Origin of the sequence: Pseudomonas sp. NY15356 (genome assembly GCF_048068175.1) — a bacterium.
Taxonomy (GTDB): Bacteria; Pseudomonadota; Gammaproteobacteria; order Pseudomonadales; family Pseudomonadaceae; genus Aquipseudomonas; species Aquipseudomonas putida_K.
In genome coordinates this window covers 1-54935 of record NZ_JBLUPW010000025.1, presented here as the reverse complement: position 1 = coordinate 54935, position 54935 = coordinate 1, and the positions used below count along the sequence as shown (strand labels likewise).

The 54935-nt window shown below is 64.9% G+C and carries 54 protein-coding genes and 1 pseudogene (1 of these 55 running past the window's edge); 26 read left to right on the top strand and 29 right to left on the bottom strand.

The genetic code is table 11. From position 1 onward, the window contains the following. Together ACNFCI_RS18595 and ACNFCI_RS18590 are read left to right on the top strand one after the other, a co-directional pair. Nucleotides 1-680: pseudogene (locus tag ACNFCI_RS18595) on the top strand (endonuclease/exonuclease/phosphatase family protein); its annotated part reaches 31 nt to the left of the window's first position; the annotation flags it as partial. Between the two features lie 116 nt (nucleotides 681-796). Next, a complete protein-coding gene (locus ACNFCI_RS18590) occupies nucleotides 797-1321 on the top strand; it encodes a hypothetical protein (RefSeq protein ID WP_102082027.1) in 525 nt (174 codons plus the stop codon). Nucleotides 1322-1380: 59 nt separating this feature from the next. On the opposite strand, the gene hrpB is transcribed toward ACNFCI_RS18590, so the two are convergent. Next, complete coding sequence (gene hrpB, locus ACNFCI_RS18585; protein WP_368830153.1) at nucleotides 1381-3909, bottom strand: ATP-dependent helicase HrpB; 2529 nt, start codon at nucleotides 3907-3909, stop codon at nucleotides 1381-1383. Between the two features lie 117 nt (nucleotides 3910-4026). On the opposite strand from hrpB, the gene ACNFCI_RS18580 reads away from it, so the two are divergent. Next, entirely contained in the window at nucleotides 4027-4446 is a 420-nt protein-coding gene (locus ACNFCI_RS18580) for a polyribonucleotide nucleotidyltransferase (RefSeq protein ID WP_084855524.1), read from the top strand. A gap of 22 nt (nucleotides 4447-4468) precedes the next feature. Next, nucleotides 4469-5338, top strand: coding sequence for a cation diffusion facilitator family transporter (locus ACNFCI_RS18575; RefSeq protein ID WP_084855525.1), 870 nt, complete (start codon nucleotides 4469-4471; stop codon nucleotides 5336-5338). Between the two features lie 8 nt (nucleotides 5339-5346). Here the strand turns inward: ACNFCI_RS18575 and ACNFCI_RS18570 are convergent, their stop codons facing one another. Continuing rightward, entirely contained in the window at nucleotides 5347-6150 is an 804-nt protein-coding gene (locus tag ACNFCI_RS18570; protein WP_084855526.1) for a DUF6515 family protein, read from the bottom strand. 387 nt (nucleotides 6151-6537) lie between these two features. Between ACNFCI_RS18570 and ACNFCI_RS18565 the strand changes: the two genes are divergently transcribed. Together ACNFCI_RS18565 and ACNFCI_RS18560 are read left to right on the top strand one after the other, a co-directional pair. Continuing rightward, complete coding sequence (locus ACNFCI_RS18565; RefSeq protein WP_011535815.1) at nucleotides 6538-7014, top strand: Lrp/AsnC family transcriptional regulator; 477 nt, start codon at nucleotides 6538-6540, stop codon at nucleotides 7012-7014. A gap of 45 nt (nucleotides 7015-7059) precedes the next feature. After that, nucleotides 7060-7263 carry a DUF2788 domain-containing protein gene (locus ACNFCI_RS18560; RefSeq protein WP_013974331.1) on the top strand — a complete coding sequence of 68 codons (204 nt, stop codon included), beginning with the start codon at nucleotides 7060-7062 and terminating at the stop codon, nucleotides 7261-7263. Nucleotides 7264-7371: 108 nt separating this feature from the next. On the opposite strand, the gene ACNFCI_RS18555 is transcribed toward ACNFCI_RS18560, so the two are convergent. From ACNFCI_RS18555 to ACNFCI_RS18540, 4 genes are all read right to left on the bottom strand, one after another. Next, the gene (locus tag ACNFCI_RS18555) at nucleotides 7372-8001 is read right to left on the bottom strand and encodes a pseudouridine synthase (RefSeq protein ID WP_084855527.1); all 630 of its coding nucleotides are present in this window, start codon (nucleotides 7999-8001) and stop codon (nucleotides 7372-7374) included. A gap of 6 nt (nucleotides 8002-8007) precedes the next feature. Next, nucleotides 8008-9495 (bottom strand): AMP nucleosidase, encoded by a 1488-nt coding sequence (amn, locus tag ACNFCI_RS18550; protein WP_172402964.1) that lies wholly within the window; start codon nucleotides 9493-9495, stop codon nucleotides 8008-8010. A gap of 70 nt (nucleotides 9496-9565) precedes the next feature. Then, nucleotides 9566-11218, bottom strand: coding sequence for an acyl-CoA dehydrogenase family protein (locus ACNFCI_RS18545; protein WP_324817527.1), 1653 nt, complete (start codon nucleotides 11216-11218; stop codon nucleotides 9566-9568). A gap of 104 nt (nucleotides 11219-11322) precedes the next feature. Beyond that, nucleotides 11323-13302 carry a 7TM diverse intracellular signaling domain-containing protein gene (locus tag ACNFCI_RS18540; RefSeq protein WP_324817530.1) on the bottom strand — a complete coding sequence of 660 codons (1980 nt, stop codon included), beginning with the start codon at nucleotides 13300-13302 and terminating at the stop codon, nucleotides 11323-11325. Between the two features lie 265 nt (nucleotides 13303-13567). Here ACNFCI_RS18540 and ACNFCI_RS18535 point away from each other — a divergent pair, with 265 nt between their 5' ends. The 4 genes from ACNFCI_RS18535 (at nucleotide 13568) to ACNFCI_RS18520 (ending at nucleotide 17109) form a co-directional block, all read left to right on the top strand. Further along, on the top strand, nucleotides 13568-14365 hold the full coding sequence (locus ACNFCI_RS18535; protein ID WP_084855531.1) for a hydroxymethylpyrimidine/phosphomethylpyrimidine kinase: 798 nt from the start codon (nucleotides 13568-13570) through the stop codon (nucleotides 14363-14365). 16 nt (nucleotides 14366-14381) lie between these two features. After that, nucleotides 14382-15005 carry a thiamine phosphate synthase gene (thiE, locus tag ACNFCI_RS18530; protein WP_324817534.1) on the top strand — a complete coding sequence of 208 codons (624 nt, stop codon included), beginning with the start codon at nucleotides 14382-14384 and terminating at the stop codon, nucleotides 15003-15005. Nucleotides 15006-15020: 15 nt separating this feature from the next. Next, a complete protein-coding gene (gene hemL / locus ACNFCI_RS18525) occupies nucleotides 15021-16304 on the top strand; it encodes a glutamate-1-semialdehyde 2,1-aminomutase (protein WP_368830152.1) in 1284 nt (427 codons plus the stop codon). Between the two features lie 253 nt (nucleotides 16305-16557). After that, nucleotides 16558-17109 carry a tetratricopeptide repeat protein gene (locus ACNFCI_RS18520; RefSeq protein ID WP_084855534.1) on the top strand — a complete coding sequence of 184 codons (552 nt, stop codon included), beginning with the start codon at nucleotides 16558-16560 and terminating at the stop codon, nucleotides 17107-17109. Between the two features lie 8 nt (nucleotides 17110-17117). Here the strand turns inward: ACNFCI_RS18520 and ACNFCI_RS18515 are convergent, their stop codons facing one another. Beyond that, entirely contained in the window at nucleotides 17118-17444 is a 327-nt protein-coding gene (locus tag ACNFCI_RS18515; RefSeq protein ID WP_084855572.1) for a DUF1820 family protein, read from the bottom strand. Between the two features lie 125 nt (nucleotides 17445-17569). Here ACNFCI_RS18515 and miaB point away from each other — a divergent pair, with 125 nt between their 5' ends. The 5 genes from miaB (at nucleotide 17570) to lnt (ending at nucleotide 22935) form a co-directional block, all read left to right on the top strand. After that, nucleotides 17570-18898: a tRNA (N6-isopentenyl adenosine(37)-C2)-methylthiotransferase MiaB gene (gene miaB / locus ACNFCI_RS18510; RefSeq protein WP_084855535.1), complete on the top strand. Its 1329-nt coding sequence runs from the start codon at nucleotides 17570-17572 to the stop codon at nucleotides 18896-18898. A 189-nt stretch (nucleotides 18899-19087) separates the two neighbouring features. Then, entirely contained in the window at nucleotides 19088-20086 is a 999-nt protein-coding gene (locus ACNFCI_RS18505) for a PhoH family protein (protein ID WP_084855536.1), read from the top strand. Continuing rightward, nucleotides 20079-20564, top strand: a complete 486-nt coding sequence (gene ybeY, locus ACNFCI_RS18500; RefSeq protein WP_084855537.1) for an rRNA maturation RNase YbeY — start codon at nucleotides 20079-20081, stop codon at nucleotides 20562-20564. The genes ACNFCI_RS18505 and ybeY overlap by 8 nt, the downstream gene beginning before the upstream one ends. A 5-nt stretch (nucleotides 20565-20569) precedes the next feature. Further along, on the top strand, nucleotides 20570-21409 hold the full coding sequence (locus tag ACNFCI_RS18495) for an HlyC/CorC family transporter (RefSeq protein ID WP_084855538.1): 840 nt from the start codon (nucleotides 20570-20572) through the stop codon (nucleotides 21407-21409). A gap of 8 nt (nucleotides 21410-21417) precedes the next feature. Then, entirely contained in the window at nucleotides 21418-22935 is a 1518-nt protein-coding gene (lnt, locus tag ACNFCI_RS18490; protein WP_084855539.1) for an apolipoprotein N-acyltransferase, read from the top strand. Between the two features lie 127 nt (nucleotides 22936-23062). On the opposite strand, the gene ACNFCI_RS18485 is transcribed toward lnt, so the two are convergent. Next, nucleotides 23063-23824, bottom strand: coding sequence for a YdcF family protein (locus tag ACNFCI_RS18485; protein ID WP_084855540.1), 762 nt, complete (start codon nucleotides 23822-23824; stop codon nucleotides 23063-23065). Nucleotides 23825-23956: 132 nt separating this feature from the next. Next, nucleotides 23957-24268 carry a hypothetical protein gene (locus ACNFCI_RS18480; protein WP_084855541.1) on the bottom strand — a complete coding sequence of 104 codons (312 nt, stop codon included), beginning with the start codon at nucleotides 24266-24268 and terminating at the stop codon, nucleotides 23957-23959. Between the two features lie 230 nt (nucleotides 24269-24498). On the opposite strand from ACNFCI_RS18480, the gene leuS reads away from it, so the two are divergent. The 5 genes from leuS (at nucleotide 24499) to ACNFCI_RS18455 (ending at nucleotide 30585) form a co-directional block, all read left to right on the top strand. Beyond that, nucleotides 24499-27105: a leucine--tRNA ligase gene (gene leuS / locus ACNFCI_RS18475; RefSeq protein ID WP_368830151.1), complete on the top strand. Its 2607-nt coding sequence runs from the start codon at nucleotides 24499-24501 to the stop codon at nucleotides 27103-27105. Nucleotides 27106-27166: 61 nt separating this feature from the next. Next, nucleotides 27167-27772, top strand: coding sequence for an LPS assembly lipoprotein LptE (gene lptE, locus ACNFCI_RS18470; RefSeq protein WP_084855543.1), 606 nt, complete (start codon nucleotides 27167-27169; stop codon nucleotides 27770-27772). A 39-nt stretch (nucleotides 27773-27811) separates the two neighbouring features. Next, on the top strand, nucleotides 27812-28849 hold the full coding sequence (holA, locus tag ACNFCI_RS18465) for a DNA polymerase III subunit delta (protein ID WP_084855544.1): 1038 nt from the start codon (nucleotides 27812-27814) through the stop codon (nucleotides 28847-28849). 194 nt (nucleotides 28850-29043) lie between these two features. Beyond that, a complete protein-coding gene (arfA, locus tag ACNFCI_RS18460; protein ID WP_084855545.1) occupies nucleotides 29044-29208 on the top strand; it encodes an alternative ribosome rescue factor ArfA in 165 nt (54 codons plus the stop codon). Between the two features lie 60 nt (nucleotides 29209-29268). Further along, on the top strand, nucleotides 29269-30585 hold the full coding sequence (locus tag ACNFCI_RS18455; RefSeq protein WP_084855546.1) for a lytic murein transglycosylase: 1317 nt from the start codon (nucleotides 29269-29271) through the stop codon (nucleotides 30583-30585). Between the two features lie 106 nt (nucleotides 30586-30691). Here ACNFCI_RS18455 and ACNFCI_RS18450 read toward each other — a convergent pair whose 3' ends face one another. The 13 genes from ACNFCI_RS18450 to ACNFCI_RS18390 form a co-directional block, all read right to left on the bottom strand. Further along, nucleotides 30692-31630: a S66 peptidase family protein gene (locus ACNFCI_RS18450; RefSeq protein ID WP_084855547.1), complete on the bottom strand. Its 939-nt coding sequence runs from the start codon at nucleotides 31628-31630 to the stop codon at nucleotides 30692-30694. 135 nt (nucleotides 31631-31765) lie between these two features. Next, nucleotides 31766-32773, bottom strand: coding sequence for a lipoyl synthase (lipA, locus tag ACNFCI_RS18445; RefSeq protein ID WP_368830281.1), 1008 nt, complete (start codon nucleotides 32771-32773; stop codon nucleotides 31766-31768). A gap of 2 nt (nucleotides 32774-32775) precedes the next feature. Then, nucleotides 32776-33423, bottom strand: a complete 648-nt coding sequence (gene lipB / locus ACNFCI_RS18440) for a lipoyl(octanoyl) transferase LipB (RefSeq protein WP_324817267.1) — start codon at nucleotides 33421-33423, stop codon at nucleotides 32776-32778. Continuing rightward, nucleotides 33423-33698, bottom strand: coding sequence for a DUF493 domain-containing protein (locus ACNFCI_RS18435; RefSeq protein ID WP_043211184.1), 276 nt, complete (start codon nucleotides 33696-33698; stop codon nucleotides 33423-33425). Before ACNFCI_RS18435 ends, lipB begins: the two co-directional genes overlap by 1 nt. A gap of 73 nt (nucleotides 33699-33771) precedes the next feature. Beyond that, nucleotides 33772-34932, bottom strand: coding sequence for a D-alanyl-D-alanine carboxypeptidase family protein (locus tag ACNFCI_RS18430; protein ID WP_084855550.1), 1161 nt, complete (start codon nucleotides 34930-34932; stop codon nucleotides 33772-33774). Between the two features lie 253 nt (nucleotides 34933-35185). Then, nucleotides 35186-36190, bottom strand: a complete 1005-nt coding sequence (locus ACNFCI_RS18425) for a septal ring lytic transglycosylase RlpA family protein (RefSeq protein ID WP_368830280.1) — start codon at nucleotides 36188-36190, stop codon at nucleotides 35186-35188. Beyond that, nucleotides 36190-37200 (bottom strand): lytic murein transglycosylase B, encoded by a 1011-nt coding sequence (mltB, locus tag ACNFCI_RS18420; RefSeq protein ID WP_084855573.1) that lies wholly within the window; start codon nucleotides 37198-37200, stop codon nucleotides 36190-36192. The genes ACNFCI_RS18425 and mltB overlap by 1 nt, the downstream gene beginning before the upstream one ends. 17 nt (nucleotides 37201-37217) lie before the next feature. Then, nucleotides 37218-38321 carry a rod shape-determining protein RodA gene (rodA, locus tag ACNFCI_RS18415; RefSeq protein WP_172402970.1) on the bottom strand — a complete coding sequence of 368 codons (1104 nt, stop codon included), beginning with the start codon at nucleotides 38319-38321 and terminating at the stop codon, nucleotides 37218-37220. Nucleotides 38322-38359: 38 nt separating this feature from the next. Beyond that, nucleotides 38360-40249: a penicillin-binding protein 2 gene (gene mrdA, locus ACNFCI_RS18410; protein WP_084855553.1), complete on the bottom strand. Its 1890-nt coding sequence runs from the start codon at nucleotides 40247-40249 to the stop codon at nucleotides 38360-38362. A 17-nt stretch (nucleotides 40250-40266) separates the two neighbouring features. Next, the gene (rlmH, locus tag ACNFCI_RS18405) at nucleotides 40267-40734 is read right to left on the bottom strand and encodes a 23S rRNA (pseudouridine(1915)-N(3))-methyltransferase RlmH (protein ID WP_084855554.1); all 468 of its coding nucleotides are present in this window, start codon (nucleotides 40732-40734) and stop codon (nucleotides 40267-40269) included. A gap of 9 nt (nucleotides 40735-40743) precedes the next feature. After that, on the bottom strand, nucleotides 40744-41163 hold the full coding sequence (gene rsfS / locus ACNFCI_RS18400) for a ribosome silencing factor (RefSeq protein WP_084855555.1): 420 nt from the start codon (nucleotides 41161-41163) through the stop codon (nucleotides 40744-40746). Between the two features lie 43 nt (nucleotides 41164-41206). Then, nucleotides 41207-41866: a nicotinate-nucleotide adenylyltransferase gene (gene nadD / locus ACNFCI_RS18395; RefSeq protein WP_084855556.1), complete on the bottom strand. Its 660-nt coding sequence runs from the start codon at nucleotides 41864-41866 to the stop codon at nucleotides 41207-41209. 1 nt (nucleotide 41867) lies between these two features. Continuing rightward, a complete protein-coding gene (locus tag ACNFCI_RS18390) occupies nucleotides 41868-43139 on the bottom strand; it encodes a glutamate-5-semialdehyde dehydrogenase (protein ID WP_368830279.1) in 1272 nt (423 codons plus the stop codon). Between the two features lie 219 nt (nucleotides 43140-43358). Between ACNFCI_RS18390 and ACNFCI_RS18385 the strand changes: the two genes are divergently transcribed. Together ACNFCI_RS18385 and ACNFCI_RS18380 are read left to right on the top strand one after the other, a co-directional pair. Beyond that, nucleotides 43359-44051 (top strand): DNA-3-methyladenine glycosylase, encoded by a 693-nt coding sequence (locus ACNFCI_RS18385; protein ID WP_368830278.1) that lies wholly within the window; start codon nucleotides 43359-43361, stop codon nucleotides 44049-44051. 3 nt (nucleotides 44052-44054) lie between these two features. Continuing rightward, nucleotides 44055-45371, top strand: coding sequence for a bifunctional DedA family/phosphatase PAP2 family protein (locus ACNFCI_RS18380; protein WP_368830277.1), 1317 nt, complete (start codon nucleotides 44055-44057; stop codon nucleotides 45369-45371). A 45-nt stretch (nucleotides 45372-45416) separates the two neighbouring features. Here ACNFCI_RS18380 and ACNFCI_RS18375 read toward each other — a convergent pair whose 3' ends face one another. Genes ACNFCI_RS18375 through ACNFCI_RS18365 form a run of 3 tightly spaced genes read right to left on the bottom strand, consistent with a single transcriptional unit; the run spans nucleotide 45417 to nucleotide 47092 of the window. Continuing rightward, nucleotides 45417-46007: an LON peptidase substrate-binding domain-containing protein gene (locus ACNFCI_RS18375; RefSeq protein ID WP_084855560.1), complete on the bottom strand. Its 591-nt coding sequence runs from the start codon at nucleotides 46005-46007 to the stop codon at nucleotides 45417-45419. Between the two features lie 9 nt (nucleotides 46008-46016). After that, nucleotides 46017-46733, bottom strand: a complete 717-nt coding sequence (locus tag ACNFCI_RS18370) for an LrgB family protein (protein WP_368830276.1) — start codon at nucleotides 46731-46733, stop codon at nucleotides 46017-46019. Next, the gene (locus tag ACNFCI_RS18365; protein WP_084855562.1) at nucleotides 46730-47092 is read right to left on the bottom strand and encodes a CidA/LrgA family protein; all 363 of its coding nucleotides are present in this window, start codon (nucleotides 47090-47092) and stop codon (nucleotides 46730-46732) included. Before ACNFCI_RS18365 ends, ACNFCI_RS18370 begins: the two co-directional genes overlap by 4 nt. A gap of 168 nt (nucleotides 47093-47260) precedes the next feature. Here ACNFCI_RS18365 and ACNFCI_RS18360 point away from each other — a divergent pair, with 168 nt between their 5' ends. The 3 genes from ACNFCI_RS18360 to ACNFCI_RS18350 all read left to right on the top strand — a co-directional run bounded on the left by ACNFCI_RS18360 (nucleotide 47261) and on the right by ACNFCI_RS18350 (nucleotide 50197). Continuing rightward, nucleotides 47261-47716: a MaoC family dehydratase gene (locus ACNFCI_RS18360; protein ID WP_084855563.1), complete on the top strand. Its 456-nt coding sequence runs from the start codon at nucleotides 47261-47263 to the stop codon at nucleotides 47714-47716. A gap of 76 nt (nucleotides 47717-47792) precedes the next feature. Continuing rightward, the gene (locus ACNFCI_RS18355) at nucleotides 47793-49526 is read left to right on the top strand and encodes a C13 family peptidase (protein ID WP_084855564.1); all 1734 of its coding nucleotides are present in this window, start codon (nucleotides 47793-47795) and stop codon (nucleotides 49524-49526) included. Nucleotides 49527-49552: 26 nt separating this feature from the next. Beyond that, nucleotides 49553-50197 (top strand): oxidoreductase, encoded by a 645-nt coding sequence (locus tag ACNFCI_RS18350; RefSeq protein WP_084855565.1) that lies wholly within the window; start codon nucleotides 49553-49555, stop codon nucleotides 50195-50197. Nucleotides 50198-50273: 76 nt separating this feature from the next. Here the strand turns inward: ACNFCI_RS18350 and ACNFCI_RS18345 are convergent, their stop codons facing one another. The 4 genes from ACNFCI_RS18345 to ACNFCI_RS18330 form a co-directional block, all read right to left on the bottom strand. Then, complete coding sequence (locus ACNFCI_RS18345; RefSeq protein ID WP_084855566.1) at nucleotides 50274-50561, bottom strand: YceK/YidQ family lipoprotein; 288 nt, start codon at nucleotides 50559-50561, stop codon at nucleotides 50274-50276. Next, nucleotides 50558-51187: a flavin prenyltransferase UbiX gene (gene ubiX / locus ACNFCI_RS18340; protein ID WP_084855567.1), complete on the bottom strand. Its 630-nt coding sequence runs from the start codon at nucleotides 51185-51187 to the stop codon at nucleotides 50558-50560. Before ubiX ends, ACNFCI_RS18345 begins: the two co-directional genes overlap by 4 nt. Further along, nucleotides 51184-52533 (bottom strand): UDP-N-acetylmuramate:L-alanyl-gamma-D-glutamyl-meso-diaminopimelate ligase, encoded by a 1350-nt coding sequence (gene mpl / locus ACNFCI_RS18335; RefSeq protein WP_084855568.1) that lies wholly within the window; start codon nucleotides 52531-52533, stop codon nucleotides 51184-51186. Before mpl ends, ubiX begins: the two co-directional genes overlap by 4 nt. Before the next feature lie 66 nt (nucleotides 52534-52599). Further along, nucleotides 52600-54564 carry a sigma-54-dependent Fis family transcriptional regulator gene (locus ACNFCI_RS18330; RefSeq protein ID WP_368830274.1) on the bottom strand — a complete coding sequence of 655 codons (1965 nt, stop codon included), beginning with the start codon at nucleotides 54562-54564 and terminating at the stop codon, nucleotides 52600-52602. Nucleotides 54565-54830: 266 nt separating this feature from the next. Between ACNFCI_RS18330 and ACNFCI_RS18325 the strand changes: the two genes are divergently transcribed. Next, the coding region (locus tag ACNFCI_RS18325; protein WP_416768096.1) for a hypothetical protein at nucleotides 54831-54935 on the top strand (105 nt) is incomplete at its 3' end.

Below are 54935 nucleotides of genomic sequence, written 5' to 3'. Positions count from 1 at the left end.
CCGACCTCTACCCCTGCACCGTCCAGACCTACGAGTGGAAAGCCGATTTCGTGCCTGACCGGCATATCTTCGGCAGTGTTGGCCGCACCCTGGCCACCCTCAGCCGCTACCCGATCGAAAAGGCCGAGCGCCTGCAGTTGCCCAACGCGGCGAGCAATGCCCTGACCCGCCTGCAACGCCCCCAGCCGGCACTGCTGGTCAGCTACCTGCCGCTGGCTGACGGGGGACGCCTGGCGGTGCTCAACACCCGGCTCTCGCCCTACCAGCCCGGCAGCGACTTGCAACGCCGACAGGTAGAGCATCTGGCCAAGGTGCTTGATCGCCTGGAAAGCCAAGGCACGCCCTGGCTGATCGGCGGCGACCTCAACCTACTGCCCCTGGGGCAGTACCGTCGCCTGCCGCCGGCACAGCGCGGCAACTACCCGGCCGACAGCGACCTGCACCTGTTGTGGGACAAGTACCCGATGATTCCCAGCAACGCCGAAGCCAGCGGTGCCGAGCGCGCCGCCTGGCTCACCCACTACCCCAACGACCCGGCAGTCAACGGTCCTGACCGCACCCTCGACTATGTACTTCACAGCCCTCGCCTTCAGCGCATCCAGGCCCAGGTACTGCGACAGGACACGCTGCAGATCTCAAACCATCTGCCGCTCATGGCCATCCTGAAAGTGCCTCATTGAGGCCGGGTGAGCGTGAAAGCACGGAAAGACCTCCTGCTTCGTCCCAGATCGACGCCTGGGTAGTGTTCTGTTCGTGGGCCACGAGCCCTTGATCAACAGAACCGCAGAGTATTTTCATGAGCAACGACTTCACTAACTGGATCGCAGCAGCTGGATCTTTCGACGCCCACATACATTGCTATGGGGTAACAAAATACTGGGACGGTCTTTCCAACGACTGGAAGGAGTTTCAGTTTTTTTGGGACGGGGCGCCTTCACTCCCACCCTCCCCTGTGCGACTGAGCAAAGGCCCCGACATCAATGAAGGCTGGCTCATTACCGGGGCGGGTGGAACAGCCACGACTTTCAACATTACATTCGACTCGCAAACGACTAATCGCCTGCATGTCCGCATAAAGGGCACTGGCGGCGACAGCAACAGGCAAGTCGAGATCAGCCGCAATGGTTATCTCGGGCTTTACCGGGGTGATTCGAACGTTGATGTGTTGAAACTCGAGCCGCTGGAATGGACTGAGAACACACTGACCTGCCGGATCCGGGATCACCTGGGGCACACCGTGAAAATCGCATACGAATGGCAGGTCTACCTGAACGTGCAAGCCGGGGAGGACGCAACATTCATCATCACCCGGCAACAATGACTGCCGGATGACTGCCCACCCGGCTCTATCGTGTCAACACGCAGCGCCTCTAGACCTCATCAGGTCCCTCTGGGCTTGGCCCTCGCCGTGGCTTCGGCGACGAGCGGGTCGTCGGGCCAATAATGCTTGGGATAGCGACCTTTGAGGTCCTTCTTCACCTCGGCATAGGTGGTACGCCAGAAGTTGGCCAAATCCTGGGTCACCTGGACCGGGCGGCGCGCCGGGGACAGCAGGTGCAGTTTGACCTGCTGACGGCCTTGGGCGATGCGCGGCGTATCGGCCAGGCCGAACAATTCCTGCAGGCGCACGGCCAGAATCGGCGGATTCTCGCTGTAGTCCAGGCGAATGCTCGAGCCGGATGGAACCGTCAGGTGCGCAGGAGCCAACTCCTCCAGGCGCTGGGGAAGCGGCCAAGGCAACAGGTTGCGCAGGATCGACGGCAGGTCCAGTTGGGCAAAGTGGCTGAGGCGAGACACCTTGCCCAAATACGGCTGCAGCCAGCTCTCCAGGCTGGCGAGCAGGGCCTCGTCGCTCAGATCGGGCCACTCGCTGTGGCCGTCCTTGTTCATGTCCAACTGACGCAACAGTGCTATTCGTGCCTGCCATTGACGCAGTTCGGGTGTCCAGCTCAGCAGGTTCAAGCCCTTGCGTCGCACCAGGCCCAGCAACGCCTTGGCACGGGCTTCGTCATTCAGCTCCGGCAAGGGTTCGCGGCTGAGCACCAGCTCGCCGACCTTGCGCTGGCGCTCGGCGCGCAGCACCTGCTCGCGTTCGTCCCAGTCCAGGATATCGAGTGTTTCCACCTGCTCGGCCAGCGCCCCCTCGAACAGGCTCGGATCGAACTCGGCGGCCAGGTAGATGCGCTCCTCGCGCTGCCCCTGACGGCTACCCAGGTCCGCGATTACCAGCCATGGGCACTTCATCAGTGCATCCACCTCGGCGAACAGCGCCGCACGTCCATTGGCCAACCGGTACTCAGCGCCACCCTCGCGCCGCTGCTGGGCAATCCGGTCGGGATAGGCCAGCGCCAGCAATGCGCCCAACCAGCGTGGGTGATCCACATCGGCGACAGCCGCGCCACGCTCGCCGCGCAGCAGGCCACGGTACTGGCGCGCCAGTTGCCGGACGCGCTGTACGCCCCCTGGGCCGCCACGGGCCGCCTTGGTTTCGCCGCTGAGCAGGGCCAGCCGGCTGTGCAGGTCAGCGCCAACCCCGCGCAGAATGTCGCGCTCACCCAGCAGCGCGGCCACATCGCACGCCATGTCGGCCAGGCCCAGTGCCTGGCCACGCAACAACAGATGGGCAATGCGCGGGTGCGCAGGCAGTTCGGCCATGGCCTGGCCATGTTCGCTCAAGTGCTCACGGCTGCCAGGCTTGAACGCCCCCAACCGGGCGAGCAAGTCGCAGGCCTGGGCATGGGCAGCGCTCGGCGGTGCATCCAGCCAGCGCAACTGATCGGGCCAGACACCCCAGCGCGCCAGTTGCAAGGCCAGGCCCGCCAGATCGGCCTGGAGGATCTCGGCGCTGCCATGGGCCGCCAGCTGGTCATGCTGGGCCTCGGACCACAGGCGATAGCACACGCCCGGCTCCAGGCGCCCGGCACGGCCGGCGCGCTGGGTGGCGCTGGCGCGAGAAATACGCTGGGTCTCCAGGCGCGTCATGCCGCTGCCGGGATCGAACCGAGGCACACGCGCCAGCCCGGCGTCGATGACCACGCGTACACCGTCGATGGTGAGACTGGTCTCGGCGATGTTGGTGGCCAGCACCACCTTGCGCAGGCCCTTGGGCGCAGGCTCGATGGCGGCGCGCTGGGCATTGAGGTCGAGTTCGCCATGCAATGGGCAAAGCAGCACATCCGCGCACTCGCCCAAGGCCTCTTGCAGCGACTGGTGGACCCGCCGAATCTCAGCCTGGCCCGGCAGAAACACCAGCAGGCTGCCGGGCTGTTCGGCCAAAGCCTGGAGCACGCAATCGACCACCCGCGGCTCGACGAACTCACCTGGCTGATACGGCCTGCTCCAGCGAATATCCACAGGGTGCATGCGCCCTTCGCTGCTCACCACCGGGGCATCGTCGAGCAAGCGCGACAGCCGCTCGCCCTCCAGGGTGGCGGACATCAGCAGGATCTTCAGCGGCGGCTCGTCACGCAGCAGTTCCCGGCCATTGAGGCTCAGCGCCAAAGCCAGGTCTGCGTCCAGGCTGCGTTCATGGAATTCGTCGAAGATCACCAGCCCCACCCCCTCCAGCGCAGGGTCGGCCTGCAAGCGGCGGGTGAGGATGCCTTCGGTGACCACTTCGATACGTGTCGTGGGGCCGACCTTGCTGTCCAGGCGGATGCGGTAGCCCACGGTTTCGCCGACCTTTTCGCCCAGCTCATTGGCCAGGCGCTCGGCGGCCGCGCGGGCGGCCAGGCGACGGGGCTCGAGCATCAGGATGGTCTGACCGGCCAACCACGGCTCGTCGAGCAGGGCCAGGGGTACGCGGGTGGTCTTGCCGGCGCCGGGCGGCGCCTCGAGCACGGCTTCGTCGCGCTCGGCCAGGGCCTGGCGCAAGGCGGGCAATACGGCATCGATTGGTAATGAAATCATGGTGGTCCTCGAACAGAGGTCCGAGTATAACGGCGAACCACGCCTGGCTTATCATGGTCTGAACAACAGGAGCTGGCGTTTGGCCTGCTCCTTCGGGTTACCGTTTCGGAGATTCACATGCGCATCCACTCCCGCATCATCGGTGGCGCCCTCATCGCCACGTTGCTGGCCCAGCTCACCGCCTGCGGCACCATCTTCTACCCGGACCGCCGCGGCCAGATCGAAGGCAAGATCGACCCGGTGGTCGCTGCCCTGGACGCCATCGGTATCCTCTTCTACGTCATCCCGGGGCTGATCGCCTTCGGCGTCGACTTCGCCACCGGTGCCATCTACTACCCGGGCGGCACCACCGCACATGTCGACCCGGCCAAGCTCAAGCCCGCCATCAAGGCCGATGGCCAGGTCGACAACGCCAAGCTGCAGGCTATCCTCGAAAGCGAACTGGGCCAGCGCCTGCCACTGACCGACCCACGGCTGATCCAGCACCGTGGCAGCGTCGAACAACTGGCCGCCTACGGCCTGGCCCCAGCCGCCTGATCGAAGGGAACACCTGCCCGGCATGACTTCCAGCGCCGAACACCAACGCCTGCTGCGCCTGGCCACCCGCGCCTCTCTGGCCGTGGCCAGCCTGCTGGTACTGAGCAAGGCCGTGGCCTGGTGGCTGAGCGGTTCGGTCAGCTTGCTGGCCGGCCTGACCGACTCGGCGCTCGATGCGGTCGCTTCCTTCCTCAACCTGCTCGCGGTGCATTACGCCTTGCGCCCGGCCGACGATGACCACCGCTTCGGCCACGGTAAGGCCGAAGCACTGGCCGGTATGGCCCAGGCGCTGTTCATCGGCGTCAGCGCGGTGTTGATCGGCGTGCAGGCGGTCGAGCGGCTGAAAACGCCACAGCCCTTGGGCGACACCGCCGCCGGTATCGCCGTGATGGTATTGTCGCTGGTGCTGACCCTGGCCCTGCTGGCCTTCCAGCGCAAGGTGATCCACGCCACCGGCTCCACGGCGGTGCGCGCCGACTCGCTGCACTATCGCTCCGACCTGCTGCTCAACGGCAGCATCCTGCTGGCCCTGGTGCTGGCCCGCTTCGGCTGGCCACAACTCGATGCCTTGTTCGGCCTGGGCATCGCCGTCTACATCTTGTGGAGTGCGGTGCAAATTGCGCGCGAAAGCACCGCGATCCTGATGGACAAGGAACTGCCCGCCGACATCGGCGAGCGCATGCTCGAGCTGGTGTGCGCCATACCTGGGGTAAGGGGTGCACACGACCTACGTACGCGGGTCTCGGGTAACCGCTGGTTCGTCCAGTTGCACCTGGAGCTGCCAGGCGAGCTGGCTCTGCACGAGGCCCACGCGCTGTGCGTGAAGGCCTCCGAGGCGATCCGCCAGCGTTATCCACAGGCGGATGTGATGGTGCACGCCGACCCGGTATAGCTGGCGCGTCAGTTCACGCTGTAGCCCCGGTCGCTCAGGCATGCCCCCAAGGCCCGGTGATAGGCATCCGCCACATGCACCGGCGGGGCAGAAGATGCCGATGCCGGGTCGAACCCCGATTGCTGCACGGCCCAGCGATGGCACTGGTAACGGTCTTGGTCCTGTTGCGCGGGTGTCTGCCCGGACAATGGGTGGGCGACCACATCGTAGCCGGTGCCCAATGCCGGCCCCGGTGGCGGCAGGATGTTGGGTGGGTTGACCACTACGTAGCCCTGGTCGCCGCCCAGGTATTGGTAATAGCTGTCGGCCACCAGGAAGAACAGCGAATCCCCGACCCAGACCTCCCGTGCATAGCTGGGCAGGTAACCCACCCGCACACCGTAGGGTGGCGTCACCACGATATAGCCGCCACCGTTGGGCCTGTACCAATACCCGCCGGAATAGAAATAATCCTGCCCCTGGTAGGGCACCTTCCAGTAGCGGTCTGCGAATCGGTCGACCCTGTGCCCCGGCCGGTACTGCGGCCCCGGCCCCCAGCCATCACCATGGCCATCAGGGCGTCCGGCCCAGTCGCCGCCTGGGCGCTGCCCGTGCCCGCCCGCGTCCCAGTGCCCACCACGCCGAGGAATATCCTGGTAGTAGCCCTGGCGAGGTGGCTGGGTCTGGCGCACTTCGTCCCGCGAATTCAGTGGCGAGGTGCCCATGGCGCCGCCATTGGGGTCCTGCGGGCCGGGCTCCTGGGCCAACGTGCCCAGGCTGATACCCAACCCCAGCAAACCAATACCGGCCAATTGCCGAATGCGCGACGTCATGATGCCCTCTCGAAAACCGCTGGATCTGCCAGCAGTCTACCGTGCCCGCAGGCTGGCGGATGAAAATCCAGGCATGAAAAAAGGGAGGCCATCGGCCTCCCTTTGGGAATTGTCGTCCGTGCTCGGCGCTTGTGACACCGGCTCACCTCACGCCGTCTTCTGGACGGTGTGTAGCCCGGGGGCCTGGCGGATCCTGTTGGATGGCTGGCCGCGACGGCCTTCCTGAGGCCGGCGCCGTGGACTGTTGTCCGGGCAGTGATTCTGTTGATAAAGATACGGATTCGACGCAGCAGAGGATTGCGAAGATTGCTCTGATAAATAGCACTTGCGCAATTTTTAACCTCGGATCGATAATTCGCAGCAATCCAGACAGAAAAGGCCTTATCCATGAGCAAGCTTGACCGCTACGACCTGAGCATCCTCGCCGAATTGCAGCGTGACGCCCGCATTTCCAACCAGGAACTGGCCGAACGCATCGGCCTGTCCCCCTCCCCTTGCTCGCGGCGGGTCAAGCAGTTGGAAGACGACGGCTACATCTCGCGCCAGGTGGCCTTGCTGGACCGCAAGAAGCTCGGCCTGAGCCTGACCGCCTATGTGCTGATCGGCATGGATCGCCATACCCCCGAACGCTTCGAGACCTTCGAGGCGGCCATCCGCAGCCTGCCCCAAGTACTCGAATGCAGCCTGGTCACCGGGATGGACGCTGACTACCAGCTCAAGGTCGTGGTGCCGGACATGGACCACTATCAGAAACTGCTGCTCGGCAGCCTGACCCGCATCGAGGGCGTCACCAGCGTGCGCTCGAGCTTCGTGCTCAACCAAGTGCTGGCCAGTACCGAGCTGCCGCTGACCCACCTTCGCTGATCACTCGGCGTATACTCGAACGCTCAGCCTGCCTGGAGAATATTGATGGATCCCGCCGTATTCGAAGAATGGATGATGATCATCCTCGTCACCGTGTTGATCGGTTTCATGGGCTTCATCGTCTGGGACCTGGCGAAGAAATCCAAGGCAGGCCGCTTCGGCACGCTGATCCTGTTCTTCGTGCTGGGCCTGGGCGTGCTCGCGTTCATCATCAAGAGCGTGGTGGTGGGGTTTCTCGAAGGGGTGTAGCGCCTCAGACCCTATCGCCGGCAAGCCGGCTCCCACAGGTATGACGGTGTCTCTGAAAACGGCACAGAGCAGGTAGGGGCCGGCTTGCCGGCGATGGTGCCCTACCCCTCAAAGCCTGGGTGGCACTTCCCGCCAGCACCCTTGCTCCAGCCCATCCAACGCCCAGTCGCCAATGCGCACCCGCACCAGGCGCAAGGTCGGCAACCCCACTGCTGCCGTCATGCGCCGTACCTGGCGATTGCGCCCCTCGCGTATCACCAGCTCCAGCCAATGGGTCGGCACGCTCTTGCGAAAGCGCACCGGCGGATTGCGCGGCCACAGGGCAGGCTCGTCGAGCAAGCGCGCCTCGGCTGGCAATGTCGGCCCGTCATTGAGCTCCACGCCCTCGCGCAAACGCTGCAACTGCGCCTCGCTCGGCTCACCCTCCACTTGCACCCAATAGGTCTTGGGCAGTTTGTGCTTGGGGTCGGCGATGCGCGCTTGCAACCGGCCATCGTTGGTCAGCAGCAACAACCCTTCGCTGTCGCGGTCCAGACGGCCGGCCGGGTAGATGCCAGGGATATCGATGTAGTCCTTGAGCGTCGCACGCCCCTCGCCATCGCTGAACTGGGTCAGCACGTCGAACGGCTTGTTGAACAGGATCAGGCGGGGCTCGGCCGGCGGCGCCTTGGGCTGGCGACGCGGGCCGGCTGGCCGCGCCGAAGGGCGGCGCGGCTTGGAACGGGGAGGCAGGGGCATGGATCCTCAGCGGAACGGCGGCTCATCGAAGCTGCGTAGTTTACGCGAGTGCAACGAGTTGAGCTCGGTGCGCAGCAGGTCGAGGGCGGCGATGCCGATCTTCAGGTGCTGGCTGACCGCGCGGTTGTAGAACGCATTGGCCGAGCCCGGCAGCTTGATCTCGCTGTGCAGCGGTTTGTCCGATACGCACAGCAAGGTGCCGTACGGTACCCGCAGGCGATAGCCCTGGGCGGCGATGGTGCCGCTTTCCATGTCCACCGCCACGGCACGCGACAGGTTGATCAGCGGACGCTCCTGGGCCCAGCGCAGCTCCCAGTTACGGTCGTCGTAGGTCAACACGGTGCCGGTGCGCAGGCGCTTCTTGAGCTGCTCGCCACGCTCGCCGGTCACCTGCGCCGCCGCCTCCTGCAGGGCCAGCTGCACTTCGGCCAGGGCCGGGATCGGGATGTTCGGTGGCACTACCCGGTCGAGGATGCCATCGCGACGCATGTAGGCATGGGCCAGCACATAGTCGCCGATGGTCTGCGACTGGCGCAGGCCGCCACAGTGGCCGATCATCAGCCAGCAGTGCGGTCGTAGAACGGCCAGGTGGTCGGTGATGTTCTTGGCGTTGGACGGGCCCACACCGATGTTGACCAGGGTGATGCCGTCGCCATCATCGGCGATCAGGTGGTAGGCCGGCATCTGGTAGCGGTGCCAGACCACGCCGGCCACCAAGGCCTGGGCGACGCCTTCGTCCATGCCTTTTTCGATGATCACGTTGCCGGGCAGGACCATGCGCACGAAGCGCGGGTCCTGCTGCAGCTGCTCCAGGCCGTGGGCGATGAACTGGTCGACATAGCGGTGGTAGTTGGTCAGCAGGATCCATGGCTGTACGTGATGCCAGTCGCTACCGGTGTAGTGCACCAGGCGCCGCAGCGAGAAATCCACTCGGGCGGCATCGAACAGGGCCAGGGGCAGCGTTTCGGCGTTGCCCCAGTCGTACAGGCCATCGGCAATGTTGTCGGTGGCCGCCGACAGGTCGGTACTGGGGAACACACGGGCCAGCTCTGCGGCGGTGATACCGCTGCCGGCCAGCTCGTCGCCCTGGTCGACCACATAGGGGTACGGGATGTTCTGCTCGCTGACGCCGACCTCCAATGTCACGGTGTAGTCATGCATCAGGGGTCGCAACTGTTCGAGCAGGTAACCACGAAATGCCGCTGGCTGGGTGATGGTGACGCTGTAGGTGCCGGCCACCTGCACCTTGGCGTACGCCCGGGTGGTCGCGGCGACTTCGCCATGGCTGTAGTAGGTCAAGCGCAGGGCCGGGTAGCGGAACAGCGCGCGCTGGTCGTCATCCGGCTCGGTGCGGTCCTTGAGGTAGCGCTTGAGGGCCTGGCTGAGGGCGCCGGTGGCCTGCTCATGCAGGGCCGCCAGACGATCGACGGCCTGTTCGGGGGTATCAACGACTACAAACGCTTGGCTCACGCTGGGCTTCCTGTCTTCTGGCATGCATGGCGTTTATCTTGCCTGCCTTCCATGGCAATTACACCCCCGGCCGTCTATTACGGCCCTATCGCATTCAGCCTTGCCAGGCGGGCGTCGCCCGGGCCACCAGTGCCGCAACGTCAATGCCCCGGGGCAAGGCGCCATATACGCGCCCTCCCGCCCCCAGGCGGCTGTCGATGAAGGCATCGCTGACCGTCGCATTCCCAGCCTCCAGCAACAGCTTGGCCTGCAGCGCCACGGCGATGTCCTCGGTCAACTGCCGGGCGCGGTACTGGATATCGCGGGTGTCGCTGAACGCCCCCTTGAGGTTGCCGATATGCGCCGCCAGGCGCGGGTCGCCGTGGCCATCGCCGAGCTCGGCGAACAGCGCATCGATTACGCCTGGCTCCTTGGACAGCGCACGCAGCACATCCAGGCATTGCACGTTACCCGACCCTTCCCAGGTGGAGTTCACCGGCGCCTCCCGGTACAGCCGCGGCAGGATGCTGTCCTCCACATAACCCGCGCCGCCCATGCACTCGGCAGCCTCGTTGATCATGGCCGGCGCACGCTTGCAGATCCAGTATTTGCCCACGGCGGTGACCAGGCGGGCGAAATGCGCCTGCTGCGGATCGTCCAGTTGGTCCAGGGCCTGGCCCATGCGCAGGCTCAGGGCCAACGCCGCCTCGCTTTCCAGGGCCAGGTCGGCCAGCACGTTCTGCATCAAGGGCTGTTCGTTCAGCACCCGGCCGCCGACCTTGCGATGGGCACAGTGATGCGCCGCCTGGGTCAGGGCCTGGCGCATCAGGGCGCTGGAGCCGACCATGCAATCGAAACGGGTCATGGCCACCATCTCGATGATGGTCGGCACGCCTCGCCCCTCCTCACCGACCATCCACGCCAGGGCGCCACGGAACTCCACTTCGCTGGACGCGTTCGAGCAGTTGCCAAGTTTGTTCTTCAGCCGCTGGATATAGAACTGGTTGCGGCTGTCGTCCGGGCGGTGGCGCGGCAGCAGGAAACAACTCAACCCCTTGTCGGTCTGGGCCAGGGTGAGAAACGCGTCGCACATCGGCGCCGAGCAGAACCACTTGTGACCGACCAGCTCGTAGGCCTGGCCAGGCCCTGGGGTACCGACCGGGTAAGCCCGGGTGGTATTGGCGCGCACATCGGTGCCCCCCTGCTTCTCGGTCATGGCCATGCCGAGGGTCACGCCAGCCTTGTGCCGGTCACCAATGTTGCGCGGGTCGTATTCACGTGCAAGCACCTTGGGCAACCAGTACTCGGCCAACTCCGGTTGCAGACGCAGGGCTGGCACCGCGGCGAAGGTCATGGTCAACGGGCAGCCGGTGCCGGCCTCCGCCTGGCTGTGCAGGTAGGTCATCGACGCCCGTGCCACGTGGGCGCCCGGGCGGGGCTCGGCCCAGGGCAAGGATGGCAGGCCATGTTCGACTGCCGTACGCATCAGCTCGTGATACGCCGGATGGAATTCCACCAGATCGATGCGATGGCCATAACGGTCATGGCTGCTGAATTCGGGCTTGTGGGCGTTGGCCAGGAACCCCGCCGCCATCAGGGGACCACCAGCCAGGGCACCATAGGCATCGATCCGCGACTCGGCCCAGCCGGCCCCAAAGTACCGGGACCATTCCTGCAGCGGCAGATCGAGGCGGTACAGGTTGGCGCCATCGAGCGACGGCGGCTGGTTGGTGACTTCGTGGGTTTCAGCGAACTGGTGCAGGTTCATCGGGGGCTCCCTGGATCCGGTCATGCCTGAAAGCCCCAGTGAAGCACTCCTTCCCCGCGAGTCAAAGTGGCAAAAACGCCTGACTCGACGCCCGGAGGGACACCCTAACCGCCTGCCGCCTGGTTGGAAGGCCTTTGCGCCTGGGCCACGGCCAGGTTCAGCGTCAGTTCGAAGCGGCTACCCAGGCCCCGGCTCGACTCGTGCACCAGGCGAGCGCCGATCAGCTCGCCCAGTTGTCGACAGATCGACAAACCGATGCCCAGGCCACCATAACGACGGGTCATGGAACCATCGACCTGGAAGAAGCGCTGGTAGAGGATGGCTTGGTCCAGGTCATCGAAGCCGATGCCGCTGTCAATCACCATGAAGCTCAACGCCAGGCTGTCCGGTGCCAGCCAACGGCCTCGCACCTGGATCATCACGCCGCCCTGGTGGGTGAACTTCAGGCCGTTGTCCACCAGGCAGGCAAGGCAACGCTGCAGCTTGGCCGCATCCCCTACCAGGTCGTCGGGCAGGTCGGCCGGGATGTCCAGGCTTAGGTACAGCCCCTTGCCCAATGCTCGCCCGGCAAAACCGGCACGCAACTCCTGAAGCTGCCGGCGCAGGCTGAACGGTGCAGCCTGGGCGCGCAGGCGGCCGGCCTGCAACTCGGTGAGCACGAGGATATCGTCGACCATGGCCATCATGTCCTGCGCGGACCCGGTGGCCGTGCGGTGGTACTGGGCATGCTCGGCGCCCATGGGCAGGGTGTGCATCAGTTCCAACGAGCCGATCACACCGTTCATCGGTGTGCGCAGCTCGTGGGTTACGGTGGCGAGGAATTCATCCTTAAGCTGATTGCTGCGGGCCAGCTGCTGGTTCAGTTGCTCCAGGGCACGCCCCGTTTCGCGCAAGGCCTGGGCCTGCTGTTCACGCAGGCTGTTGATGCGATCGGCCAGGGCCAGCGACAGCAGCGCCACCTCCAGCGCCGAACCCAGTTGGCTGGCATACATGGTCAGGAACATGTTCGGCAGGTAGCCCAGCACCATCAGGGTGTTGACCAACCCACCCACAAGAAAGGCCGTCCAGGCGATGATGAACCAGCGCGCGACCCGCACACCTCGCCACCAGGCGTACAGCCCGGCGGCAAAGATGCTCACGGTGAACAGCAGTGCCAGCAACGTGGCCATGCGCAGGGCAATGCCATAAGGGGTGGTCACCGCCAGCGCCATGACCAATGCACCACCTGCCATCAGCGCCAGCAGCAGCCAGTCCAGGCCACGGCTGAGCCGCCCAAGCTGCAGGAAATGCCGCGCGAACTGGCAACCGAACAACCCTGCGGCCCCGATGAACAAGGGGGTGGCGGCATTGGCCCACCAGGGGCTGTCCGGCCAGAAATAGGCCACACCCGCGCCATTGACCGACACCTGGTACAGCCCGAACGAGGCGATATAGCAGATGTAGTACAGGTAGCTGACGTCACGCACGCCCAGGTAGATGAACAGGTTGTACACCAGCATCACCAGCAGCACGCCGTAGATCATGCCCAACACATAAAGGCGCGTAGGCTGGTCTTCCAGGTAGGCCTCGAGTGACCACAACGCGACCGGTGCCTGCACCGAGCCCTGGCTCTGCAGACGCAGGTAGGCCGTGATCGCCTGGCCTGGTCGCAGCGGGAGTTCGAATAGGTAGTTGTTCTGCCGGATCTGCCGGCTGGCATAGGGCCAGGCATCGCCGGTTCGCCGCACCAGACGATAGCCGCCCTGGTCATCGGGCAGGTAGAGGTCCAGGTGGTCCAGCGGAGGGTACGCCAATTCCAGCAGCCATTGGCGGGGCGTGGCGGACTCAGGGCTGGTGTTGCGCAGATCGATCTTCAGCCAGAACACGGAGGTGGAATAACCGGCATTGAGCACCGCCTCATGATGCTGGCGGAAACGGTGGGCGAAGGCCGGCGAGCTGACCTGGACGATGCTGGCGCTGCCATCACGGTCCTCGAAAACCTGCATGGCCTTGCCCAAGGGAAGATGGCGGGTGGAATTGTCGAAATCGACCGCTCCGGCGAACAGGGGCACGCAGCCCAGCAGCATTATCAGCAAATAGCGCATACAGCCCCAGCATGGCGTGTCCGGTCGCGTCGTGGTGGCCTCCCTTCCCTTTGAGACGACGGTTTCCGGCAGCGCCCGTTTATCGAGTTATCCGAGCACTCTAGCATAGCCTTCCGCGCACTCCACCAGCCACTTCACGATATGAAGAAAAGGCTCTATCTCAATACTTTCAGACAATAGCCACGATATTTTCTGACCATTTGATCAACAAAAGCCCCGCGCAGGGCGCTTCGCCCCAACAGGTTTGGTGGTAAGCTCGCCGACCATGAATACCTACAGCTCCCGCCCCGTTGTCCTCTGTCTCTCCGGCCACGACCCCAGTGGCGGTGCCGGCCTGCAGGCAGATATCGAAGCCCTGATCGCCCAGGGCTGTCACGCCGCACCTGCCGTGACCGCCCTGACCGTGCAGGATACCGTCAACGTTTCCGACTTCCGTGTGCTCGACCGCGAGTGGGTCCTGGCCCAGGCCAATGCCGTGCTGGCCGACTCCACGGTGGCAGCGGTCAAGCTCGGTATGCTCGGCTCGATCGAAATGGTCGATACCGTTGCCGAACTGCTCGCCGCCCACCCGCACCTGCCGCTGGTCTGCGACCCGGTCCTGCGGGCCGGCGGCGGTGGTCGACTGGGCAAGGACGAAGTCGGCTACGCGCTGCGTGAGCGCCTGCTGCCGCTGGCCCTGATCGCCACGCCGAACCTGCCTGAAGCCCGCATCCTCGCCGAGCTGCCCGAAGGCACCGCGGACGAATGCGCCGAGAAACTTTTGCCGTTCTGTAGACATCTGCTGATTACCGGTGGTCACGGCGACGAAGCGCAAATCCACAACCGGCTCTATAGCCGCGACGGCCAGCAGCACACCTGGACCTGCGAGCGCCTGCCAGGCAGCTACCATGGCTCGGGCTGCACGCTGGCCAGCGCCCTGGCCGGTCGCCTGGCCCTTGGCGAACAGCTGGAAAGTGCCGTGCGCAGCGCGCTGGACTACACCTGGCGCACCCTGCGCGATGCCGAGCAGCTGGGCAAGGGGCAGTTCGTCCCACGCCGGCTGCCCTTGGATTTCTGCTCCTGATCCACGAGGTCTTGCGATGAAGTTACGCGGTCTGTACGCGATCACCGACAGCCAGCTGCTCGCCGGTCGCTTCCTGTCCCATGTCGAGGCGGCCTTGGACGGCGGCGTGTGCCTGCTGCAGTACCGCGACAAGAGCGATGACGCAGCCCGCCGCCTGCGCGAAGCCGAAGCGTTGGCGAAGCTCTGCGAGCGCTACGGTACCCAGTTGGTCATCAATGACGACGCCGAGCTGGCCGCACGTCTGGGCGTCGGCGTACACCTGGGCCAGACCGATGGCCCCCTGACCCCGGCCCGCGCCCTGCTCGGCCGTGACGCCATCATCGGCTCCACCTGCCACGCCCAGCTCGAACTGGCCGAGCAGGCCGCCGCCGAAGGCGCCAGCTACGTGGCCTTCGGCCGATTCTTCAACTCCGTGACCAAACCCGGTGCACCGGCCGCCGACCTCGCCCTGCTGGGCCAAGCCCGCGCCCGCGTGCAACTGCCGATCGCCGTGATCGGCGGCATCACCCTCGACAACGCCGCCCCGCTGGTCGCCCAAGGCGCCGACCTGCTGGCGGTGATCCATGGCCTGTTCGGTGCCGACAGCGCGCAGGAAGTCACCCGTCGCGCCCGCGCCTTCAACGCCTTGTTCGCTTCCTGATTCGAGAGAAATCCCATGTCCCGTTCCGAATCCCTGTTCGCCCAAGCCCAAAAGCACATCCCCGGCGGCGTGAACTCGCCCGTGCGTGCCTTCCGCAGCGTCGGCGGCACCCCGCTGTTCTTCAAGCATGCCGAAGGCGCCTATGTCATCGATGAAGACGACAAACGCTACGTCGACTACGTCGGCTCCTGGGGCCCGATGATCCTCGGCCATAGCCACCCGGACGTCCTTGCGTCGGTGCGCAAGCAGCTGGAGCACGGGCTGTCCTACGGCGCCCCGACCGCCATGGAAACCGAGATGGCCGACCTGGTCTGCTCGATCGTGCCGTCCATGGAAATGGTGCGCATGGTCAGCTCCGGTACCGAGGCGACCATGAGCGCCATCCGCCTGGCCCGTGGCTATACCGGCCGCGATGCGATCATCAAGTTCGAAGGCTGCTACCACGGCCACTCCGACAGCCTGCTGGTCAAGGCCGGTTCCGGCCTGCTGACCCAGGGCGTGCCGAGCTCCGCCGGCGTGCCGGCGGACTTCGCCAAGCACACCCTGACCCTGCCGTTCAACGACATCGCGGCGGTGGAGAAAACCCTGTCGGAGGTCGGCCAGACGGTAGCCTGCATCATCGTCGAGCCGGTGGCCGGCAACATGAACTGCGTACCGCCGGCGCCAGGCTTCCTCGAGGGCCTGCGCGAACAATGCGACAAGCACGGCGTGGTGCTGATCTTCGATGAAGTGATGACCGGTTTCCGCGTGTCCCTCGGTGGCGCCCAGGGCCATTACGGCATCAAGCCGGACCTGTCGACCTTCGGCAAGATCGTCGGTGGCGGCATGCCGGTCGGCTGCTTCGGCGGCAAGCGCGAGATCATGGAGTGCATCGCCCCGCTTGGCCCGGTCTACCAGGCCGGTACCCTGTCGGGTAACCCGCTGGCCATGGCCGCGGGCCTGACCACGCTCAAGCTGATCAGCCGCCCGGGCTTCCACGATGAAGTGACCGCCTACACCAGCCGCATGCTCGACGGCCTGCAGCAGCGCGCCGATGCCGCTGGCGTTCCGTTCGTCACCACCCAGGCGGGCGCCATGTTCGGCCTGTATTTCAGCGGTGCCGACGACATCGTCACCTTCGACGACGTGATGGCCAGCGATGTCGAACGCTTCAAGCGCTTCTTCCATCTGATGCTCGAGGGCGGCGTGTACCTGGCGCCGAGCGCGTTCGAGGCCGGCTTCACCTCCATCGCCCATGGCGATGCCGAGCTGAAGATCACCCTGGATGCAGCCGAGCGCGCCTTCGCAGCCCTGAAATAAGGGTTGTCTGCACGGCCCCCTTCGCGGGCAACCACGCTCCCACAAGCCCATCATCAACGCTGTGGGAGCGGGTTCACCCGCGAAGGGGCCGGTTCACGCCGGCTTTGTGACGCCTGTCACACCCCCAACCTCTGGATGACCCAGCTTCACCTATACAGAAAATCGAGTAAAACTTTGTAAGGTAGGCGCTGCTTATCCCATAATGTGCCACCAGAGACATTGGCCGCAGCTTTGCAGAGGTAAGTCGATCCCCATGAACCGCACCGGCCGAGCCCTTACCCTGGGCTGCCTGCTGCTTCTTCAGCCCCTGCTGGCCCTGGCGGAGGGCGGCAACTCGTTGCTCATTCCAGCGACGGGACGCTGCACCCTCAATACCCAGCCAGAGGACCTGGAGAATGCCCTGAAGGCGTGCGAGCGGACGGCAGAATCGGGGGATGCCCAGGCACAGTACGAACTGGGCGAGTTCTACTACAGTGGCAACCAGGCCCCCAAGGACCTGAAAAAAGCCGTCAACTGGTTCGAGAAGGCCTCGCTGCAAGGCCAAGCCCAGGCCCAATACCGCCTGGGTGCCATGTTCTTCCATGGCGAAGGGGTCCCGGCCAACAATGTGCAGGCCTATATCCTGCTGAAGATGGCCGCGGTCAATGGCGATGAAGACGCCCTGGACATGGCCGACGAAGTCACCGAGCAGATGCCCCGCGACGAACTCGAGCATGCCACCCAGGTGCTTGGCCAGATCTTCCGCAAATACCTGTTGGAATTGCAGAACGCCGAAGGGCGTACGCCGTTCTCTCCCCTGCCCTGACAGGCCGCCTATTTCTCCGGCATCGGCATCGGGAACGGCATCACGTTGCCGCCCCCCTTGGCCTCGCTGATCTTCGCGGTACCCAGGCGCTCCACCTCGTCGATACGCACGATCGAATGCATCGGCACGAAGCTGCGTACCACGCCTTCGAACTGCGCCTTGAGCTTTTCTTCGCTGGGGTCGACCACCACCTGGGAGCGCTCGCCGAAGACGAATTCCTCGATCTCCAGGAACCCCCACAGGTCGCTCTGGTAGATCTGCTTGGCGTACATCTCGAAAACCTGGCCCTGGTTCAGGAAGATCACTTTGTAGATAGCGGGTTCGCGTTTGCTCATGATCGAAAGAAACGACACAAAGATAGGAAAAGGCCGGCATCATAGCAGACCGCCTGGCCTGTTAAGCCCCCGCCCCGGTCTCTATAATGTGCGGTCCTTCCAGCACCCGCAGCAGATGATTCGCCATGGCCAAGAAGCTCTACATTGAAACCCACGGTTGCCAGATGAACGAGTACGACAGCTCGCGCATGGTCGACCTGCTGGGCGAATACCAGGCCCTGGAAGTGACCGAGCACCCCGATGATGCCGATGTCATCCTGCTCAACACCTGCTCGATCCGCGAAAAGGCCCAGGACCAGGTGTACTCCAAGCTCGGCCGCTGGCGCGCCCTGAAGGACCGCAACCCGGACATGGTCATCGCCGTCGGCGGCTGCGTCGCCAGCCAGGAAGGCGAGGCGCTGCGCAAGCGGGCGCCTTATGTCGACGTGGTGTTCGGCCCGCAGACCCTGCACCGCCTGCCCGAGATGATCGACGCCGCCCGCAGCACCCGCCTGCCGCAGGTCGACGTGTCGTTCCCGGAAATCGAGAAGTTCGATCACCTCCCCGAGCCCCGCATCGACGGGCCGACCGCGTTCGTCTCGGTCATGGAAGGCTGCAGCAAGTACTGCACTTTCTGCGTGGTGCCCTACACCCGCGGCACCGAAGTCAGCCGGCCGTTCGACGACGTGCTGGCCGAGGTGATCCACCTGGCCGAGAACGGCGTGCGGGAGATCACCTTGCTTGGCCAGAACGTCAACGGCTACCGCGGCCTGACCCACGACGGGCGCCTGGCCGACCTGGCCGAGCTGATCCGCGTCGTGGCCGCGGTGGACGGCATCGAGCGGATCCGCTACACCACCTCGCACCCGCTGGAGTTCTCCGACAGCCTGATCCAGGCCCATGCCGAGGTCCCGCAGTTGGTCAAGCACCTGCACTTGCCGGTGCAGGCCGGCTCCGACCGGGTGCTGGCGGCCATGAAGCGCAACCACACGATCCTCGAATACAAGTCCAAGCTGCGCAAGCTCAAGGCCGCGGTACCGGACATCTGCATCAGTTCGGACTTCATCGTCGGCTTCCCCGGCGAGACCGAAAAGGACTTCGAGCAGACCATGAAGCTGGTGGCGGAGGTCGGCTTCGACTTCTCCTTCTCGTTCGTCTACAGCGCCCGCCCAGGCACCCCGGCGGCGGAGCTGGCGGACGACACGCCCGAAGACGTGAAGAAGCAGCGCCTGCAACGGCTGCAGCACCGCATCGACCAGCAGGGGTTCGAGATCAGCCGACGCATGGTCGGCAGCATCCAGCGCATTCTGGTCACCGACTTCTCCAAGCGCGACCCGGGCAAGCTGCAGGGGCGCACCGAGAATAATCGAATCGTCAACTTCCATTGCGACAATCCTGCACTGATCGGCCAGTTGGTGGATGTACGGATCGAAGAGGCCAAGCCGCATTCGTTGGTCGGCTCGTTGGTTCAATGATGATCGGTGGCTGGCCTTTTCGCGGGTGAACCCGCTCCCACCGAATGGCGGTGAACCTCGTGGGAGCGGGTTTACCCGCGAATGCGCCACCAGATACCTGTCCCTTGATCGTTTCAGTGCTTTCACCACCGCCCTTCAAGGGTTATTCTTGAGTTCACATCCATTGCCGTCGAGCGGCTAAAAACGACCTTGAACGCACCCATACAACCCCATCGCTTCATCCTCGAGCCCTTCGAGGCCCACCGCTTCGCCAACCTGTGCGGCCAGTTCGACGAGCACCTGCGCCTGATCGAACAGCGCCTGGCCATCGAAATCCGCAACCGTGGCAATCAGTTCGAACTGATCGGCGAGCCCAAGACCACCTCGGCTGCCGAACAGCTGCTGCGCCGCCTCTATCGCGAAGCCAAGGCCTCCGAGCTGTCACCGGAAACCGTCCACCTGTACCTGCAGGAGTCGACCGTCGAGACCCTCGACAACCCGGCCGTCAACGAAGTCAGCGTCTCGCTGCGCACGCGCAAGGGCAATATCCGCCCGCGCGGTGTCAACCAGCAGCGCTACGTGAAGGAAATCCTGGCCAACGACATCAACTTCGGCATCGGCCCCGCCGGTACCGGCAAGACGTACCTGGCCGTGGCCTGCGCCGTGGATGCCCTGGAGCGCGAACAAGTGCGCCGCATCCTGCTGGTACGCCCGGCCGTCGAGGCGGGCGAGAAGCTCGGCTTCCTGCCTGGCGACCTGGCGCAGAAGATCGACCCGTACCTGCGTCCGCTGTACGACGCCCTCTACGAGATGCTCGGCTTCGAACATGTGGCCAAGCTGATCGAACGCCAAGTGATCGAAATCGCTCCGCTGGCCTACATGCGTGGCCGCACCCTGAACAACAGCTTCATCATCCTCGACGAAAGCCAGAACACCACTCTCGAGCAGATGAAGATGTTCCTCACCCGCATCGGCTTCGGCTCGACCGCAGTGATCACCGGCGACATCACCCAGGTCGACCTGCCACGTGGCACCAAGTCGGGCCTGGCCCATGTGATCGAGGTGCTCAAGGACGTGCCGGGCATCAGCTTCACCCACTTCCAGCCCAAGGACGTGGTTCGCCACCCCTTGGTGCAACGCATCGTCGAAGCCTACGACCGCTTCGACGCCCGCCAGGCCAAGCCCGAGGCACCCGCCCAAGATGCTTGAACTCGACCTGCAACGGGCCACGGATGCCGCTGCCCCTGATGACGCCGCCTTCCGCCGCTGGTGCGAGCTGGCCCTGCGCCAGCGCAGTGCCGACTCGGAAATGACCATTCGCCTGGTCGATGAGGCCGAAGGCCGCGAGCTCAACAACACCTACCGGCACAAGGACTACGCGACCAACGTGCTGTCGTTCCCGGCCGATGTCCCCGACGAGCTGCTCGACATCCCGCTGCTGGGTGACCTGGTCATCTGCGTGCCGGTGGTCGAGCGCGAAGCCGCCGAACAGGGCAAGGCCCTCGAGGCGCACTGGGCGCACCTGGTCATCCATGGCTGCCTGCACCTGCTCGGCTACGATCACATCGAAGATGACGAAGCCGAGGAAATGGAAGCCCTGGAACGAACCTTGCTGGCGGAACTGGGTCATCCCGACCCGTACGCCGATGACGAAATCACTCCTCCCGCGACAAAGGATCACGAGTAACCGCCATGAGCGAAGACCGATCGAGCAATGGGCAGAAGTCCTGGCTGGGTAAACTGACCCAGGCTTTTGCCCATGAGCCGAAAAACCGCCAGGAGCTCCTCGAGCTGCTGCGCGAAGCCCATCAGAACAAGCTGCTCGACAGCGAAGCGCTGACCATCGTCGAAGGCGCCATCCAGGTCGCCGACCTGCAGGTGCGCGACATCATGGTGCCGCGCTCGCAGATGATCAGCATCAAGGCCAGCCAGTCGCCACGCGAATTCCTGCCGGCGGTGATCGACGCCGCGCACTCGCGCTACCCGGTGATCGGCGAGAGCCATGACGATGTGCTCGGGATCCTCCTGGCCAAGGACCTGCTGCCGTTGATCCTCAAGGAGAACGGTGACAGCTTCAACATCAAGGACCTGCTGCGCCCCGCCACCTTCGTGCCGGAGTCCAAGCGCTTGAACGTGCTGCTGCGCGAGTTCCGCGCCAACCACAACCACATGGCCGTGGTCATCGACGAATATGGCGGCGTAGCCGGCCTGGTGACCATCGAGGACGTGCTGGAGCAGATCGTCGGCGACATCGAGGACGAACACGACGTCGAGGAAGACAGCTACATCAAGCCGCTGCCCAGCGGTGACTTCCTGATCAAGGCCCTGACACCTATCGAGAACTTCAACGAGTTCTTCGACTGCGAGTTCTCCGACGACGAATTCGACACCGTCGGCGGCCTGGTGATGAGTGCTTTCGGCCACCTGCCCAAGCGCAACGAGACCACCGAGATCGGCACCTACAAGTTCCGTATTCTCAACGCCGACAGCCGGCGGATACACTTGCTGCGCCTGACCCCGATCACCCGTTAAGGACAAACATGCGTTGGATCACCCGCCCCGGCTGGCCCGGTAACCTGCTGGCCCTGGCGGCTGGCGCATCGACCCTCCTGGCCCTGGCGCCGTTCGACATCTGGCCGCTGGCGCTGCTGTCCATCGCCCTGCTCTACCTCGGCCTGCGTGAGCTCAGCCCACGCCAGGCCATGTGGCGTGGCTGGTGGTTCGGCTTCGGCCTGTACGGCGCCGGCACCTGGTGGATCTATGTCAGTATGAACACCTACGGCGGCGCCTCGCCGCTGCTGGCGGTGGGGCTGCTGCTGGCGTTCTTCGCTGCCCTGGCCTGGTTCTTCGCCCTGCCCACCTGGCTGTGGGCGCGCTGGCTGCGGCGCAACGAGGCGCCGCTGGCCGACGCCCTGTGCTTCGCGGCCCTGTGGCTGCTGCAAGAAGCCTTCCGCGGCTGGTTCCTGACCGGTTTTCCCTGGTTGTACGCCGGCTACAGCCAGCTCGACGGCCCACTCGCAGGCCTGGCACCACTTGGGGGCGTATGGCTGGTTTCCTTTGTTCTGGCATTGAGCGCGGCGCTGCTGTGCAACCTGCCCCGCTTGCGCGCACGCCCATCGTTCCTGGCAGCGGGCGTGGTACTGCTGGTGGCGCCCTGGGGCGTCGGCCTGGCCCTCAAAAACCACGCCTGGACCATACCCTCCGGCGACCCACTGAAGGTCGCCGCCTTGCAGGGTAACGTCGAGCAGGACCTGAAATGGGACCCGGCGCACATCGACGCACAACTGACGCTGTACCGCGACATGAGTTTCACCTCCAAGCCCGTGGACCTCCTGGTGTGGCCGGAAACCGCCGTGCCGGTGCTCAAAGACCAGGCCCAGGGCTACATCGATGTGATGGGGCGCTTTGCCGCCGACCGCCATTCGGCGCTGATCACCGGCGTACCGGTGCGTGAAGTGGTGCATCATCAGCGCCGCTATTACAACGGCATCACCGTAACCGGCGAAGGCGACGGCACCTACCTCAAGCAGAAGCTGGTGCCGTTCGGCGAGTACGTACCGCTGCAGGACATGCTCCGTGGGCTGATCGAATTCTTCAACCTACCCATGTCGGACTTCGCCCGCGGCCCGTCGGACCAGCCGCTGTTGCAGGCCAAGGGCTACCAGGTTGCGCCGTTCATCTGCTACGAGGTGGTGTACCCCGAGTTCGCCGCAGGCCTGGCAGCGCGTAGCGACCTGTTGCTGACCATCAGCAACGATACCTGGTTCGGCACCTCGATCGGCCCTCTGCAACACCTGCAGATGGCCCAGATGCGTGCCCTGGAAGCAGGCCGCTGGATGATCCGCGCCACCAACAACGGCGTGACTGCGCTGATCGACCCGTTCGGCAGGATCACCGCGCAGATTCCGCAATTCCAGCAGGCGGTCCTCTATGGGGAAGTGGTGCCGATGCAACAGCTGACCCCCTACCTGCAATGGCGCTCGTGGCCGCTGGCGATCGTCTGCGCCCTGTTGCTGGGCTGGTCGCTGCTGGCAAGCCGGATCGCCAAGACAGTCTAAGTTTTCCTGCCCCGGCCTCATCGCGGGACAAGCCCGCTCCCACAGGATCTCCACAGCCCTTGAGGTTTGTGCGTACCTGTAGGAGCGGGCTCGTCCCGCGATGAGGCCGGTCCAGCAGCAGAAAGCATCAATAGAACAACCGATACCCCACCAACCCCACCGCCTCGTTGAGTAACTGCCCACTGCGCCAAACCGCCCGGCTATCGGGCAGCAAGCCGGCGAACGGCTGGGCATGGTCGCCACCGAGGAACCCCACCGGCGCCGTCACCACCTCGAACCCCGCCCGCTCGAAGCTCCACCGCGCACGCGGCATGTGCCAGGCCTGGGTCACCAGCACCACCCGACGGACGCCCTGGGGCTGCAGCAGCCGCGCACTGAACTGGGCATTCTCCCAGGTGGTGCGGCTGGCCTCCTCCTTCCAACGCACGGCAACGCCGAAGTCCGCCTGCAATCGGTCAGCCATCAGTTGCGCCTCGCTCGGCGGCGTCCCGTAGTGCAGCCCGCCACTGATCGCCAGCGGCACCCCCGAGGCCTTGGCCAGCTGCGCGGCATAGCGCATGCGCTCCAGGGCCGTGCCGGTCGGTTGGTCCTGGCCGCCCCAGGCCGGGTCGCCACGCTCACGGCCGGCGCCCAGCACGACGATGGCATCGGCACGCTCGGCCAGGGCCGGCCATTGCGCCGGCAGCAGCGGCGCTTCGGTTTCCAGTTGCCGGGCAGCCTGCTCCACCACCAGGGGCAGGCTCATCAGCCACAGGCCGCCCAGGCCCAGGGCGAAGCAGGCCGCCGCCAGGCGCGGGCGTCGCGTGCGCAGCCACCAGGCGGCCAGCAGCAGCAGGAACAGCATGCCAGGCGGCAGCAACCATTGTTTGATGAAGTAGCGAAGCGGCATGCACAGACCTCCCATGAAGGCGTGCAGCCTAAGAGGATCGACGCCGGGCAACAAGTGTGTGTCCGACGCCGATCATGAGCAGTTGTAAGAAAGAACCGGCGCACGACGGTCTGCGCCTGGAACCCAGAACGGCTAGCGGGGCAGCGTCCGGGATCTTGCCGTGATGGCAGGGCGTTTCTTGTCCTTGAGCCAGACGATCTTCGCCGAAGTCGGCTCCGGTGGCGGGTAGGCCCCGGTACTGGCAAAGCGACCTTCCGGGAGGGTTTCCAGGTAGGCCTTGATCACTTCGAACTCGGCATGGCTCAGGCCACGCAGTTCCAGTTCGGCTGGCATCTCGTCGCGTAATCGTACGGAGGTCCTGGCCACTTCCAGAGCCAGGCCCAGGCGGTCGATCAAGCGTTCGTATAGCTCCGGTTTGATTGCGGGTAGCTGCGACTCTCCCATCCGTTCACCTCATTGAAGATAAGAATATCTCCCCCACAGATGAGCTTAGCGTCACTGCAAAAAGCAGCCGGATGCCGCGACCAACGGCCCGTGGGCCGCATTCAGGGTTTCCCACGATACGCGACGCTCATGTATGCTACGGCGTTCACTCTACCGACACCGGAGTGCCGGACGCAGCGAGGTTCCGCTGCGGAAAACAGGGTCCCTACCTCTCTCAGCACAAAGTAGCCATGCACGAACAATACACGCCCCGTGAAATAGAAGCCGCCGCCCAGACCTTCTGGGACGAGCAACAATCGTTCGCTGTCACCGAACAGCCAGGCAAGGACACCTACTACTGCCTGTCGATGTTCCCGTACCCGAGCGGCAAGCTACACATGGGTCACGTGCGCAACTACACCATCGGCGATGTGATCGCCCGCTACCAGCGCATGCAGGGCAAGAACGTGCTCCAGCCGATGGGTTGGGACGCCTTCGGCATGCCGGCGGAAAACGCCGCGATGAAGAACAACGTCGCCCCGGCCAAGTGGACGTACGAGAACATCGACTACATGAAGTCCCAGCTCAAGAGCCTGGGCCTGGCGATCGACTGGTCCCGTGAAGTCACCACCTGCAAGCCGGACTACTACCGCTGGGAGCAGTGGCTGTTCACCCGCCTGTTCGAGAAGGGTGTCATCTACCGCAAGAACGGCACCGTCAACTGGGACCCGGTCGACCAGACCGTCCTGGCCAACGAACAGGTCATCGACGGCCGTGGCTGGCGTTCGGGCGCGCTGATCGAGAAGCGCGAAATCCCGATGTACTACTTCCGCATCACCGACTACGCCGACGAGCTGCTGGAAAGCCTCGACGAGCTGCCGGGCTGGCCTGAGCAGGTCAAGACCATGCAGCGCAACTGGATCGGCAAGTCGCGCGGCATGGAAGTGCAGTTCCCCTACGACCAAGCGAGCATCGGCCACGAAGGCGCCCTGAAGGTCTTCACCACCCGCCCGGACACCCTGATGGGTGCCACCTACGTCGCCGTCGCCGCCGAGCACCCGCTGGCCACCCAGGCTGCCCAGGGCAACCCGGCGCTGCAGGCGTTCATCGACGAATGCAAGAGCGGCAGCGTCGCCGAGGCCGACATGGCCACCCAGGAGAAGAAGGGCATGCCCACTTCCCTGTTCGTCCAGCACCCACTGACCGGCGAAAAGCTGCCGGTCTGGGTCGCCAACTATGTGTTGATGCACTATGGCGATGGCGCCGTGATGGCAGTCCCGGCCCATGACGAGCGCGACTTCGAGTTCGCCCACAAGTACAACCTGCCGGTCAAGGCAGTGGTACGCACCAGCGCGGGCGACGAGGTCGGCAGCGAATGGCAGGCCGCCTACGGCGAGCATGGCCAACTGATCAACTCCGGCGAATTCGACGGCCTGGACTTCCAGGGCGCGTTCGACGCCATCGAAGCCGCACTGATCCGCAAGGAACTCGGCCAGTCGCGCACCCAGTTCCGCCTGCGCGACTGGGGCATCAGCCGCCAGCGCTACTGGGGCTGCCCGATCCCGATCATCCACTGCCCGTCCTGCGGCGACGTGCCGGTGCCAGAAGACCAACTGCCGGTCAAATTGCCCGAGGATGTGGTGCCGGACGGCGCCGGCTCGCCCCTGGCGCGCATGCCCGAATTCTACGAATGCACCTGCCCGAAATGCGGCGCTGCGGCCAAGCGTGAAACCGACACCATGGACACCTTCGTCGAGTCGTCCTGGTACTTCGCCCGCTATGCTTCGCCAAACTACGAAGGTGGCATGGTCGACCCGAAGGCGGCCAACCACTGGCTGCCGGTGGACCAGTACATCGGCGGTATCGAGCACGCCATCCTGCACCTGCTGTATGCGCGCTTCTTCCACAAGCTGATGCGCGACGAAGGCCTGGTCACCTCCAACGAGCCGTTCAAGAACCTGCTCACCCAGGGCATGGTCGTCGCCGAGACCTACTACCGCACCGCCAGCAACGGCGGCAAGGACTGGTTCAACCCAGCCGACGTCGAGGTCGAGCGTGACGCCAAGGCCAAGATCATCGGCGCCCGCCTGAAGACCGACGGCCTGCCGGTGGAAATCGGTGGCACCGAGAAGATGTCCAAGTCCAAGAACAACGGCGTCGACCCGCAGGCCATGATCGACGCCTACGGCGCCGACACCTGCCGCCTGTTCATGATGTTCGCCTCGCCGCCCGACATGAGCCTGGAATGGTCCGACTCCGGCGTCGAGGGTGCCAGCCGCTTCCTGCGCCGTGTCTGGCGCCTGGCCCAGGCCCATGTTGCCCAGGGCCTGCCGGGCAAGCTGGATGTCGCTTCGCTGGACGACGCGCAGAAGACCATTCGCCGCGCCATCCATGCCGCGATCAAGCAAGCCAGCACCGACGTGGGCCAGTTCCACAAGTTCAACACCGCCATCGCCCAGGTGATGACCGTGATGAACGTGCTGGAAAAAGCCCCGCAAGCCACCGAACAGGACCGTGCCCTGCTGCAGGAAGGCCTGGAGGCCGTCACCCTGCTGCTGGCCCCGATCACCCCGCACATCAGCCATGCGCTGTGGCAGCACCTGGGCCACGACCAGGCGGTGATCGATGCCACCTGGCCGAGCGTCGACGAAAGCGCCCTGGTACAGGACAGCATCACCCTGGTGGTCCAGGTCAACGGCAAGCTGCGCGGCCAGGTTGAAATGCCCGCCGGCGCCAGCCGTGAAGAGATCGAAGCCGCCGCTCGCAGCAACGAAAACGTCCTGCGCTTCATCGATGGCCTGACCATCCGCAAGGTCATCGTCGTGCCGGGCAAGCTGGTCAACATCGTCGCCAACTGATGGCAACGCCCACCCGCACACGGCGCGGGTGGGCGGAACAGGCCCACAAGGGAGCTACAACATGATCAAACGCAATCTGCTGGTAATGGGCCTGGCCGTCGTGCTCAGTGCCTGTGGTTTCCAGCTGCGCGGCACCGGCACCACCGAGCTGACCATCAAGGAAATGGACCTGCGCGCGCGCAACGCCTACGGCGAGACCGTGACCGAGCTGCGCGAGACCCTGGACCGCAACGGCGTCAACGTCCACGCCGGCGCGCCCTATCGCCTGGTGCTGACCGACGAGAAGCAGACCCAGCGCGCAGCCACCTACAGCGGCGGCAACCGCTCGGTCGAGTACGAACTCACCACCGTGCTCAGCTACAGCATGCTGGGGCTGAACGACATTCCGCTGCTCAGCGACAAGGTCGAGGTCCGCAAGATCTACGTGCATGACGGTGACAACATCACAGGCTCCGACCAGGAAGCCACCCAGGCCCGGGAAGAAATGCGCCGCGATCTGGTCCAGGCCATGATGGTGCGCCTGCAGATGCTGACCCCGTCCCACCTGGACGAACTGCAACGTGAAGCCGAAGCCCGCGCCAAGGCCGAAGCCGACGCCCTGGAAGCGGCCCGTCGCCAGCAGGACGAAACGCCGCAGCAGTCCCCGATGGAAGTACCGGCCAACTAAGACGAGGCCGAGGGGCACCTCTGGGTGCCCCCATACCCCATGAAGCTCGCCCCCGCCCAACTCAACAAACACCTGCAAGGTGCCCTGGCCCCGGTCTACGTGGTCAGCGGCGATGACCCACTGCTGTGCCAGGAAGCGGCCGACGCCATTCGCACCGCCGCGCGCCAGCAAGGCTTCGACGAACGCCAGGTGTTCAGTGCCGACGCCAACTTCGACTGGGGCACCCTGCTCCAGGCCGGTGCCAGCCTGTCATTGTTCGCCCAACGCCGCCTGCTGGAGCTGCGCCTGCCATCCGGCAAGCCGGGCGACAAAGGCGCCGCCGCGCTCATGGAGTATTGCGCCAACCCCGCCGAGGACACCTTGCTGCTGATCAGCCTGCCCAAGCTCGACGGCAGTGCGCAGAAGACCAAGTGGGGCAAGGCGCTGATTGAAGGCCAACACTGCCAGTTCATCCAGATCTGGCCGGTGGACGCCCAGCAACTGCCGCAGTGGATCAACCAGCGCCTGGCCCAGGCCGGGCTGTCCGCACAGCGCGATGCGGTCGACCTGATCGCTGCGCGGGTCGAGGGCAACCTGCTGGCCGCCGCCCAGGAGATCGAGAAGCTCAAGCTGCTGGCCGAAAGCAACCAGATCACGGTCGAAACCGTCCAGGCGGCCGTCGCCGACAGCGCACGCTTCGATGTCTTCGGCCTGGTCGATGCAATCCTCAATGGTGAGGCCGGCCACGCCCTGCGCATGCTCGAAGGCCTGCGTGGCGAGGGGGTCGAGCCACCGGTGATCCTCTGGGCCCTGGCCCGGGAGCTGCGCCTGCTGGCAGGGCTCGCCCAGCAGTTCAGCCAGGGCGTGCCGCTGGACAAGGCCTTCAGCCAGGCACGACCGCCGGTGTGGGACAAGCGCCGGCCCTTGGTCAGCAAGGCCTTGCAGCGGCTCTCGGCGCAGCGCTGGGCTCAGTTGCTGCAGGATGCGCAGCGCATCGATGCGCAGATCAAGGGTCAAGCCGAAGGCTCGCCCTGGACCAGCCTGGCGCGCCTATCGCTGCTGATGGCGGGCCAGCGCCTGGCGCTTCCTCCTGAATAGAGGGGGCCACTTCGCGGCCCTTTCGCGGCACAAGGCCGCTCCTACAAAGGCGCGCATGCCTGTAGGAGCGGCCTTGTGCCGCGAAAGGGGCGCAAAGCGCCCCAAGGCTTGCGACCATAAACACAATCAATTGGCCCTTCTACCACCCCAGCCTTACAGTGCGCCCCGACATCCACCCAACCGGGGTAATCGCCATGAGCAAGAAGCCGAAAAAGCACGGCCCGAACAAGGCCAAGTCCATCGTCGCCCAACCACTGTTCCGCTGCCGCCAGGAACGACCGAGCAAGGGCAAAGGCAGCTACCGCCGCGAAGCCTTCCAATCGAGAGATTGGGAGGCTTCTTGCTTTTTGGCCGCATGAAGGCAGGAAGGGCCCAGTCATGATATGGTCGGCACCTGAACCGCAATTCTGGATCTGTGCATGCCCTTTCGTCTGTCCCTGCGCTGGCACCCACGCCAGCTGATCGCAGCCTCCAGCTTCATCCTGCTCGTTGCCTGCGCGGAAAAACCCACCGCCGCCGACGCCCTGCCGCTGGCACCTGCCCAGCCCACTGCAAACGTGACACTGCCAGGCACCACGCCCGATACCAGCAGCGAAATCCAGCCCCTGCAGACCTTCGCCCAATGGCAGGCGGGCTTCCGTCAGCAGGCCCTGCAGGCCGGTATCAGCCCCAGCACGTTCGACCGCGCCTTCCTCGGCGTCACGCCCGACATGGATGTGATCAAGGCCGACCGCAGCCAACCTGAATTCGCCCGCCCGGTGTGGGAATACCTCGACGGCGCCCTGTCGCCATTGCGCGTGCGCAACGGCAAGAAGCTACTGGTACAACACGCCGAGCTGCTGTCGCAGATCGAGCAGCGCTATGGTGTGGATCGCCAGGTCCTGGTGTCGGTCTGGGGCATGGAAAGCAATTTCGGCCAGTTCCAGGGCAGCAAGTCGGTGATTCGTTCCCTGGCCACCCTGGCCTATGAAGGCCGTCGCCCGACCTTCGCCCAGGACCAGCTGATCGCCGCCCTGCAGATCCTGCAGAATGGCGACATCCAGCCTGAGGCCATGCGTGGCTCCTGGGCCGGTGCCATGGGCCAGACCCAGTTCATCCCCACCACCTACAACACCCACGCCGTAGACTTCGACGGCGACGGTCGCCGGGACATCTGGAACAGCACTGCCGATGCCCTGGCCTCCACCGCCCACTACCTGCAGAGCTCGGGCTGGCAGAAGGGCCAACCCTGGGGCTTCGAGGTGCAGGTGCCTGCAGGTTTCGACTACTGGTTGGCCGATGGGGCGCAGCGCAAGACCGTCAGCGAATGGCTGCAGCTGGGCGTGACGCTGCCGACCGGTACCCAACTGCCTGCGGGCAGCAACCAGCTCTCGGCCGCCCTGCTGCTGCCTGCGGGCGCCCGCGGCCCGGCGTTCCTGGTGCTGGACAACTTCCGGGCGATCCTGAAGTACAACAATTCGTCGTCCTACGCCCTGGCAGTCAGCCTGCTGGGAGATCGTTTCTCCGGCTGGGGCTTCATTGCCGGCAGCTGGCCCAAGGACGACCTGCCGCTGAGCCGCAGCGAGCGCATAGAGCTGCAAGACCTGCTTAATGCCCGCGGCCACGAGGCAGGCAATGCCGACGGCATCATCGGCGCCAATACCCGCAAGGCCATACGCAATGCCCAGCAAGGGCTCGGATGGCCGGCCGATGGGTACCCGACGCACAAGCTGCTCGATAGCCTGCGCCGGCAGTGATGCCCCGGGGGCCGCTTCGCGGCCCTATCGCGGCACAAGGCCGCTCCTACAGGCCCTGTGGAGCGACCTTGTGCCGCGATAGGGCTGCGAAGCAGCCCCAACCACCTCAAGCCTTGAACAACCCCTGCTCCAGTACCAGTACCTGCTTCTCACTGTCCAACCGCACCCTGGCCCCCAGCGGCAGGCACAGGTTTGGGTCGCAATGCCCACTGCGCCACCCCGCCAATACCGGTACGCCCAACGGCCCGAAGATATCCTCGAGCAGCGGCACCATCGCCGGTACGGTGATCCCGGCAAAATCGCCCACCAACACGCCTCGCACCCCGTCCAGCTTGCCCGCCAGGCGCAATTGGGTCAGCAACCGATCGACCCGGTACAACGGCTCGTTGACGTCTTCGATGAACAGGATGCAGCCCTGGCTGTCGATCTCGGCAGGCGTCCCCAGGGTGGCGCAGAGCAGCGACAGGTTGCCACCCAGCAAGCGCCCGCTCGCCACGCCAGGCTGCACACAGGTCAGCGGATAGGCATCAGGATGGCGTAACACGTCACCTTCGCCCAACTCACCCCTGAGCTGGACGAGCAATGACGGCACGGTCGGCTCCCGCTTATCGCCCAACAGGTCGGCATTGAGCATCGCGCCGTGGAAGGTGATGAGCCCGGCGTGGCGGTTGAGCGCGGTGTGCAAGGCGGTGATGTCGCTGTAGCCGATCAACGGTTTGGGATGGCGGCGGATCAGGTCGAAGTCGAGCCGGTCGAGCAGGCGCATGCTGCCGTAGCCCCCGCGCATGCAGAGGATGGCGTCGATGTCCGGGTCGGCGAACGCTGCGTGCAGGTCATCGAGGCGTTGCTGGTCGCTGCCGGCGAGGTAGCCCTGCGCCTGGCTGACCCCGGGATACAGCCGGCATTGCATGCCCCGGCTGGTGAACCAGCGGTGGGCTTTCTCCGCATCCAGCCGGGCCGGGCCGGCCGGGGCGACGATGGCGAAGCTGGCATTGGCCGGTATAGCGGTTGCCAAGTGCATGTCGAGGGATTCGGGGCAATTCATCGAGCAACTCCTAGCAGGTACGAGGCCGGCACGATCACGCATGCCCAGGGCCCAGTGCAGGGGGAATACCCCCCTGCAAACAAAAATGCCGATGGCGCCTTCCGGCACGCATCGGCATGGGTCACACAGCCAGGCTCAGAGCTTGATCTTGGCTTCGTGGGCTTGCTGGTCGGCGTGGTACGAGGAGCGTACCAGCGGGCCGGAAGCGACGTTCTTGAAGCCCATCTTGTAGCCTTCCTCGGCGAACCAGGCGAAGGTGTCCGGGTGCACGAAACGCTGCACCGGCAGGTGGTTACGCGAAGGCTGCAGGTACTGGCCCAGGGTCAGCATGTCGATGTCATGCTCGCGCATGCGCTGCATCACCTCGATGACCTCCTCGTCCGTTTCGCCAAGGCCCAGCATCAGGCCGGACTTGGTCGGCACATGCGGCACCATCTGCTTGAACTTCTGCAGCAGGTCCAGCGACCAGTCGTAGTCCGAACCGGGGCGCGCGGCCTTGTACAGGCGCGGTACGGTCTCCAGGTTGTGGTTGAACACATCCGGCGGGGTCTGCGCGGTGATTTCCAGCGCGACGTCCATCCGCCCGCGGTAGTCCGGAACCAGGGTTTCCAGCTGCACGCCAGGCGACAGCGCACGAATCTCGCGGATGCAGTCGGCGAAGTGCTGGGCACCGCCGTCGCGCAGGTCGTCGCGGTCCACCGAAGTGATCACCACGTACTTCAGGCGCAGGTCGGCGATCGCGATGGCCAGGTTCTTCGGCTCATCGACGTCCAGCGGCTTGGGCCGGCCATGGCCGACGTCGCAGAACGGGCAGCGACGGGTGCAGATGTCGCCCATGATCATGAAGGTTGCGGTACCGCCGGAGAAGCACTCGCCCAGGTTCGGGCAGGAGGCTTCCTCGCAGACGCTGTGCAGCTTGTGCTTGCGCAGCAATTGCTTGATCCGGTCGACTTCCGGGGAAACCGGGATGCGCACGCGGATCCAGTCGGGTTTCTTCGGCAGCTCTTCGGTGGGGATGATCTTGACCGGGATACGCGCGACCTTGTCGGCGCCGCGCAGCTTGACGCCCGCCTCGACCTTCTTCGGCGCGGGGCGCGCGGTAGTTTCCGGGGTTGGCACGGTTTCTTGCACAGTTGTTGTCATATTCAGTCGATTCCGCCCGTGAGGGTCGTCTGCTCAGCATAGTCGAGGTGCTTGACCAGCTGTCCGCGCAGCCTTGTCCTGACCTCGGAGAGTTCGATCGGGCCTGCCAGGTCTCGCAGCTGGGTCATGGCCAGCCCCGCATACCCACAGGGGTTGATTCGGCGGAATGGCGCAAGGTCCATGTCCACGTTCAGAGCAAGGCCGTGGAAAGAACGACCGTTGCGGATTCGAAGGCCGAGAGAGGCAATCTTCGCCCCCTCGACATAGACACCCGGCGCATCGGGCTTGGCCATGGCCTGGACACCGTAGCTGGCCAGCAGGTCGATCAATGTCTGCTCGATACGGCTGACCAGCTCGCGCACGCCAAAGCCGAGGCGACGAACGTCCAGCAGCAGGTACGCCACCAACTGCCCGGGGCCATGGTAGGTCACCTGGCCGCCCCGGTCGGTCTGCACCACCGGGATATCGCCCGGCACCAGCAGGTGCTCGGCCTTGCCGGCCTGACCCTGGGTGAAGACCGCTGGATGCTCGACCAGCCAGACTTCGTCCTGGCTGTCCGGGCTACGCTGCTCGGTGAAGCGACGCATGGCTTCCAGCACCGGTTCATAGGGCTGCAGGCCGAGATCGCGAAAACCGAGGCAGGACGGCATCAAAGCACCATTTTCACGATGCCGGTCGCGCGCAGGGCGCTGTTGATATCGTGCAGCTGGTTCTCGCTTTCGGCAACGATGTGCAGCTGTACCGTGGTGTACTTGCCTTCCTTGCTCTGGCGCTCGGCCAGGGTGGACAGGTCGACCTTGGCATATTTGCTCAGGATCTCGATCACGGTGTCCTTGAAACCGACCACGGTATCGCCGATTACCTTGATCGGGTAATCGTCGCAGGGGAATTCGATCTTGTGCGACTTGACGTCAGGTTCGCTCATGGCGGAAACGGCCTCGTAAGCCGTGGCAACAACAATGCCCCCGCAGGATACGCGGGGGCATGCAGGTCACGTATCAGTTGAACAACCCGTAGAAGAACAGACGGATGCTATCCCACATACGGCGGAAGAAACCACCTTCCTCGACGCCGTCGAGGGCGATGAGGTCGGCGCTGTGAACCACTTTCTCGTCCAGTTTGACTTCCACTTTGCCGATCACGTCACCTTTGGCGATCGGTGCGGTGAGCTGCGGGTTCATGGTCATCGAAGCCTGGAGGCGCTTCAATTGGCCTTTAGGCATAGTCAGGGTCAGGTCGTTGGCAAGGCCCGCCTTCACCTGGCTGGTGGCGCCCTTCCAGACCGGAGCCTGGGTCAGCTCGGTGCCCTTCTGGTAGAAGGTTTGGGTTTCGAAGAAGCGGAAACCGTAGGTCAGCAGCTTCTGGGTCTCGGCAGCGCGGGACTGCTCGCTGTTGGTGCCGAACACCACGGCGATCAGGCGCTGGCCGTCACGAACGGCCGACGCCACCATGCAGTAGCCGGCTTCGTCGGTGTGGCCGGTCTTCAGGCCATCGACGGTCTTGTCACGCCACAGCAGCAGGTTGCGGTTAGGCTGCTTGATGTTGTTCCAGAAGAATTCCTTCTGCGAATAGATAGCGTAGTGGGCCGGGTCTTCGTCAATGATCGCGCGTGCCAGCACGGCCATGTCGTGGGCCGAGGAGTAGTGCTCCGGATGCGGCAGGCCGGTCGGGTTCATGAAGTGGCTGTTGGACATGCCCAGGTCGGCAGCGGTCTTGTTCATCATGTCGGCGAAGGCGTCTTCGCTGCCGGCAATGTGTTCGGCCAGGGCCACCGAGGCGTCGTTGCCCGACTGGATGATGATGCCGTGCAGCAGGTCGCTGACGCTGACCTGGGAGCCGACCTTGATGAACATGCGCGAACCACCGGTGCGCCAGGCGTTTTCGCTGACGGTGACCGGGTCGTTCTCGCCGATCTGGCCACGGCGGATGTCCAGGGTGGCGATGTAGGCGGTCATCAGCTTGGTCAGGCTGGCCGGCGGCAGGCGCTCGTCACCGTTGTTCTCGACCAGCACGTTGCCGCTGGACGCATCCATGAGTACATAGGACTTGGCAGCCAGCTGCGGTGGCGATGGCATCATCTGCTCCGCCGCGAAGGCAGCGGGCGTGATCATCAGCAGAACGGGCAGGCAAAGTCGTTTGGCAAGGTTGGTGATGTTCATCCGTCTCTCGAAAATCGCTAATGGTCTGATGTTTCGCGGGCCACATCGTGTGCCCGGCGCCAGTCAGGCTAGTTTTTGAGGCCGTCGGCCGGGCCCGCAAAATGCGGCGTTATGTCGCTGCGGGCAAAAGCCGACATTGTACATGGCCAGGGCCGGCAATTCATGACAAAACCGACAGTTTGGCTGTACACCTGTTGCCGGTGCACAACCGGTAGGAGCGGCACAAGGCCGCTCCTACAGAAAAAGTCGTGGATCAGTCGGCCGTGACCAGCTTGGCCTGCCCCAGGTTGGCCAGGCGAATGCTGTCCTGGGCCTGCTGGATCTCGCCCTGGCTGTTGATCGGCCCCAAGCGCACGCGATGCAGGGTCTGCTGGTTACGCACGATGGAGCTGATGAACACCGGCGCACTGACCATGGTGCTGAGCTTGGCGCGCAGCAACTCGGCAGCATCCGGGTTGGCGAAGGCCCCGACCTGCAGGAAGCTGCCGCCGTTGTTGGCCGGTACATTGTTGCCGCCCATCTGCACCGGCACCACCGGCGCCGCATGCTGCTGGGGCGGCGGCGTCCACTGCTCGACCTTGCCGGTATTGGCCGGAATCGCCTGAGTCTGGGCCACTTGGGGCTGCTTGAGCACCATGGGCGCCGGCTGACCACGCTCGGCCCACCACTGCTGCGGGTCGATCCCCTCGACGCGCACGCGGGCGGTGCCGATTTCGGCATAGCCGAGCTTCTTCGCCGCCGCGTAGGACAGGTCGATGATACGGTCGGAGTAGAACGGGCCACGGTCGTTGACCCGCAGGATCACGCTGCGACCATTGGCCAGGTTGGTCACCCGTACGTAGGCCGGCAGCGGCAGGGTCTTGTGTGCCGCGCTCATGCCATAGAGGTCGTAGAGCTCGCCGTTGGCGGTGTTCTGGCCATGGAACTTGGTGCCGTACCACGACGCGGTACCTTCGGCACGGTAGTTGCGCGAGTCCTGCATCGGGTAGTAGGTCTTGCCCAGCACCGTGTAGGGGTTGGCCTTGTAGGCGCCGGTGTGCACGGTCGGCGTGGCATCGGGGATCTTGTTCACATCCACGTCCCACCAGGGGGCGCCGTCCTTGTGAGCCCGATTGATGTCCAGCCCGGGCTGGGTACGCACGACATTGCCGCTTGGTTTGGGCGCCGTGGCGCGATTGGAGGAGCAGCTGGCCAGGGCCAGGCCGACCGCGACACAGCCCAGCAGCTTGAGGGAATGGGTGGAGAAAATTACGCGCATTACTTGACGCCCCGTGCTTGAACCAGCTGTTCCGAAAGCTGATGCACCGCCATGGCGTACATCACGCTGCGGTTGTAACGCGTGATCGCGTAGAAGTTTTTCAGGCCCATCCAGTATTCCGGGCCCTGCTCGCCTTCGAGCCGGAAGGCCGTGACCGGCAGATCATCGCGCAGCGCATCATGACTCGACCAGCCCAGGGCTCGCAACTCTCCGACAGTCTTGACCGGCTCGATACCGGTGGTCAGGCCCTCGTCGGCGCGCTCGCCGACCACCAGCGCGCGGCTGACCACAGGCTCGCCGGCCACCCAGCCGTGGCGCTTGAAATAGCTGGCGACGCTGCCGATGGCATCATCCGGGTTGTTCCAGATATTGATGTGGCCGTCGCCGTCGAAATCCACGGCGTAGCTGCGAAAGCTGCTCGGCATGAACTGCGGCAGGCCCATGGCGCCGGCGTACGACCCCTTGAGGGTGAGTGGATCGAGCTGCTCTTCACGGGCCAGCAGGAGGAATTCACGCAGTTCCTTGCGGAAGAACTCGGCGCGCGGCGGGTAATCGAAACCCAGGGTGGACAAGGCGTCGATCACGCGGAAGTTGCCGGTATTGCGACCGAAGAAGGTCTCCACGCCGATGATCGAGACGATGACCTGCGCCGGCACGCCATACTCCTGCTCGGCGCGGGCCAGGGTCGCCTCGTGCTGGCGCCAGAAGTCCACGCCACGGGCGATGCGGGCATCGGTGATGAACATCGGCCGGTAGTCCTTCCAGGGCTTGACCCGCTCGGCCGGACGCGAAATGGCGTCGAGGATCGACTGCTTGCGCTGCACCTCGCCGAACACGCCCATCAGCTGCTCCTGGGCGAAGCCGTAGTCGCGGGTCATCTCGCCGACGAACTCGGCCACTTGGGGCGAGCGCTCGTAATCGCCGGCATTGGCCTGCTGGACTGCGCCGAACAAGCCCATCGCGCCAATCCAGGGCGCACAACGGGCAGCCCAGCCACGCACTGCTTGCATGAAATTCTTCACCTTATTCAAACCTGTGCAATCCATTTGCGGTGCGTATGGATCGACATCAGAACGCCAAACGCTGACAGCAGCGTCACCAACGAAGTTCCGCCATAGCTGATGAAGGGCAGCGGCACGCCCACCACGGGCAGAAGGCCGCTGACCATACCGATATTGACGAATACATATACAAAGAACGTCATGGTCAGGCTGCCTGCCAGCAGCTTGCCGAACAGGGTCTGGGCCTGGGCTGTGATCACCAGGCCACGCCCGATCAGCAGCAGGTAGATCAGCAGCAGCAGACAAATGCCGACCAGGCCGAATTCCTCGCCGAGCACGGCGATGATGAAGTCGGTATGGCTTTCTGGCAGGAAGTCCAGGTGCGACTGGGTGCCTAGCAGCCAGCCCTTGCCGAACACCCCGCCCGAACCGATCGCCGCCTTGGACTGGATGATGTTCCAGCCAGTGCCCAGCGGGTCGCTCTCCGGGTCCAGGAAGGTCAGCACCCGCTGCTTCTGGTAGTCGTGCATCACGAAGAACCACATGGCCACCGCCACCGGCACGGCGGCGGCGATCACGCTAATGATCCAGCGCCAGCGCAGGCCACCCATGAACAGCACGAACGCGCCCGAGGCCAGGATCAGCAATGCCGTGCCCAGGTCGGGCTGGCGCACGATCAGGATGAACGGCACGCCGATCAGCACCAGGCTGATCGCCACGTGCTTGAGGTCCGGCGGCAAGGTGCGCTTGGACAGGTACCAGGCGATGGTCGCCGGCATGATGATCTTGAGGAATTCCGAGGGTTGGAAGCGGATCACTCCGGGGATGTTGATCCAGCGCGTGGCGCCCATGGCGTTGTGGCCCATGACGTCCACCACCACCAGCAGCAGCACCCCGACCACGTACGCCAGGGGCACCCAGCGCGCCATGAAGCGAGGCTCGAGCTGGGCGATGACGAACATCGACACCAGGCCCAGGCCGAACGAGCTGGCCTGCTTCATCAGCAGGTCCCAGTTCTTGCCGCTGGCCGAATAGAGGACGAACAGGCTGCCGGCCGCCAGGGTCAGCAGGATGACCAGCAGGGGGCCGTCGATGTGGATGCGCTGCAGGAAGCTCGCGCGTCGCCGCATCACGTCCTCGCTGGAGAGCATGCGATCGAAATTGTTCTTCACGGGGCCGATTCCTGGACAACGGTGGCAGGAGCGAATTCGGGTTTGAGGCGGCCGTTCTCGTCGAGCAGCCAGGCGTCCATCACCTGACGGACCACCGGTGCCGCAACGCCGGAGCCGGACTCGCCGTTCTCGACCATCACCGAGACCACGATCTTCGGGTCTTCGGCCGGGGCGAAGGCAACGAACAGGGCATGGTCGCGATGGCGCTCCTGAAGCTTGTTGCGGTCATATTTCTCGCCTTGCTTGATCGCCACCACCTGGGCGGTACCGCTCTTGCCGGCAATGCGGTACTGGGCACCGAGGGCGGCCTTGCGCGCAGTACCGCGGGCGCCGTGCATCACCTGCTCCATGCCGTGGGTGACCTTGGCCCAGTCGGATTTGTCGCGCAGGACGATGTCCGCCATGGGGTTTTCGTCCACGGGTGGCTTGCCTTCGATGGTCTTGGCCAGGTGCGGGCGGTTCCACTTGCCCTTGTTGGCGATCAGCGCGGTGGCCTGGGCCAGCTGCAGGGGGGTGGCCTGCATGTAGCCCTGGCCGATGCCGAGGATCAGGGTCTCGCCGGGGAACCAGGCCTGGCGGCGGGTGGCGCGTTTCCATTCACGCGACGGCATCAGGCCGGACGACTCCTCGAACATGTCGAGGGAGACCTTCTGGCCGATGCCGAACTTGTTCATGTAGGCGGACAACCGATCGATGCCCATCTTGTGGGCAAGGTCATAGAAGTAGGTGTCGTTGGACCGCATGATCGCGGTGTCCAGGTCGACCCAGCCGTCGCCGCTGCGGTTCCAGTTGCGGTACTTGTGGTCATAGTTGGGCAACTGGTAGTAGCCCGGGTCGAATACACGGCTGCTGGCGGTCACCACGCCACTGTCCAGGCCTGCGATGGCCACTGCCGGCTTGATGGTCGAACCCGGCGGGTACAGGCCGCGCAGCACACGGTTGAACAGCGGCCGGTCGATCGAATCGCGCAGCTCGGCGTAGGCCTTGAAGCTGATGCCGGTGACGAACAGGTTGGGGTCGAAGCTCGGCTGGCTGACCATGGCCAGCACCTCGCCGGTACGCGGGTCGAGCGCGACCAGTGCGCCACGGCGTCCGCCCAGGGCCTTCTCGGCCGCCTCCTGCAGCTTGATGTCCAGGCTCAGGACGATGTCCTTGCCCGGGATCGGGTCCGTGCGCTTGAGCACCCGCAACACCCGGCCCCGAGCGTTGGTCTCGACTTCCTCGTAGCCCACCTGGCCATGCAGTTCGGCTTCGTAGAAGCGCTCGATGCCGGTCTTGCCGATATGGTGGGTGCCGCTGTAGTTGACCGGGTCGAGGGTCTTGAGCTCTTTTTCGTTGATCCGCCCGACATACCCCACCGAGTGGGCAAAATGCGCCCCCTGCGGGTAATGGCGCACCAGCTGCGCCGCCACGTCCACGCCAGGCAGGCGGAACTGGTTGACGGCAATGCGGGCGATCTGCTCCTCGCTCAGCTCGAACAGGATCGGCACCGGTTCGAACGGCCGGCGCCCCTGCTTCATGCGTTTTTCGAACAAGGCGCGGTCGTCCGGGGTCAGCCCCAGCACCTCGACGATGGTGTCGAGCACCTGGCGCCACTCGCCGGCGCGTTCGCGGGTCATGGTCAGGCTGAAGCTTGGGCGGTTGTCGGCGACGATCACGCCATTGCGGTCGAAGATCAGCCCACGGGTCGGCGGGATCGGCTGCACATGTACCCGGTTGTTCTCCGACAGCGTGGAGTGATAGTCGTACTGGATGACCTGCAGGTAGTACAGCCGGGCGATCAGCACGCACACCAGCAGCACGACCGCCACTGCGCCGACCACGACGCGGTTGCGCACCAGGCGGGCGTCTTTCTCGTGGTCCTTGAGACGAATCGGCTGCGACATCGGGCGGGCTTACAGGCTCATTTGTGGTAAGGGTGCCCGGACAGCACGGTCCAGGCGCGGTAGATCTGCTCGCCGATCAGTATCCTTACCAACGGGTGCGGCAAGGTCAACGGCGACAGCGACCAGCGCTGTTCACTGCGGGCGCAGACTTCCGGCGCCAGCCCTTCCGGGCCACCTACCATCAGGTTGACCGTCCGCGCATCCAGGCGCCAGCGATCCAGCTCGGTCGCCAGCTGCTCGGTGCTCCAGGGCTTGCCATGGACCTCGAGGGTGACGATGCGTTCACCCGGCTGCACCTTGGCCAGCATGGCTTCGCCCTCCTGGCGGATCAGGCGGGCGACGTCGGCATTCTTGCCACGGGTGTTCAGCGGGATTTCCACCAGCTCGAGCGACAGCTCCGGGGGCAGGCGCTTGGCATATTCATGCCAGCCTTCCTCGACCCAGCGGGGCATGCGCGAGCCGACCGCGATCAGACGCAGGCGCACAGCGTGCCCTCAGCCCCGGTCCTTGAGGTTTTCGGAGTAGCTGTGGGCGTTCTCCGGGCTGTGGTGCTTACCGTCGGCGGAGCGGCTCTGCTCGGCACCCAGCCACAGGCGCTCGAGGTCGTAGAACTGGCGCGCGGCGGCAGTCATCATGTGCACGATGACGTCGTTGAGGTCCAGCAGCACCCAGTCGCTGTCGCCCTTGCCTTCCTCGCCCAGGGGCTGCACGCCCTGCTGCTTGACGATTTCACGGACCTTCTCGGCCATGGCGTTGATCTGCCGGTTGGAGGTACCGGTGGCAATGATCATGTAGTCGGTCAGGCTGTGCTTTTCACGTACATCGATGACCTGGATGTCCTGGGCCTTGACGTCTTCCAGGGCCGATTTGGCCAGGTTGACCAATTCTTCGCCGTTGATTTTCTGCTTGCTCATAAGAAACTCGTTCAATTCATGAATGAGGCGCCTGCGGGCGCCATCAGTGCGACGCACGGTAAAGGTCGTGCGCCTCGATATAGGCCAGTACTGCGTCCGGCACCAAGAACCGTACCGACTTGCCGCTGGCCAGCAGCTGTCGGATCTGCGTGGCGGACACCGCAAGCGGTGTCTGCCAGACGAACGAAATGTGCCCCGCCGGGCCGGACATGGCGGTGGGATCGCTCTCCGAGCGCGCCGCCAGCAGGTTGCGCAGCTCGTCAGTGGGTTCGACATCGGCATCCGGGCGTTGCAGCACCAGGATGTGACAGTGTTGCAGCAGCTCTTCCCAGCGATGCCAGCCGGGCAGGCCGCAGAATGCGTCCCAACCCAGCACCAGGAACAACTGGTCGTCGGCGCCCAGTTCGGCGCGGATCGACTCGAGGGTATCGATGGTGTACGACGGCTTGTCGCGCGCCAGTTCGCGCGCATCCACGCTCAGGCGTTCGACGCCCTCCACGGCGCTGCGCACCATGGCCAGGCGGTCTTCAGCCGCCACCTGCGGTGTGTCGCGGTGCGGCGGCCGGGCGTTGGGCAACAGGCGCAGCTCGTCGAGCCCCATGAACTCGGCCACTTCCAGCGCGCTGCGCAGGTGGCCGATGTGCACGGGGTCGAAGGTGCCGCCTAGAATGCCGACGCGCCGGACTGCCTGGGCCTTGCTCAACTCAGCAGGACTCCTGGCCGCGCAGCTGGCCGTCGCCGATCACCACGTACTTCTCGCAGGTCAGGCCTTCCAGGCCCACCGGGCCGCGGGCGTGCAGCTTGTCGGTGGAAATACCGATTTCCGCGCCCAGGCCATATTCGAAGCCATCGGCGAAGCAGGTCGGAGTGTTGAGCATGACCGATGCCGAGTCGACCTCGGCCATGAAGCGCCGGGCACGGCCCTGGTGCTCGGTGATGATCGAGTCGGTGTGGTGCGAGCCGTAGTGGTTGATGTGCTCGATGGCCTGCTCCAGGCCATCGACGACGCGGATCGACAGGATCGCGTCGAGGTATTCGGTGTGCCAGTCGTCCTCACTGGCCGCCTTGGCCTCGATGATCGCCCGGGTGCGCTCGCAACCGCGCAGCTCGACGCCCTTTTCCTGGAAGCGGCGGGCCATTTCCGGCAGGAAGGCTTCGGCGACGCTGGCGTCCACCAGCAGGGTCTCCATGGCGCCGCAGATGCCGTAGCGGTAGGTCTTGGCGTTGAAGGCAACGCGCCAGGCCTTGTCCAGCTCGGCGTGCTGGTCGACGAATACATGGCAGATACCGTCCAGGTGTTTGATCACCGGGACGCGGGCATCACGGCTGATGCGCTCGATCAGGCCACGACCACCGCGCGGAACGATGACGTCGACGAATTCCGGCATGCTGATCAGCACACCCACGGCTGCGCGATCGGTGGTCTCGACCACCTGCACCACCGCCGCCGGCAGGCCGGCCTCGGCCAGGCCACGCTGGATACAGGCGGCAATAGCGCGATTGGAGTGGATGGCCTCGGAGCCGCCGCGCAGGATGGTGGCGTTGCCGGACTTCAGGCACAGGCTGGCGGCATCGATGGTCACGTTCGGGCGCGACTCGTAGATGATCCCGATCACCCCAAGCGGCACACGCATCTTGCCGACCTGGATGCCCGACGGACGGTAGCTCATGTCGCGGATCGCGCCCACCGGGTCCGGCAGGCCGGCCACCTGGCGCAGGCCGGTGATCATGCCGTCGATGCGTGCCGGGGTCAGGGCCAGACGGTCGAGCAAGGCCGGTTCAAGGCCGTTGGCACGGCCGGCGGCCAGGTCCTGTTCGTTGGCTGCGGTCAGCTCGGCGCGGGCGGCGTCCAGAGCGTCTGCGGCGGCCTGCAGGGCGCGGTTCTTCTGCGCGGTGCTGGCACGGCCGATCACCCGCGAGGCCTCACGGGCGGCGCGACCCAGGCGGGTCATGTAGTCAAGAACGGACTCAGTCATGGGCTCGGTGTCTTGGCGAAGGGGAAATCGGCTGATTATAACTGGCACGCTCCGGTACGCCCAGCGGCGGGTGGCGGATGGTCGAAAATCTCTTGGTTGGCTGAGGCTTTGTAGCGCCTGTGAGAGCCCCCCGCACCAAGCACCTCCAAGCCTCACGTTCAGCCTCGATTAAGCCATTAATTGCTATCATTCGCGCTTCACAGACCGCGAACCGCCAGCATGCAAGCACCCGTCCCCTGCCCGGCCCGAGCCCTGCCCGACAGTTTCTTCGACCGCGACGCCCAGACCGTAGCCCGCGAACTGCTGGGCAAGGTGATCCGCCATCGCCATGGCGATCTCTGGCTTGCGGCCCGGATCATCGAGACCGAGGCCTACTACCTCACCGACAAAGGCAGCCATGCCTCTCTCGGTTATACGGAAAAACGCAAGGCGCTGTTCCTCGATGGCGGCCACATCTACATGTATTACGCCCGCGGTGGCGACTCGCTGAACTTCAGCGCCCATGGCCCGGGCAATGCCGTGCTGATCAAGTCCGCTTACCCGTGGGTGGATGCCATTTCCGATGCCAACAGCCTGGCACAGATGCAACTGAACAACCCCGACGCCAGCGGCAACCTGCGCCCGACCGAGCGCCTGTGCGCCGGCCAGACCCTGCTGTGCCGGGCCCTGGGCCTGAAAGTACCGAACTGGGACGCCAAGCGCTTCGACCCCGAGCGCCTGTATGTCGAAGACTGCGCAATTACCGTGCCGCGGGTGATCCAGACCACCCGCCTGGGCATTCCCCACGGCCGTGACGAACATTTGCCGTACCGCTTCGTCGATGCCGAGTTCGCCCGCTTCTGTACGAGGAACCCGCTGCGCCGGGGCCAAGTCGAAGGGCGTGATTTCTTTATCCTGGAACAAGGAAGCTGACTCATGGGCCAATGGCTCGACAGCCTGACCGGCTGGCTCAGCGCCAACCCGCAGTGGCTTGGCCTGGCAATTTTCCTGGTGGCCTGCGTGGAATGCCTGGCCATCGCCGGCATCGTCGTGCCGGGCACCGTCCTGTTGTTCGCCGTGGCCGTGCTGGCCGGCAGCGGGGCCTTCAGCCTCGGCGAGACCTTGCTGCTGGGATTTGCCGGAGGCCTGCTGGGCGATGCCATCTCCTACGGCCTGGGCAAGAAGTTCCACCAGAACATCCGGCGCCTACCCCTGCTGCGCCATCACCCGGAATGGATCGCCAGCGCCGAGGCCTATTTCCACCGCTACGGCATCGCCAGCCTGCTGGTGGGCCGCTTCATCGGCCCGCTGCGGCCGATGCTGCCCATGGTGGCGGGTATGTTCGACATGCCATTGCCGCGCTTCATCGCGGTGAGCCTGGTGGCCGGTGCCGGCTGGTCGGTGGCCTACCTTTTGCCCGGCTGGGCCACGGGCGCAGCCATGCGCCTGCCGCTGCCGGAAGGTTTCTGGCTCGATGCCGGCATCATCGCGGGCACCCTGGCCGTGTTGATCGGCTTGAGCCTGCACAGCAGCATTCGCGACCAACGCCACGGTACCCGCCTGATCGCGAGCCTGAGCTTCCTGGCCCTGGCGGCGGTGTTCATCGGCTGGCCCTACCTGCATGAATTCGACCAGGGCGTGATGACGCTGGTCCAGGAGCATCGCAGCGAGGCCATCGATGGCCTGGTGGTGGTCATCACCCGTTTGGGCGACTTCCGCACCCAACTATGCCTGGGCGCCCTGCTCACGGGCCTTCTGCTGCTGGCCAGGCAATGGCGCCATGCGCTGTTCGCCGGCGGCGCCCTGATGGGCACGGCGGTCGCCAACGGCGCCTTGAAATGGCTGTTCGCCCGCGCCCGCCCGGAGGTGCTGACCGACCCGCTGACCAGCTATAGCATGCCCAGCGGCCACAGCTCGGCATCCTTCGCGTTCTTCTTGGTGCTGGCCGTGCTGGCCGGGCGAGGCCAGCCACCACGCATGCGCCTGACCTGGGTAATGCTGGGGTGCTTACCGGCCCTGGCGATCGCGCTGTCGCGGGTGTACCTCGGGGCCCATTGGCCGACGGACATCATGGCCGGCGCCCTGCTGGCCTGCTGCGTGTGTGCCGTCAGCCTGACGCTGGCGCAATATCGCACGCCGCTCGATGCCCTGCCGTTGCGGGTGTGGTGGCTGGTGCTGCCGGCGTGCGTGGCGCTGCTGGCGTTCTTTGCCTTGTATGCTCTGCCCCAGGCGCTGCTGCGCTATCAGTACTGATGAATGCTGCACCGGCGATAGGGCCGGTGCACAGCACGAAAAAGGTCAAGCGAACAACTCGCCCTGGATACGCTCCAGCAGGTCCTGGATCGCCTCGAGCCGCAGCTGCGGCGAGTCGATTGCCAGCAGGTCGAGCTTGTCCTCTTCCATGAACGGCAAGAGGTAGCCCAGCTGGTTGGCAAGGGACTGGCAGCCATCCACGGCGCGTGGCATGTCCAGTGCTGCCACCATGGGGTGCTCGCCAAGGGCCTGGAGCAAGGCCAGCAGGTCATCGTCCCGCTCGGACAGGGCGCTGTCCGCCAGCTCCGGCAGCCACTGCACCTCACCAACCATCAGCTGGTCCTTCTGTACCTCGGTCTGTTCCAGGCGAAAACGCCGCACGCCCTCGACACGGATACCGAGCAGGCCGTTGTCCTGCTGCACGAAGTCACGGATCATCGCCTCGCAGCCGACCGAGGCGACCACCGGCGGCGCCTTGCCGACCTGCTCGCCTTCGAGGATGCACACCACGCCGAACCCGCCGCCCTGCTTCATGCAGCGGCTGATCATGTCCAGGTAGCGCGCCTCGAAGATCTGCAGGTCGAGCAGGCAACCGGGAAACAGCACGGTATCGAGGGGAAACAGCGGTAGCGTCATCGTCCGTCCTCAAGCCACCAGGCTGATCGCCAGCGGCAGGAACACCGCCGTGGCCACACCCATCAGGCTCATTGCCAGCGCGGCGAAGGCGCCGCATTCGTCACTTTCCTGCAAGGCCACCGAAGTGCCCACCGCATGAGCGGTCACGCCCAGGGACATGCCTCGGGCCTCGGGGCTGTGCACACCAAAGCGGGTCAGCAACGCCGGGCCGAAGATCGCACCGATCACCCCGGTGATCAACACGAACACCGCCGCCAGCGCTGCCACGCCGCCGATCTGCTCGGCCACCAGCATGGCGATGGGCGATGTTACCGACTTCGGCGCCATGGTCATCAGGATCATGTGCTCGGCACCGAACCACCAGCCCAGCAACAAACAGGCCACGGTGGCGAATAGGCCTCCGATTACCAGCGTAGTAAATGTGGGCCAGAACAGCTGGCGGATACGCCGCAGGTTCAGGTACAGCGGCACGGCCAGGGCCACGGTGGCGGGGCCCAGGAGGGTGGCCATGATTTCCGTGCTCCTGCGGTACTCGACATAATCGATGCCGCAGGTCACCAGCACACCGATGACCAGCAACATCGACACCAGCACCGGCTGCAGGAAGATCCAGCGGGTCTTCTCGTAGGCGGCCAGCACCAGTTGGTAGGCCCCCAGGGTAATGCCGATGCCGAACAGGGGGTGGTGGATGACGGCGTCGAGCGCGCCTTGCCAGTCGAAAATCATGCCTGCTCCTTGCGCTTGCCCTGACGGTGGATGAGCTTTTGCATCAGCACACCGACGAAGACCAGGGTCACCAGGCACGAGATCAGCAGCGCGCCGGCGATGGCCCAGAAATCGGCGGCGATGTCCTTGGCGTAGACCATCACCCCCACCGCCGGCGGCACCAGCAACAGCGGCAGGTAGCGCAGCAGGCTGCTGGACGCCTCGTTCAAGGGCTTGCCGACCTCGCCCCGGATCATCAGGGTCACCAGCAGCAAGAGCAGGCCGATGATCGGCCCGGGCAGGATGGGCAGGAACAGGTGATTGATCGCCGTACCCAGCAGCTGAAACAGCACCAGCCAGGTCAAACCACGCAACAGCATAAGGATCTCCTCCGGGCAGTGCGGCCATTATAAGCACGGCCCTGGGGCGTCTATAAGGCGATTTGCGGCGAAAAGATGACAACTTGACTGTATTGCCACAGCGTGCTGATCTTGCACTCGCGTACCAGATCAAGCCTACCGACGCGCAAGACTACTTGGAGAGTCACGATGCCCTATGTACCTGTAAGCGCGTTATCGCACTATGTCGGCAAGCCTTTGGGGCGTTCCGAGTGGCTGAAGATCGACCAACTGCGCATCAACCAATTCGCCGAAGCCACCGGGGACTTCCAGTTCATCCACGTGGACCCCGAGAAGGCCGCAAAGACGCCGTTCGGCAGCACCATTGCCCATGGCTTCCTCACGCTATCGCTGATTCCCAAGCTGATGGAGGACATCCTCGTATTGCCCGAAGGCCTGAAGATGGCGCTCAACTATGGGCTGGACAGCGTGCGCTTCATCCAGCCAGTGAAGGTCGACAGCCGAGTGCGGCTGAGCGTCGAGCTGGCCGAGGCCACCGAGAAGAAGCCGGGGCAATGGCTGCTCAAGGTCACCGCCACCCTGGAGATCGAAGGCGAGGAGAAACCCGCCTACATCGCCGAACCCCTTTCGCTGTGTTTCGTCTGAACCACCGCAGCCTCCCCGGCTGTCTCCGCTTCTGCTTCTGCGGCATACTCGACGCATCGTTTGCCCGGAACCTGCCATGCGTGCCCTGCTGCCCCTGACCCTGACCCTGTTGCTCGCTGCCTGCGGCGAGGGCGAACCCTTGTCACCACCGGACGCCCGCCTGCCTGACGGCGGGCGCTACCGGGGCGAGGTGGTAGATGGCCTGCTGCAGGGCGAGGGGCGCATCGACTACCCCAACGGCAGCTGGTATGCCGGCACCTTCCAGAACGGCCAATGGCATGGCCAGGGCGAGTGGCATGGCAGCAACGGCGAGGTCTATCGCGGCCAGTTCGCCGAGGGCCTGTTCCACGGCCTGGGCGAGCTGACCACCCCAGGCAGCCACTATGCCGGCACCTTCAAGCATGGCCGACGCGACGGCGAAGGCACCCTCAAGCAGAACGACCAGACCTACCGCGGCCAGTTCAAGGACGACCTGTACGAAGGCGCCGGCGAGCTCGAATTGGCCGACGGCAGCCGCTACCAGGGCCTGTTCGCCAAGGGCAAGCCCAACGGCGCCGGTGTGCGCAGCGATGCCAGCGGCAACCAGTTCAGCGGCCGTTTCATCGATGGCCTGCTGCAAGGCAGCGGCACCTACGACAGCGTCGACGGCGAGCAGTACATCGGCGAGTTCAAGGACAATCGCCTGGAGGGTCGCGGCCGCTACGAGAACGCAGAAGGCGATGTGTGGATCGGCGATTTCAAGGATGGCTCCCTCGACGGCCAAGGCGAAATGCTCGGCAGCGACGGCAGCCGCTACCGGGGCAGCTTCCGCGAATGGCGCTTCCATGGCCAGGGCCGCCTGCAACTGGCCGACGGCAGCCAGTACATCGGCGGCTTCGAGAACGATGCCTACCACGGCGAAGGCCGGCTGATACAGGCCAACGGCAAGGTGAGCAAGGGGTATTGGATCAACGGCGTACGCGTGCGTGATGCCAAGGGCCAGCTGCTCCCCGACCCGCTTGACCTGGCCCTGCTCAACCAGGGCAGGCTGCTGGACAAGGCATTGGCCGCGGTGCCACCCAGCCAGGCGCCCATCGAGCTGTACAGCCTGGTGGTGGCAGGTGATGGCCAGCAAAGCGTATTCCTGCGCGAGGCCGATTATGTCAGCAACATGCTCAAGGTCCGCTTCGGCGCCCATGGCCAGGTAACCCTGGTCAACCACCGTGACCACATGGCTGACCGCCCCATGGCCACCCGCGAGAACCTCACCCGCGCCGCCCGTACCCTGGCCGAGCGCAGCGGCCCCGAGGACCTGGTGTTCATCTACCTCACCAGCCATGGCAGCCAGGACCACCAACTGGTGCTCGACCAACCGCGCCTGCAACTGGCCGACCTTGCCGCCGACGAACTGGCCAGCGCCCTGGCTCCGCTCAAGGACCGTGACAAGGTCATTGTCATTTCGGCCTGCTATTCCGGTGGCTACATCGCCCCGCTCAAGGACGAGCGCACCCTGATCATGACCGCCGCCCGCCCGGACCGGGTGTCCTTCGGCTGCTCGGAAGAAGCCGACTTCACCTACTTCGGCGACGCCCTGTTCGCCCAGGCCCTGAACCAGACCGACGACCTGAAACAAGCGTTCGAACTGGCCCGCACCAGTGTTGCCGAACGAGAAAGAAGAGAAGGCTTCGAAGCCTCCGAGCCGCAGCTCTGGGCGCCACCGCCGGTGCTTGCACACTGGCAGCGCCTGCGCCGGCAGCAGGCCGAGGAAGCCTTGCGCAATGAAGCCCAGCCAGCGGTGGATGAACAGGAAAAATCGCCTGCCACCCACTAAGCTGTGTGTAACAAGGGAGAGACATCATGTACTTGACGCCTCAGCATGTATTACTTGCCGGAGCAACAGGCCTGACGGGTGAACACCTGCTCGACCGGCTGCTCAACGAACCCACCATCAGCCGGGTGCTGGCCCCTACCCGTCGGCCACTGGCCGAGCATCCGCACCTGGAAAACCCCGTGGGCGACCCGGCCGTGTTTCTCCCGCAACTGGCCGGCCGCGTCGATATCGCCTTCTGCTGCCTGGGCACCACACTCAAGCAGGCAGGTTCGGAAACCGCCTTCCGCGCCGTCGACCTGGACATGGTCGTGGCGTTCAGCAAGCGCGCCCGGGAAATGGGCGCCCGCCACTTGCTGGTGGTCAGCGCCTTGGGAGCCGACCCCAAGTCGCCGATCTTCTACAACCGGGTCAAGGGTGAGATGGAAGAAGCGCTCAAGGCCCAGGACTGGCCGCAGCTGACCATCGTCCGGCCTTCGCTGCTGCTCGGCGAACGCCTGGAGCCGCGGATGGGTGAGCGTCTGGCCGCCCCGTTCTCACGGCTGATACCTGGCAAGTACCGAGGGATCGAGGCGTGCACCTTGGCCCGGGCGCTGTGGCGCCTGGCGCTGGAAGAAGAGGATGGAGTGCGGATCGTCGAATCCGACGAGTTGCGCAAGCTGGGCAAGAAATAACCCCTGGTCGCTTCCAGCCTGATCGCCGGCAAGCCGGCTCCCACCTGTGGGAACCGGCTGGCCAGCGATCAGCGCATCACAGACCGCCGGTTGCCTGGAAACCAACTCCCAATGCCGTCAACAGCGACAACGGCAGCAACAGGGTATCGAGCAACGCGCTGCCCGGCAGGTCGAGCCCAGGATACGCCGGCGCCTTGGCCCCGAAACGATCCTCGGGGCAGCATCCCCCGTTCATCGCATACAGGTCCAGCCGCGTTCCGGCGTACACCACCGGTGCGCCCGGTTTATTGGCATCCAGCGTTCGCACGGTCGCGCAGCCACCGAGCAGGGCCAGCACCAACAGCCCCGCCAGTGCACGCCTCAATCGTCGACCCCGAAGTGATGTTCACCCCAGCGCGGCAGCATGTCCTGCGGAATGCTCATCAGGTTGAGGATACGCGCCACCACAAAATCGACGAGGTCGTCGATGGTCTGCGGCTGGTGATAGAAGCCCGGCGCCGCCGGCAGGATCACAGCGCCCATCTGCGACAGCTTGAGCATATTCTCCAGGTGAATGGTCGAGAACGGCGCCTCACGCGGCACCAGGATCAACTGGCGCCGTTCCTTCAAGGTCACGTCCGCGGCACGTTCGATCAGGTTGTTGCAGGCGCCTGTGGCAATGGCCGACAAGGTACCGGTGGAACAGGGCACCACCACCATGGCCGCGGGCGCGCCGGAGCCCGAGGCTACCGGCGCCATCCAGTCTTCCTTGCCGTACACGCGGATCTGCCCGTCGGCTGCGCCGGTGTACTCGGTCAGGAATGCCTGCATCGCCTGGGGCTTGGCCGGTAGCACCACGTCGGTCTCGGTGGCCATTACCAGCTGCGCCGCCTTGGAGATGAGGAAATGCACTTCGCGATCCTCACGCACCAGGCAGTCGAGCAGGCGCAGGCCATACTGCGCCCCGGAAGCACCGGTCATGGCCAGCGTGATGCGCTCCGGCCCGCTCATTTGAGGGCCTCGGCGAGCTTGCCATGCAGGCCGCCGAAGCCGCCATTGCTCATGATCACCACATGGGTGCCTGGGCGGGCCTGGCCCTTGACCCGCTCGATGATCGCCTCAAGGCTATCGGCCACCACAGCCGGCACCTTGCATTGCGCCGCCGTGGCCGCCAGGTCCCAGCCCAGGTTGGGCGGTGCGTACCAGATCACCTGGTCGGCATTGTCGACGCTGTCAGGCAGGCCATCACGGTGGGCGCCAAGCTTCATGGAGTTGGAGCGCGGTTCGATGACGGCGATCACCGGCGCCTCGCCGACACGCTTGCGCAGGCCGTCGAGGGTGGTGGCAATGGCCGTCGGGTGATGGGCGAAGTCGTCGTAGATGGTGACGCCCTGCACTTCGGCCACCTTTTCCATGCGCCGCTTGACGCTTTTGAAGGCGCTCAGACCTTCGATGGCCATGGCCGGAGCCACGCCTACATGGCGGGCCGCCGCCAGGGTCGCCAAGGCATTGGCCACGTTGTGCTGGCCGGTCAGCTCCCACTCGACCACCCCCTGCACCACGCCCTCGAACAGCACTTCGAAGTGCGAACCATCGGCACTGAGCAACCGGGCCTGCCACTGGCCACCTTCGCCGGTAGTCTGCACCGGCGTCCAGCAACCCATGCCGATCACGCGCTCCAGGGCTTGCTCGGTGGTGGGGTGGATAACCAGGCCTTCGCTGGGAATGGTTCGTACCAGATGGTGGAACTGCCGCTCGATGGACGCAAGATCAGGGAAGATATCCGCATGATCGAATTCAAGGTTGTTGAGGATCGCCGTGCGTGGGTGGTAGTGGACGAATTTGGAGCGCTTGTCGAAGAAGGCGCTGTCATACTCGTCGGCCTCGACCACGAAGAACGGGGTACCGCCCAGGCGGGCAGATACGGAGAAGTTCTGTGGCACGCCGCCGATCAGGAAGCCCGGGCTCATGCCGGCATGTTCCAGGACCCAGGCCAGCATGCTGCTGGTGGTGGTCTTGCCGTGGGTACCGGCGACGGCCAGTACCCAACGCCCCTGCAGCACATGGTCGGCCAGCCACTGTGGGCCGGAGACGTAGGGCAGGCCCTTGTTCAGCACGTACTCCACCGCGGGGTTGCCCCGGGACATGGCGTTACCGATCACCACCAGATCCGGTGCCGGCTCCAGCTGGGCCGGATCGTAGCCCTGGGTCAGTTGGATGCCCTGGGCTTCGAGCTGGGTGCTCATCGGGGGGTAGACGTTGGCGTCCGAGCCAGTGACCCGGTGGCCCAGCTCCTTGGCCAGCACCGCCAGCGAACCCATGAAAGTGCCGCAAATACCGAGAATGTGAATGTGCATGGTCGACCTCGCAAAACGTCGAGGCAGGGTAGCCCAGGGCGAGGGAAATCGCACTCGCTGTTTCGCTCAGCCGACCTTCGAAATGCCGTGCTTGCGCAGTTTTCGATACAAGGTATTGCGGCTGATGCCCAGATGCTCGGCGGTATGGGTCATGTGCCAGCGCTTTTCTTCGAGCACTGCCAGCAACGCGGCCCGTTCGGCGCCTTCGAGTGTCGCACGGTTGTGGGAGCGGGCTTGCCCCGCGATTGCGCCAGCAGGGTCGTTGTGGGAGCGGGCTTGTCCCGCGATTGCGCCAGCAGGCCCCATGGACGTCCTGACGATTGCAGGCAGGTCGGCATAGGCAATGCGGTTGTCTTCGCACAGCGCCACCAGCGTCTTGAGCACATTGCGCATCTGCCGCACGTTACCTGGCCAGGCGAACGCCAACAGCGCCTGGCGCGCCGCAGGCTCGATGTCCACCGGCTGCCCGCCAGCCTCCTGCGCCAGCAGGAAGTCCAGCAACTGCGCCTTGTCGCTGCGCTCGCGCAAGGCCGGCAAGGCCACTTCCAGGCCATTGAGGCGGTAGTACAGGTCTTCGCGGAAGCTGCCCTCTTGTACCCGCTCCAGCAGGTCGCGGTGGGTCGCACTGATGATGCGCACATCCACGGGCTGGGGCTCGCCACCGATCGGTACCACCTGGCGCTCCTCCAGCACCCGCAACAGGCGTGTCTGCAAGGCCAGCGGCATGTCGCCGATCTCATCGAGCAGCAAGGTGCCGCCATCGGCCTGCAGCAGCTTGCCACGCATACCTTCCTTGCGCGCCCCGGTGAAGGTGCCGCCGCGATAGCCGAACAGCTCGCTCTCGATCAGGCTCTCGGGGATCGATGCACAGTTGATGGCCACGAACGGTTTGTGCCGGCGCTGGCTGGCCCGGTGCACGGCCTGGGCGAACGCCTCCTTGCCACACCCTGTCTCGCCCTGCAGCAGCAAGGGCACGTCACGTTCGAACACACGCACGGCGCGCTGCAGGTCGAGCGCCAGCGCGGGGTCGACCAGGCAGATGCCCTCAGGCGCCTCGCGCCGGGCCGCGGCCAGGCTGGCCGGCACCGACCAGGCCGAGGTACGCCCCTGCCCGCGCAGGCTGGCGTATACCTGGCGCCCGTCGCGGGTATGCAACGGCCAGGCGGCGCTGCCCTGGGGCGTGGCGCGGCTGAACAGTTCGTCATGGCTGCAGGCGAAGAACATCTCCACCGGTTTGCCAAGCATCCCACCGCGAATAGTGCCCAACAGGTTCAGTGCACTCTGGTTGACCGCGCAGATCCGCCCATTGCCATCGAACGCCACCAGCCCCTCGCTGAACAGCCCGACCGATTCGGCCTGCAGATGGAAGCGCAGCAGCCACTGGCCCTCGAAATGACGCAAGAAATAGCAGCTCTCGATCATCTTCGCCGAGAGGTTGACCAGCGCCATGGTGTGGAACTGGCTCTGGCGCGAGACATCCGGGCGCGCCGAAGACACATCGAGCACCGCCAGCAGCTCGCCGTGCGGGTCGAACACCGGGCTCGCCGAGCAGGTCAGGCCGGTATGCCGGCCACGGAAGTGCTCGCCCTGGTGAATGGTCAGGGCCTGGCGCTCGACCAGGCAGGTGCCGATGCCGTTGGTGCCTTCGCTGGCCTCGCTCCAGTCGGCGCCCAGCCACAACCCGGCACGCTCGAAGATACGCCGCTCGGTAGGGGCGGTGACGCAATTGAGGATCACCCCGCGGGCATCGGTCAGCAATACCGCATGGCCGGCGCCGGACAGCTGCTGATGCAGGCTGTTCATTTCGGTATCGGCGATCTGCAACACCTGGCGCAGACGCTCACGGCTTTCCAGCAGGCGGCCATGCTCCAGCACGACAGGCGCCTGGGCCAGCGTCGGGTCCAGGTGGTAGTCCTCCAGGCAGCGCAGCCAGGAGCGGGCGATCGACGGGTCGCTGCCCGGCCCGCTGGCCTGGCCACGGGCGACCGTGAGGACCTGGTGGGCGTGGCGGCTGAAGGCGTTGCTCTGCATCGTTCTTGTTCTCCGCAGATAGAGCGTCCCGCCAGCATCCTCCACCCATCGAGGCTTTGCAATGGCACGCTGACCGACGAGTCATGGGCTGCGCCGGGAACGGTACAAACTGTCACGCAACGCGTGCCACAGTTGCCACACAGGCCACTGCGCCGCTCATCATCAACCGGCCAACACCTTGATTATCAAGGGCTCGACAGCACTGGCCCGACCTTTGCTCTACGCTTTTGAACTCCGCAACAAACACAATAGCCAGGAGACACACCATGCGTTACGCACATCCGGGTACCGAAGGCGCGAAAATCACCTTCAAGAGCCGCTATGGCAACTACATCGGCGGTGAGTTCGTTCCTCCGGTCAAGGGTGAATAC

Excerpts from the sequence above, each read along its gene's own strand:
- lipB (WP_324817267.1), bottom strand. The coding sequence starts at position 33,423 with ATGCCGTCCTGCCTCGGTTTTCGCGATCTCGGCCTGCAGCCCTATGAA.
- lipA (WP_368830281.1), bottom strand. The coding sequence starts at position 32,773 with ATGACAACAACTGTGCAAGAAACCGTGCCAACCCCGGAAACTACCGCG.
- rsfS (WP_084855555.1), bottom strand. The coding sequence starts at position 41,163 with ATGAGCAAGCAGAAAATCAACGGCGAAGAATTGGTCAACCTGGCCAAA.
- arfA (WP_084855545.1), top strand. The coding sequence starts at position 29,044 with ATGAGCAAGAAGCCGAAAAAGCACGGCCCGAACAAGGCCAAGTCCATC.
- ACNFCI_RS18560 (WP_013974331.1), top strand. The coding sequence starts at position 7,060 with ATGGATCCCGCCGTATTCGAAGAATGGATGATGATCATCCTCGTCACC.
- ybeY (WP_084855537.1), top strand. The coding sequence starts at position 20,079 with ATGCTTGAACTCGACCTGCAACGGGCCACGGATGCCGCTGCCCCTGAT.
- hemL (WP_368830152.1), top strand. The coding sequence starts at position 15,021 with ATGTCCCGTTCCGAATCCCTGTTCGCCCAAGCCCAAAAGCACATCCCC.
- ACNFCI_RS18570 (WP_084855526.1), bottom strand. The coding sequence starts at position 6,150 with ATGACGTCGCGCATTCGGCAATTGGCCGGTATTGGTTTGCTGGGGTTG.
- ACNFCI_RS18430 (WP_084855550.1), bottom strand. The coding sequence starts at position 34,932 with ATGAACATCACCAACCTTGCCAAACGACTTTGCCTGCCCGTTCTGCTG.
- ACNFCI_RS18365 (WP_084855562.1), bottom strand. The coding sequence starts at position 47,092 with ATGCTGTTGCGTGGTTTGACCTGGCTGGTGCTGTTTCAGCTGCTGGGT.
- ACNFCI_RS18350 (WP_084855565.1), top strand. The coding sequence starts at position 49,553 with ATGTACTTGACGCCTCAGCATGTATTACTTGCCGGAGCAACAGGCCTG.
- ACNFCI_RS18450 (WP_084855547.1), bottom strand. The coding sequence starts at position 31,630 with ATGAATTGCCCCGAATCCCTCGACATGCACTTGGCAACCGCTATACCG.
- ACNFCI_RS18355 (WP_084855564.1), top strand. The coding sequence starts at position 47,793 with ATGCGTGCCCTGCTGCCCCTGACCCTGACCCTGTTGCTCGCTGCCTGC.
- ACNFCI_RS18435 (WP_043211184.1), bottom strand. The coding sequence starts at position 33,698 with ATGAGCGAACCTGACGTCAAGTCGCACAAGATCGAATTCCCCTGCGAC.
- ACNFCI_RS18480 (WP_084855541.1), bottom strand. The coding sequence starts at position 24,268 with ATGGGAGAGTCGCAGCTACCCGCAATCAAACCGGAGCTATACGAACGC.
- ACNFCI_RS18380 (WP_368830277.1), top strand. The coding sequence starts at position 44,055 with ATGGGCCAATGGCTCGACAGCCTGACCGGCTGGCTCAGCGCCAACCCG.
- ubiX (WP_084855567.1), bottom strand. The coding sequence starts at position 51,187 with ATGAGCGGGCCGGAGCGCATCACGCTGGCCATGACCGGTGCTTCCGGG.
- ACNFCI_RS18370 (WP_368830276.1), bottom strand. The coding sequence starts at position 46,733 with ATGATTTTCGACTGGCAAGGCGCGCTCGACGCCGTCATCCACCACCCC.
- ACNFCI_RS18425 (WP_368830280.1), bottom strand. The coding sequence starts at position 36,190 with ATGCGCGTAATTTTCTCCACCCATTCCCTCAAGCTGCTGGGCTGTGTC.
- ACNFCI_RS18495 (WP_084855538.1), top strand. The coding sequence starts at position 20,570 with ATGAGCGAAGACCGATCGAGCAATGGGCAGAAGTCCTGGCTGGGTAAA.
- mltB (WP_084855573.1), bottom strand. The coding sequence starts at position 37,200 with ATGCAAGCAGTGCGTGGCTGGGCTGCCCGTTGTGCGCCCTGGATTGGC.
- rodA (WP_172402970.1), bottom strand. The coding sequence starts at position 38,321 with ATGCGGCGACGCGCGAGCTTCCTGCAGCGCATCCACATCGACGGCCCC.
- ACNFCI_RS18575 (WP_084855525.1), top strand. The coding sequence starts at position 4,469 with ATGACTTCCAGCGCCGAACACCAACGCCTGCTGCGCCTGGCCACCCGC.
- ACNFCI_RS18580 (WP_084855524.1), top strand. The coding sequence starts at position 4,027 with ATGCGCATCCACTCCCGCATCATCGGTGGCGCCCTCATCGCCACGTTG.
- ACNFCI_RS18390 (WP_368830279.1), bottom strand. The coding sequence starts at position 43,139 with ATGACTGAGTCCGTTCTTGACTACATGACCCGCCTGGGTCGCGCCGCC.
- ACNFCI_RS18590 (WP_102082027.1), top strand. The coding sequence starts at position 797 with ATGAGCAACGACTTCACTAACTGGATCGCAGCAGCTGGATCTTTCGAC.
- lnt (WP_084855539.1), top strand. The coding sequence starts at position 21,418 with ATGCGTTGGATCACCCGCCCCGGCTGGCCCGGTAACCTGCTGGCCCTG.
- mrdA (WP_084855553.1), bottom strand. The coding sequence starts at position 40,249 with ATGTCGCAGCCGATTCGTCTCAAGGACCACGAGAAAGACGCCCGCCTG.
- lptE (WP_084855543.1), top strand. The coding sequence starts at position 27,167 with ATGATCAAACGCAATCTGCTGGTAATGGGCCTGGCCGTCGTGCTCAGT.
- ACNFCI_RS18385 (WP_368830278.1), top strand. The coding sequence starts at position 43,359 with ATGCAAGCACCCGTCCCCTGCCCGGCCCGAGCCCTGCCCGACAGTTTC.
- ACNFCI_RS18360 (WP_084855563.1), top strand. The coding sequence starts at position 47,261 with ATGCCCTATGTACCTGTAAGCGCGTTATCGCACTATGTCGGCAAGCCT.
- hrpB (WP_368830153.1), bottom strand. The coding sequence starts at position 3,909 with ATGATTTCATTACCAATCGATGCCGTATTGCCCGCCTTGCGCCAGGCC.
- miaB (WP_084855535.1), top strand. The coding sequence starts at position 17,570 with ATGGCCAAGAAGCTCTACATTGAAACCCACGGTTGCCAGATGAACGAG.
- leuS (WP_368830151.1), top strand. The coding sequence starts at position 24,499 with ATGCACGAACAATACACGCCCCGTGAAATAGAAGCCGCCGCCCAGACC.
- ACNFCI_RS18520 (WP_084855534.1), top strand. The coding sequence starts at position 16,558 with ATGAACCGCACCGGCCGAGCCCTTACCCTGGGCTGCCTGCTGCTTCTT.
- ACNFCI_RS18515 (WP_084855572.1), bottom strand. The coding sequence starts at position 17,444 with ATGAGCAAACGCGAACCCGCTATCTACAAAGTGATCTTCCTGAACCAG.
- ACNFCI_RS18555 (WP_084855527.1), bottom strand. The coding sequence starts at position 8,001 with ATGCCCCTGCCTCCCCGTTCCAAGCCGCGCCGCCCTTCGGCGCGGCCA.
- ACNFCI_RS18565 (WP_011535815.1), top strand. The coding sequence starts at position 6,538 with ATGAGCAAGCTTGACCGCTACGACCTGAGCATCCTCGCCGAATTGCAG.
- amn (WP_172402964.1), bottom strand. The coding sequence starts at position 9,495 with ATGCCAGAAGACAGGAAGCCCAGCGTGAGCCAAGCGTTTGTAGTCGTT.
- ACNFCI_RS18485 (WP_084855540.1), bottom strand. The coding sequence starts at position 23,824 with ATGCCGCTTCGCTACTTCATCAAACAATGGTTGCTGCCGCCTGGCATG.
- ACNFCI_RS18535 (WP_084855531.1), top strand. The coding sequence starts at position 13,568 with ATGAATACCTACAGCTCCCGCCCCGTTGTCCTCTGTCTCTCCGGCCAC.
- ACNFCI_RS18455 (WP_084855546.1), top strand. The coding sequence starts at position 29,269 with ATGCCCTTTCGTCTGTCCCTGCGCTGGCACCCACGCCAGCTGATCGCA.
- ACNFCI_RS18540 (WP_324817530.1), bottom strand. The coding sequence starts at position 13,302 with ATGCGCTATTTGCTGATAATGCTGCTGGGCTGCGTGCCCCTGTTCGCC.
- ACNFCI_RS18375 (WP_084855560.1), bottom strand. The coding sequence starts at position 46,007 with ATGACGCTACCGCTGTTTCCCCTCGATACCGTGCTGTTTCCCGGTTGC.
- holA (WP_084855544.1), top strand. The coding sequence starts at position 27,812 with ATGAAGCTCGCCCCCGCCCAACTCAACAAACACCTGCAAGGTGCCCTG.
- mpl (WP_084855568.1), bottom strand. The coding sequence starts at position 52,533 with ATGCACATTCACATTCTCGGTATTTGCGGCACTTTCATGGGTTCGCTG.
- thiE (WP_324817534.1), top strand. The coding sequence starts at position 14,382 with ATGAAGTTACGCGGTCTGTACGCGATCACCGACAGCCAGCTGCTCGCC.
- ACNFCI_RS18545 (WP_324817527.1), bottom strand. The coding sequence starts at position 11,218 with ATGAACCTGCACCAGTTCGCTGAAACCCACGAAGTCACCAACCAGCCG.
- ACNFCI_RS18330 (WP_368830274.1), bottom strand. The coding sequence starts at position 54,564 with ATGCAGAGCAACGCCTTCAGCCGCCACGCCCACCAGGTCCTCACGGTC.